Source organism: Qipengyuania pacifica (assembly GCF_019857205.1).
Taxonomy (GTDB): domain Bacteria; phylum Pseudomonadota; class Alphaproteobacteria; order Sphingomonadales; family Sphingomonadaceae; genus Qipengyuania; species Qipengyuania pacifica.
The window spans coordinates 113,411-171,081 of record NZ_JAHWXO010000007.1 but is presented as its reverse complement, the minus strand read 5'-3'; the positions used below and the strand labels follow the sequence as shown (position 1 = coordinate 171,081).

Genomic DNA, 57,671 nt, shown 5'->3' with positions numbered 1-57,671 from the left:
TCGGCCAATCCCGGGAAATAGGGGCACTTCGGTGGCCGAACGGGACCAGCTTCCGTAGGTCGCCCCCACACAACATCCATCATCGTCGATACCTAGCCGACTTGTCGCGCCGGTTGATCGACTTCACGCATGACATCTTCAAGGGGGCCATTATCCTATTTAAAACCGCACAAGGCATATCATTCGGTGCGCTTGCGATTGCACTTCTTTCACCCACACATGCGCACGCGCAGAGTTCCACTACTTCGGGAACCGCCACGCAGCCCGAGAGCCGGACCGGCGCTCAGAGGCAGCCGCGCCAAGGCGGCGTCACAACCATCGTTGTCACCGCCCAGCGTCGCAGCGAAGATCTGCAGGACGTACCGGTTTCGGTTCAGGCCCTGGGTCAGGAACAGCTCGACCAGCTTAACATCGCGACCTTCGACGATTATCTGCAGCAGTTGCCCACCGTGACCGCTGGCGGCGGCAGCCCCGGCCAGAGCACGATCTATATTCGCGGCCTTGCGTCGACCACGCCAAACCTCACGACGGCAGGCGTCGCGGGTCTTGCTCCTAACGTTTCGCTTTATCTCGACGAGCAGCCGCTGGCGCAGCCGGGTCGTAATCTGGACGTCTATGCCGCCGACCTCGAACGGATCGAAGTTCTTTCCGGGCCTCAGGGCACGTTGTTCGGAGCGAGTTCACAGGCTGGTGTCGTGCGGCTCATCACCAACAAGCCCGATCTGTCGGGCTTTGACACCCGGGTCAGTGTCGGCACGTCCTTTACCAAGGGGGGCGAGGCGAGCTACAAGGCCGAAGCCATGCTCAATGTGCCGGTGACCGACAATCTCGCCGTGCGCGGCGTCGTCTACCTCGATGATCAGGGCGGCTACATCGACAATGTCGCAGGCACCCGCGACGCCAGCGAAAGCGCGCGCTTTCGCCCAGCCGGAACGGTGCGCGACAACGGTGTGCCTGTGGCGCCCAATCGCGCCGGCTTTCAATCGGGCGATGACCTGTCGGGCGTTAACTTCATCGAGGCGAATAACGCTGGGCTGGTCGAGAATGACTTCAACGACACCCAATATTCAGGCTTCCGCGTCTCGGCCCTCTACGAGGTATCGCCGGACTGGCGGATCACCGTAGCGCACAGCCGCCAAAGTCTGGAGAGCGACGGAGTATTCTTCGCCGATCCGGAACTCGATCTCGATAATCTGGAGATCCAGCGCTTTGAAGACGACCGGCTGGAGGACGATTTCTCCAACACCGCCTGGAGCGTCGAGGGCCGTCTGGGCATGCTCGATGTGATTTACAACGGTGCTTACACGGAACGCGAAACCGAGCAGCGGATCGACTATTCGGATTATCTTTTCGCCGGCCAGTATCTTCCATATTACATCTGCGACGGGTCGGTCAGCTATCCCGGCGATGCGGCACCAAGCGGGACATGTCAGGCGCCCAACCTCTATGTCACCTCGGATAGCAATCTTCAGGTGTTTACGCAGGAATTGCGGCTAAGCACGCCGGAGGAAAATCGCTTCCGTGTGACCGCAGGGGGGTTCTATTCCGACCTCGTGCTCAAGGAACGCAACGACTATACCTATCCGGGTAGCGAACTGGCCCAGCCGTTCGGCGGGTTTGCGCGGAACTTCCCTTTCCCTGGAGCCTACGCCAGCGATGCCGGGCCGTTTCCGTATGGCGTCATCTTCCGTAACGACGTGAAGCGTACCGATCAGCAGTTCGGCATTTTCGGGGAGGCCACCTTCGACCTTGTTCCCGATTTGCTGTCGATCACCGGCGGCGCCCGGTATTACAACGTCGAGGTTGATTTCGAAGGCACAGCCAACAGTTCCTTCTGCAATGCGGGCGCTGCGCAGGATGCGAACGCCTTTGGCACAAACCTGTCGGATCTCTATGATGGCGATGGGCAATATACCTTCATCGGGTCGTGCGATGCCGATCTGCGTCAGACCTTCGGACGCGATGATAGCCTTGAGGACATACAGGCAGCAGGACTTACTGCTGCTCAGGCGCAACAGGTGTTCAACGCGATCCGTGCACCCGACAAGGCGAAGACCGAGGGCGTGATCTTCAAGGGGACTGTCAATTTCACCCCGACGGAAGATCTGCTGTTCTATGCGACCTATTCGGAAGGCTTCCGTCCCGGTCTGCTCAATCGTCCCGGCGGAGCGCAGGGACCGGACGGCTTCACGGTTCCGTTCGAGCTGGAATCGGACGAGGTGAAGAACTACGAGATCGGCGCGAAAACCGAACTGTTCGATCGTCAGCTGCGTATCAACGGCAGCCTATTCTACGTCGACATCAGCAATCTGCAGACTACCATTTTCGATCCCAGTATCACCAATCTGTTCTTTTCGGACAATGCGGCGAATGCAGAGATCAAGGGTTTCGAAGCCGATTTCACCTTCGCGCCTTATGCAGCGCCCGGTCTGACGCTTTCGGGTGCGGTGTCATTGCTCGATACCGAGATTACCGAGGTCCTGACCCCGACGGACGACGTGCAGGTTGGATCCGATCTTGCCTATGCCCCATCCTTTCAGGGTAATCTGCGGGTGCGCTATGAGTGGGATCTGACCGACGAGCTTGGCGCTTTTATCCAGCCGTCCATTTCGCATTCAGCCTCAAAGTTCACCGACATTATCTCCATCAATCGGTTGGAGCTCGACAGCTACACCGTGGTCGATCTGTCGGCGGGCGTATCCTACGATCAGTGGCGGTTCGAGGTTTACGGGGCGAACCTGTTTGACGAGCGGGCTCAAATCGCGGGCGACTTTTATTACGATCGCGCGCGCATCGTAACAAATAGGCCGCTGACGGTGGGCGCGAAAGCCACCTTCAGCTACTGACCCAGAACAACGGTCGTATCTATGGCGGGGGCGCAGCTTGAGGCTCGCCTCCGCCATTTGTACAAGAAATAACGAGGAGACAGGATGGATCGGCGTGACCAAACGCTGAAGGACGCGCAGGAAGCGCTGCAGGCCAACGCTTTCGAGCGGGGGCTGGCACTTGCCGAGGCCATCCTGGCCGATGTCCCGAATGATGCCGAGGCGCTCTATATCGCGGCGGTCGCAAACCGTTATCTGGCACGCCACCAAGATGCGCAGGATTATCTGGACCGCCTGCACGCCCAGATCCCCGAATATGGACGCGCCTGGCAGGAGGCCGGCCACCTCGCGCGTGCGACGGGCGAAACGGAGCAAGCAGTTGAAGCTTATGGCCGCGCAGTCCGGTTCAATCCCGCGCTCGCGGCAAGCTGGCGCGCACAGGCGGAATTACTCGAAGCGGCTGGTCGAATGGGCGAAGCGACAACTGCGCGCAATCAGGAACGGCGTCTCCTGGCCTTGCCTAAAGAGCTGATTGCGGTGACGCATCATCTCCATGAAGGCCGACCACTGCGGGCAGAAGAAATCTGCCGACACTTTCTGCGCCGCAATCCCAAGCATGTCGAAGCGATGCGGTTGCTGGCTCAGATCGGCCTGAGGCTGGGGATACTTGATGATGCGGAATTCCTGCTGGAGAGCGCCGCGGCATTCGAGCCCGATAATATTCAGGTTCGGCTCGATTATATCGACGTGCTTCGCAAGCGACAAAAGTTCGCTCGCTCATGCGAAGAAGCAGAGGCGCTGTATCGGCGAGATCCTGACAGCCCGCTGTTTCAGTCCCACCTGGCGATCGAAAGCATGCAGACTGGCAATTACGACCGGGCCTTCGAACTTTTCGATAGTGTATTGGCGCGCCTGCCCGGCGATCCGGCGACGCTGACATCGCGCGGCCATGCGCTGAAGACGGTCGGGGATCAGGAACGCGCTGTGGCGTCCTATCGCGCGGCGATCGCTGCGCGGCCCGGACATGGGGATGCGTATTACGCGCTAGCCAATCTCAAGACCTATCGTTTTACCGAAGCAGAGCTTTCCGCAATGCAAGGGCAGGCAGCGCGCACGGACATTGGCTTCATGGACCGGGTTCACCTTGCTTTCGCGCTCGGCAAGGCCTTCGAAGACCGCGCCGAACATGCCCAGTCATTCCGCTTTTATGAACTCGGCAATGATCTGAAGCGCCGTCAAACCGGTTATGATGCCGACCGGATGACTGCTGAAATGGACGCGCAGAAGAAAGTCTGCACATCTGAATTATTTGAGAGCAAGGCGAATGTGGGTAGCCGTGTGCGGGACCCGATCTTCATCCTCGGCCTGCCGCGCGCCGGATCGACACTGCTCGAACAGATCCTTGCCAGTCACTCACAGATCGATGGGACACTGGAACTGCCGAATATCCTCGCGCTCGCGCACAAATTGCGGGGGCGGAAGGCCGGCAAGAGCCGTTATCCTGAGGTGCTCCACGATCTTGACGCGGATCAATTCGCTGAAATGGGTAATCGCTTCATCGAGGATACTCGCATTCACAGACAGGGCGCGCCGTTCTTCATCGACAAGATGCCGAACAACTTCCGCCACATCGGATTGATCCACCTAATACTGCCCAACGCGACCATTATCGATGCGCGGCGCGATGCGATGGATTGCTGCTTCTCGGGCTTCAAACAGCTTTTTGCCGAGGGGCAGGACTTCACGTACGGACTGACGGAGATCGGTCGCTACTACCGCGATTATGTCGGTCTCATGGGCCATTGGGATAGTGTGCTTCCCGGCCGGGTCCTGCGAGTGAACCACGAGGATGTGCTCGATGATCTGGAAGGCCAGACCCGGCGCATGCTGGATCATATCGGCCTTCCGTTCGAAGAATCCTGCCTCGATTTCCACCGAACTGAGCGGGCGGTACGGACGGCAAGTTCCGAACAGGTTCGACGTCCGCTCAACCGGTCCGGGCAAGGGGCATGGAAGCCCTATGCACCGTGGTTGTCCAAGCTTGAGAAGGAACTGGGTGCGTTTGCCTGACCGCGAGGTTAGGTGTGGTAGCGAGAGGCGCGTGGGGCCTCCTCGCTACCACACCATGCATTCAATTACTCTGCAACGGCGAGATGGTCTTCCATCTGCGGAACATCCTGCAGAGGCATAGCAAAGCCCGACGTTTCGCTGACGGGTTCGACTTCGAACAATTCGGTCAGCCTGCCGTTGCTCAAATCATAGATCCAGCCATGCAAGGTCAGGTCCTGCCCGCGTTCCAAGGCAGCGCGCACAATGTCGAGCTGCGAAAGTCGGCGAAGCTGTTCACGGACGTTGAGTTCGGCCAAACGGTTCTGCCGATCCAAGGGATCTTCGATCGAATCGACTTCCAGCCGGTTTTCTTCGTAGACCTCCCGCAAAGCACGTAGCCAGGAATGCATGTGGCCCGTCGCGTCGCCATTCAATACGGCACCCATGCCGTTGCAACCGTATATGCCGCACAGGATGATGTGCGCGACTTTCAGATCGTCGACCGCATGCTGCAAGTCCGCCATCAGATTGTCATCATCCGAGTAGACCAGGTTGGCGAGATTGCGATGGATGAACAATTCGCCCGGTCGGGTCTGCGTGATCTGGTGCGGAAATACCCGACTGTCGGATCCGCCAATCCACATCACTTCCGGATTCTGGCCGACCGTCTGCCGCGCAAAATAGTCCTTCTTGCGCTCACGCATCTCGTCCGACCAGGCCTTGTTGGACAGCTTCAGTTCTCGAATGGTCTTCATGTGTAAGCTACCTTCTTGGCAGGGGCTTCCAGCGGAGTGTCTTCGAGGTGGTCGACATCGCCGCGGATGGTGACCGAAACGTCGCGGAACTTGGCGTTGCGGGCAAAGCTGTTGATGATGTCGATGTTGTCCGGATCGACAAATTCCGCCCGTTCGAGATCAATCACCACGCTCGCGCCTTCGGGCACCTTGTTGAGCGAATTTTGCAACTCGTACTTATGAATGAAGTAAAGGTTGCGGCGAGCGCGGACCATCCAGAAATCACCATCATTGGCTACGCTGACTGCAGTGCGGAAGTTGCGGGCGACGACGAATACGAAGCCGATGACCAGTCCGATGATGATGCCGCGAAGCAGATCGGTGAAGAGGATTGCTGCGATAGTGGCCATGAAGGGCACAAACTGATGCCAGCCCTGTGCCCAGCGGCGCTTGTAGAGTTCAGGCGTGTTGAGCTTGTAGCCGACCTGAATGAGGATCGCAGCGAGCGCAGCAAGCGGGATGAGGTTGAGTACGACCGGGATCAGCAGAACGCTCAGGAGCAACCAGAAGCCGTGGAGGATGGCCGAAGTCTTGGTTTCACCTCCAGCGGCGACGTTGGCCGAAGACCGGACGATAACGGACGTGAGCGGCAGGCCGCCGATCAGGCCGGAAACGAAGTTACCACCGCCCTGTGCGAGCAGTTCGTGGTTCTTGTCGGTCGTACGGCGGCGTGGGTCGATTTCGTCGACGGCTTTGACGCACAGCAGCGATTCCAGACTGGCCACGATCGCTAGTGTCACTGCGACGATCCATACGTCGGGCATGGTGATGGCCGAGAAGTCGGGAGTACGGAACTGTCCGACGAATTCGCCCAGCGATTCGGATACGGGGACCTGTACGAGCTGGCTTGGGTCGATGACGAGCCCGGGTGCGAAGAGCTTGAACGCTTCGTTTGCAAGCACGCCAAACAGAACGACAACCAGTGGTCCGGGCAGGAGCTTCAGCAGGCCGTCTTTGGGCCGGTTTGCATCCCACCAGAAGAGGAAGATAAGCGAAACCACTGCGATGATGATCGGCCCCAGCAGGAAGAAATCCCAAACGGAGTAGAACAAGGCGGAAATCGTGTTGAGACCATCAGGCTGGAGGAAGCTGAGGCTGCCTTCGAAATCCCCGTCATAGCCCATGGCATAAGGAATTTGCTTGAGGATCAGGATCAGGCCGATCGCCGCCAGCATGCCGGTGATGACCGAACTGGGCACGAATTCCGACAGAGTCCCTGAACGGGTGAAGTAAAGCCCGACCTGAAGCAAACCGGAGAGCAGAACTGCCAGGAGGAAGATTTCCCAGGTAGGCAGGACCGTCAATGCGTCGAGGACGATCACGGTCAAGCCCGCTGCGGGGCCGCTGACCGAAAGTTGCGATTTGGAGAGGACACCGACGACGATGCCGCCGACGATCCCCGCGATCAGCCCGGAGAACAAGGGCGCGCCCGAAGCGAGCGCGATACCCAGACACAATGGCAGGGCGACGAGCGCCACCACGATTGAAGCGGGAATGTCCTTGCCCAAGGACGAGAATAACGACGATTTGTCGGCCACGACGGCTCCTTAGTGTAAAAGTCTCGGGTCAGCAGATCTGACGGGAGGGTGGGCCGGTGCGCTCGAACTCCTGCGAACGGGCACCGGCCCTGGGAAGGGACTGGGAGGTCAGGCCGCTTCCCGAGCCTGCTGGCGATTACCGCCGAAATCGGCAACCGGGACCGGGTGCTGGGGATCTTCCATGCGGCGGAATTTGCCACTTTCGCCGTCGAGCGCGCGGATTGCGCCTTCGGAGATGTCGAACACCCAGCCATGCAAGCGGAGTTCGCCCTTAGCAAGTGCAGCGGCTACGCAGGGGTGGCTGCGCAGATGCGTCAGCTGAAGAATGACATTCTCTTCCACGAGGCGGTCAAGCTTTTCGCCATCGTCTGCCGAGCCGCAGCAAGCTTCGATTACCGAGTGTGCAGCGGTGGAATGACCAATCCATTCCTTGACCGATGGCATGGCATCGAGAGCGCCTTCGGGCGCGAAATGCGCCTTCATCGCGCCGCAGTCGGCGTGGCCGCAAATGACGATGTCTGTAACGCCGAGGCCCATGACGGCATATTCGATCGTGGAGGTCACGCCGCCGTTTACCCGCTGCCAGGGCGGTACGATGTTGCCCGCATTGCGGATCACGAACAATTCGCCGGGTTGGGACTGGGTGATGAGTTCAGGTACCACACGGCTGTCGGAACAGCTTATCATCAAAGTCGTGGGGCTTTGCCCGTCGCGCCCGAGGGTCTCGAGGCGTTGCTTGTGTTCGGGATAGACCGCATCGCGAAACCGCGACACGCCTTTCATCAGCTGTTCCATTTCTGGCTCCTGCTTGGTGGGGGGACGAAATCTTTCGCAGTGCACAATGGCGCTCGAACATTGCTGTGCATCGCCCCGAATGTAACAAAGTGTTGCAGGTGCTATTTTTTGGGGAACGTCAGCGTCGCCCGAAGTCCTCCGCCGCTGCGGTTGGCGAGTTCGAGACGGCCGCCATGGGCCTCCGCGACGTTGCGAGCGATGCTCAGCCCAAGGCCCATCCCGGGATGCCTGCCAGAGCGCGCTGCGTCGGATCGCTCAAATGGGTGCATCACCCGAGCGAATTGCGATGCAGGGATGCCGGGGCCGTTGTCTTCCACCGACACAATGGCCCAGTCTGGATCGGTGGCGAGCGTGATCGTCGCGTTGCCGCCATATTTGATGGCGTTATCGACCAGATTCTCGATGGCCCTTGCCAGATGATCGTGCACGGCGTCGATTACCAAGCGGTCAGGGCCCTCGAAACGAACGTCTGCTCCCAAGTCGTCGAAGGCTTCCGCGATCATCTGGCACAGACTGGACAGTTCCGTCGGTTCGCGATCCAACTGGCTCTCGCCAGTCTCGAAGAACTCTAAGAGCTCCTGCAGCATGCGGGTCATCTGATCGATGTCCTCACGTGCCGCGCTTCGATCCGCCCGATCTTCGATTCCATCCACTCGCAGACGTAACCGGGCCAGCGGCGTGCGCAGATCATGGCCGACCGCAAGCAGCGCTTGCGTTCGCTGATCGATCACGCCTTCCAGCCGTTCCTGCATTGCGTTCAGAGCCCGCGAAACCTCGCGCAGTTCTTCCGGGCCGGTGGTATCATCGAAAAAGATCCGCCCGGACGTTCCGATCAACTGCGCATTTTCCGACAGCCGGCGAAGGGGCGCGCTCAGCGTACGGACAAGCACGGCGGCGGATCCAAGGATCAGTACGGCTATCAGTCCAACCCGGATCGAGGTTTCCAGCAGGAGCCGCCAGTCGGCGACCCTTTCCTGCGTCGTGAAGCCAATCCATGTGTCTTCGTCTATCTCGATAGCGCCAATGACTTGGCGCTCAAGGTTGAGAAATGAACCTGTCTCGAGAGAAAGGCGCAATTCGTAATTGGCCAGGGCTGGCTCGAACTCGAAAATTGCATTCGCAATTTCCCTCGCTTCCGCATCTATGCCCGGACCAATCTCCGGGCTGCCTTCGACGAGTTCCAGTTTTGTATGAATTGTAGACAGGCTTTTGAGCAGGCGACTGCGGTCCGATCGATCGGCGGCAGTTATGATACGTTCCGCGATCAGCACCTGTTCGGCAACCCGTCGCCCTAGATCCTGACGCTGTATGTGCATCTCTCCGGTGCGAATTAGCACGCTGCCAGCAAGGAACTGGAAAAGTACGGCCAGCACCAGAACGAGGATTACCCTTCCGGTCAGACCCTTGGGCCAGAGACTGTGTCGTGCCATCACGCGTCTACTGACGCAGTAAAGACGTATCCCACGCCTCGCACTGTGCGGATCAAGTCGCGCCCGCCATCGACAGACCCGAGCTTGCGGCGCAGGCGGCTTACAAGCACATCCACGCTGCGATCGCTATGGTCGCGGCCCGGCAAGCGGCTTCTGGAATGCTCGAGCAGAGTGTCCCGGCCAATAACGCGCTGTGGCATGTTGATGAACACGTTGAGTAGGTCGAATTCCGCTTCCGAAATGGATACGCGTGAACCTTCCGGGGCAAACAGCTCGCGCCGGCGACGGTCCATTTGCCAGCCTTCGAACCGAACGATCGATGCATAGTCTGCCATGTCACGTTGTCCGGCTTCTTCCGAGCGGCGCAATACGGATCGGATACGCGCAACCAGTTCGCCTGGGTCCACCGGCTTGATTAGATAGTCGTCCGCACCAAGTTCCAGCCCCACGATCCGATCGGTATGGCTCGACCGTGCACTGATGAAGATGATCGGAACCTTACTCCTCTCGCGCAACCATCGGCACAGGTCGAGACCGCTGGTGGCAGGGAGCATGACATCGAGAATGACCAAGTCGAATTGGTCGGCAGATGCCCGAAATTCTGCAGCCGTCGCGTACCCGCGAACGGGAAACCCGCTCTGTCGGAGATAGCGGGTCAGCAAAGTACGCAGAGCGCCGTCATCTTCGACTAGCGCGATCTGGTAAGTACGTTCGCTGATTTGCATCGATTTCTCAGGTTACCGAAATGGCGCGGACGGCCAGCCCACGACCATCTGGTGCGAGCATGCATCCTTTACATCCGTCGACGCACCTACTTCAATGGCAAGATCTTCGCGATGATATGGTCCGCCGCCTCTTCGGGTGTCATTTCCACCGTGTTGACGCGAATTTCCGGACTTTCCGGTGGTTCGTAAGGGCTGTCGATACCGGTGAAGTTCTTCAGCTTCCCTTCGCGCGCCTTCTTGTAAAGCCCCTTCACATCGCGCGCCTCGGCAACTTCCAGCGGCGTATCGACATGGATTTCGATGAATTCGCCTCCATCGATCATGTCCCGCACCAACTGCCGGTCGGCGCGAAAAGGGCTGATGAAGGCTGTCAGCACGATCAGGCCAGCATCGGTCATGAGTTTCGCAACTTCGCCTATGCGGCGGATATTCTCGATCCGGTCGCTTTCGGTAAAGCCGAGATCCTTGTTAAGCCCGTGGCGAACATTGTCGCCATCGAGAAGGAAGGTATGCCGGTTCATGAGGGCCAGCTTCTTCTCGACTTCGTTCGCGATAGTCGATTTTCCCGAACCCGACAGCCCGGTGAACCAGAGCACCCGCGGCGTCTGGTTTTTCATGGAAGCGTGGTGGTCGCGTGTAATATCGGTAGGCTGCCAATGGACGTTCTGGCTACGGCGTAGGCTGAAATGCAGCATCCCTGCGCCCACGGTGTGGTTGGTGATCTTGTCGATCAGGATAAAGCCGCCCAGCGCGCGATTTTCTGTATAGGGATTAAAGACGATGCGCCTGTCGGTCGTAATCTCGCAAACCCCGATCTGATTCAGATTCAGCGTCTGCGATGCGAGATGTTCCACCGTATTGACGTCGATTTCGTATTTTGGTTCGGCGATTGTTACGCTGACCATCTGCGTGCCCAGTTTGAGCCAGTAGCCGCGGCCGACGACGAGCGGCTCGTCGTCCATCCACACGATGGTGGTTTCGAACTGGTCAGCGACTTCGGGAGGGTCGTCGGCAGTGGCAAGCACATCGCCGCGCGAACAATCGATCTCTTCCTCCAGAGTGATCGTGATGGATTGGCCCGCAACCGCTTCGTCGAGTTCCCCGTCCATGGTGACCACCGATTTTACCGTGCTGGTCTTGCCCGAAGGGAGAGAACGTAATTCGTCGCCCGGCTTCACGGTGCCGCTAGCGATCAGTCCCGAGAAGCCACGAAAGTCGAGATTGGGACGGTTTACCCATTGGACGGGCATGCGGAAGGGCTTCTTCTGGCTGGCAGTATTACCGATCTGCATCGTTTCCAGAAGGTCGATGAGAACCGGACCGCCATACCAATCCGTGTTGTCCGACCGCGAGGTGATATTGTCGCCCGCTAGGCCCGATATCGGAACGGCGTGGAAGCTTTCGATGCCGATACTTTCTGCAAACTTTGCGTAATCGGAAACGATGGCGTTGAACTTGGTCTCATCGTAATCGATCAAATCCATCTTATTCACTGCCAGCACGAGGTTCCTGATGCCAAGCTGGTGGCACAAGAAGCTGTGGCGACGGGTCTGGACTAGCACGCCCTTTCGAGCGTCGATCAGGATGACGGCACAATCGGCTGTCGATGCGCCGGTGACCATGTTGCGCGTGTATTGCTCGTGACCCGGGCAATCTGCGACGATGAACTTGCGTTTCTCCGTCGCGAAAAAGCGATAGGCGACATCGATCGTAATGCCTTGTTCGCGCTCGGCAGCGAGCCCGTCGACCAGCAGCGCGAAGTCGATGTCCTGACCCTGGGTCCCGACCCGCCGGCTGTCGTTTTCCAGGGCGGCGAGCTGGTCTTCGAAGATCATCTTGGAATCGTACAGCAGGCGGCCGATCAAGGTGGATTTACCGTCATCCACGCTGCCGCAGGTGATGAAGCGCAGCATCGATTTGTTCTGATGCTGCTCCAGATAGGCATCGATATCTTCGGCGATCAGGGCATCGGTTTGATAAATCGGATCGGTCATCAGAAGTAACCCTCCTGCTTTTTCTTCTCCATTGACGCATCCCCTGCGTCCTTGTCGATCACGCGCCCCTGCCGTTCGCTGGTGGTCGTCAGTAACATCTCCTGCACCACTTCCTGCAGTGTCGCAGCTTCGCTTTCCACGGCCCCGGTAAGGGGGAAGCATCCAAGGGTGCGGAAGCGGATCGAACGTTCTATTATCTCCGGACGGTGTCCGATAACCCGCTCCAACCTGTCGATGTCGTCGGCCATGAACAGCCCGCCATCATGTTCGTAGGTTGGTCGCTTCGCGCTGAAATAGAGCGGCACGATCTCGATATTTTCGGCCATGATGTATTGCCAGATGTCGAGCTCGGTCCAGTTGGACAGCGGGAAGATGCGGATGCTCTCGCCCTTTTTCTTGCGTGCGTTGTAGAGGTTCCAAAGCTCGGGCCGCTGGTTTTTCGGGTCCCAGCCATGCGTGGCGGTGCGGAACGAGAAAATGCGTTCCTTGGCGCGGCTCTTCTCTTCGTCGCGTCGGGCGCCGCCGAATGCCGCGTCGAAACCGTATTTATCGAGCGCTTGCTTCAACCCTTCCGTCTTCCACATATCGGTGTGTAGCGGGCCGTGATCGAAAGGGTTGATCCCTCGCGCCGCGGCGTCTGGGTTCTGATGGACGATCAGTTCCATCCCCGCTTCTTCGGCGGCCTTTTCCCGCAGCGCATACATGTCCTTGAACTTCCATGTCGTGTCGACATGCATGAGCGGGAAGGGCGGGGGCGATGGATAGAATGCTTTCTTCGCAAGGTGCAGCATGACGGCGCTGTCCTTGCCGATCGAATAGAGCATCACGGGCTTTTCCGCCTCTGCGACGACTTCGCGCATGATATGGATGCTCTCGGCTTCGAGCCGTTGGAGATGGGTCAGGGATTTGGCGTCGGTCATGGATCGGCTCCGCGTTTCTCTGGTGAGAGATAGGAAGCTGCATAGGCAATGGACCTCCCAAATGGGAGGTGATAGAAATGCTTGCATGCGCATCCCTAATCTTGGCGAAACGGAATTGCTCATCCCGCTTCATTCGGGCGTATTCGAGCAGCCCATGTGGCTAACCTTCCTGCGACTGATGCGCCGGGTCTGCGAAGCCGAGGGCGTGGCCATCTGGCTGACCGGTACGGGCGATACAGACGCTGTGGCCCTACATGACGGCGAATTGATCGGGTTCGTGGCGGAGGAAATGCGCAACGGGCGCGTCTATTCAGGTGAGGAGATCGGCTATGATGATGCTGGCCTGCGTGCAGTGCGCGTGGAAGGGGCCGGCATCGTTCTGACGCTGGCGGTTCTGGCGCAAGCGTCGCCAACGGCAAAGATCGCCAGCCTGCTGACGGCTCTGGTCCCGCATTTACGTGTGGCTCTGAGGGTCCTCGAAACGATCGAGCACGAACGTAGCCGTGCATCCGTGAGCGAGGAGGCGTTCCGGCGAATGAACTTTGGCTGGATTGCATTGGACGAGCGTTGCCGGATAGTTGATCTGGACAGTCAGGCAGACAGCTTCCTGCGCCGATCGGGCGCACTCAGGCGGGGTCCCTATGATCGCCTCGTGCCATCTTCGCCCCATGTGGATCGTGAACTGACAGCACTTGCCAAGGCGATGGCGGCCGACCGCCGACATCGCCCTCAGGCGATCAACATCAGCAAGGACCCATGGATCGATATTCTTGTTGCGCCTACGCGCATCAACTTGCTGGCGGGAAAGGACAAGGCGGTCGCGGTTGTCTACCTGCGCGGCGACCGCTCATCCTCCGCCGACCGCCATGAGCAATTAGTCGATCTGTTCGATCTGACGCCTGCGGAAGCGCGCCTTGCCTGGTCGCTGGCGCAAGGTTTGTCGATTGTCGAAGCGGCAGAAGTCCACGCCCTTACCGTCGAAACCGCCCGGTACTACTCAAAGAAAATCTATGCGAAGACGGGCGCTCGGGGTCAGGTCGACCTAGTGCGCAACATTCTTACGGGGGTGCTTGCGCTGGCATAATGCCGGCGATTTGCTGCGCCGGGATTGCACAGCGCGGCTAGGAATGGTCGGTTCGCGCGGAAAGGTCCCGCCAGAACCGGTCTGCCCCTCGCGCGATTACCTTACTGCCGAGCCGAGCGCTCCAATAGGCATCGTTGCCGAACTCGGAACGCCATTGCCACAACCGCCGGGTCAGGGGGGCTAACGCGTATTCTTCCGTGAAGCCGATTGCGCCGTGAACCTGATGAGCAACACTGGTGCCCATTTCGACCGCCCGGTTCGCGCGAAGCTTGGCAGCGGCGACTTCGAATTCGGCGTTACCGCGATCGAGCGCCTGTGCCGCACCCATCGCAGCGCAATTGGCCGCTGCCGCTTCGCAGGCAAAGCTCGCGAGAGACTGCTGTACGGCCTGGAATTTTCCCAGTGGCCTGCCGAATTGCTGGCGCTCATTGGCATAGGCGATCGACAAGGCCAGCGCCGCGTCCAGAGCGCCCGCGATCTGACAGGCGCGGGCAAAGGCCATTGACAATTTGGTGTCCGCCACTGCTGCCCGCTTAACGATGAGCTTCGGCAGGTCGATGCCAAGGGCGTGATAGCCGGCCAGGCGAAAGACCGTCAGTGCATCGAGCCAGCTGCCGCCGAAGCCGCCCTCCGCTTCTGGAACCAGAAGGTTTGGCAGTCCGAGCTCTTCAAGGCGCGCAAGGTCACGCTCGACAATGGCTGCCGCACCCATTCCCGCGAAAAGAGGATCGACCATTTCAGCCAGCATGCGGCGCGTGTCACTCATCTGAGGCCCAATCCGCGTGCGATAATTCCCCGGATGATTTCCCGCGTGCCGCCACGCAGCGAGAAGCTCGGGCTTACCTGCAGCAGGTAGAAGCAGACGGCTCGTAGCACCTCGGCATCTGCGTCGCCGAAATCGACAGCAGCCTGGACCAATTGTGGGATCGCCTGCTCGTACGAATTGCCAAGATCCTTGACGATGGTCGCTTCCAGCGCCGGGTCCTCGCCTCGTGCAAGCTTGGCCGCGACCGATGCGCTCATCAATCGCAAGGTCCACGCTTCTGCGGCAAGGCGGCCGACCAGTTGCTGGAGCGCAGGATCTGTCCGCGTTCCGGCATATCGCACCAGTTCCAGGAAGAGCACCATGGACGACAGGTATCGCTCCGGCCCCGACCGTTCGAGCGAGAGCTCGGCAGTGGCCTGCTTCCAGCCTTCGCCTTCGACCCCCAAAAGTGCATCGGCTGGCAAGCGGACGTCGTCGAAAAACACCTCGTTGAATTCGTGCGCACCCGTCAGGTCTATGATCGGTTTGACCGTGACGCCCGGCGCATCCATCGGAATCACGAACTGCGACAATCCGGCCTGTCGCTCGCTGCCTGCTTCGCTGCGGACAAGGGCAATCATGAACTGGCTGATATGCGCGCCGGTGGTCCACACTTTCTGGCCGTTGATGATCCAATCGTCGCCGTCACGGCGTGCCGACGTGCGGACCGAGGCAAGGTCCGAACCCGAGCCCGGTTCGCTAAGGCCGATGCAGGCAAATGCCTCGCCGCGGGCAATCGCGGGTACCCAGCGCCGCTTCAACCTGTCGTTGCCGAGACGCAGCAGCAGCGGCCCGCTCTGCCGGTCCGCGATCCAGTGCGCCCCGACCGGGGCACCAGCCGCCAGCAGCTCTTCGATCACTACATAGCGTTCGAGCTGGCTGCGCTCGTGCCCCCCGTACTCCTTGGGCCACGTCATGCCGAGCAGGCCCGCATCACCCAATTTGCGGCTGAAGGCGGGGTTCGGCTTGGTCCAGCTGTTTGCCCGGCGAACAGGATCTCGCTCGCCGTGCTGCGCAACCAGATCACGGACCTGGTCGCGCAGGCGCGTCGCCGTGTCCGGCCAGTCGACCGCTTCGGTTGCGAAGGTCTGCATCGCTCTCCTCTCCGGTGCTTCTGTCTCCAATTTCTGGCCGCGCCGCAAGACCCGTTGCATCATGCAACGAATCCCGACAGGATATTGCGGAGAGAAAATTCCTGGATTCCGGCAAGGAGAGAAAAGCGATGACAGACTATAAGAACCTGATCGACGGCGAAATGGTCGACAATGGCGAGTGGCTGGAGGTTCTGAACCCTGCCAACGAGCAGGTGGTCGGGCGCGTACCAGCCTGCGGCAAGGATGAACTGGACCGTGCCGTCGCTGCCGCGCGACGCGCGTTCAAGGAATGGAAGAAAACCCCGCAGGAAGAACGTCAGAAAGTGGTCCAGGGTATCGCGGCAGCGATCAAGGGAAATGCCGACGAACTCTATCGCCTGCTGACCAGCGAGCAGGGCAAGCCCCATACGCAGGCGCAACAGGAAATTTACGGCGCAGCCGGCCTTGCTGCTGCGCAATCGACGCTGACATTGGATGACGTGATCAGCCAGGACGATGATACGCGTCTGTCGCGTACCCGCCGTGTGCCTGTGGGCGTGGTCGGTGGGATCGTGCCTTGGAACTTCCCGATCATGATGGCCATCCAGAAGATCGTGCCTGCGCTGGTCGCAGGCTGCACGATCGTGCTCAAGCCATCGCCGTTCACGCCGCTGACTACGCTGCGCATTGCGGAATTGATCAAGGATGTGGTGCCGGCCGGTACGGTGAACATCATCACCGGAGAAGATACCTTGGGCCCGCTGATTACCGAGCACCCGGACATCGACAAGATTACCTTCACCGGGTCGACTGCCACGGGCAAGAAAATCATGGCAGGCGCGAGCGGCGACCTGAAGCGTATCACGCTCGAGCTTGGCGGTAATGACGCGTCGATCGTACTGCCGGATGCCGATGTCGAAAAAGTCGCCGAGCAGCTATTCTGGTCGAGCTTTTCCAATGCTGGGCAGGTCTGCATCGCGGCCAAGCGCGTCTACATTCACAAGGATATTTACGACGACCTGTCCAAGGCGATCGCTGCTTATGCAAACACCGTTGTGGTCGGCGATGGTTCGCAGCAGGGTACCGGCGTCGGCCCGATCCAAAACAAGAAGCAGTATGAGCGCGTGCTCGAACTGATCCAGGATGCGAAGGACAATGGCTACAAATTCCTGACCGGAGGCGACAAGGACCCGTCCGGCACCGGATATTACGTGCCGATCACAATACTCGACAACCCACCGGAAGATGCGCGGATCGTGGCCGAAGAACAGTTTGGCCCCGTCATGCCGCTTTTGAAATTCGACACGATCGACGAAGTCATCGAACGCGCGAACAATTCGGATTACGGCCTCGCCGGCGCAGTCTGGACCAAAGATACCGACAAGGGCGTCGAAATCGCGGAACAGCTCGAAACGGGTACGGTCTGGATCAATGAATTCATGCACCTCTCGCCGTTCGCTCCGTTCGGTGGGCACAAGCAGTCGGGCTTCGGCGCCGAATATGGCGTCGATGGCTTGAAGGAATTCACCTATCCTCAGGTCATCACGGTCAAACGCGACGCGGCCGTCTGATCGCGATCTTCACTTCTGGCGGGGAGGGCCGAAGCCTCCACCGCCGGGGGTGAGGATGACGAATGTGTCGCCGGGCTGCATGTCGCCCGAGCCCGTGGCGCCGAGATTTTCTCGTGAGCCGTCTGCACGCTCGATCCAGTTGCGGCCCGGCGCTGCATCAGTGCCGCCGCAGATGCCGCGCGGCGCGATCTCCCGCCGGTTCGCCAGCATATTGGCGCGCATCGGGTGGAGGAAAGTAATCCGGCGTTCTACGCCATCTCCGCCACGATATTCGCCATTTCCGCCGGACCCCCGCCGAATGGAGAAGGTGTCGAGACGGACCGGAAGCCGACTTTCCAGGATTTCCGGATCGGTCAGCCGCGAATTGGTCATATGGGTCTGCACGGCGCTGGTCCCATCATGGTCGAGGCCGGCACCCGATCCGCCGCAGATCGTTTCGTAATATTGATCTGCGCCGTCACCGAAGGTGAAATTGTTCATCGTGCCCTGGCTCGGTGCCAGTCTGCTGGTCGCTGCGAAGAGCGCGTCGGTCACGACCTGACTTGTCTCGACATTGCCCGCCACCACGGCAGCCCCCGGGCGCGGATTGAGCATCGATCCTTCCGGTACAACCAGTTCGACAGGACGGAGACAGCCATCGTTCATGGGAATGGCATCGTCGATCAGCGTGCGCACGACATAGAGTGCCGCTGCGCGCGTTATGGATTTGGGCGCGTTGAAATTATCGGGCAATTGTCCACTGGTGCCGGTGAAATCGAAGACCGCCGATCGCTCATCCCGGTTGATCCGGATGGCCACCTTTACCACCGCACCGTTGTCCATCGGATAGGCGAATGTGCCGTCGTCCAGCCGGTCGAGCAGCCGCCTGACGCTTTCCTCCGCATTGGCGAGAACGTGGTTCATATAGGCGGCCACCACGTCCGCTCCCTGATCGCGCGCGGCTGACTGAAGCAGTGACTCTCCGCGGGTGCATGCGGCAAGCTGCGCGCGCAGATCGGAGATGTTGCGATCCGGATTGCGCGCAGGATGCGTTGCCGCAGCGAGGACCTCGCGCATTTCCGCCTCGCGGAAATGCCCGGCATCGACCAGCAGGGCATTATCGATAAGTACGCCTTCTTCCTCGATAGTCCGGCTTTCGGGTGGCATCGATCCCGGTGCAATCCCGCCAATATCCGAATGATGCCCGCGCGCCGCCACGAACGCGCCGGGTTCGGAAGTATCGTCTTCGAAGAAAACGGGGACGATCACTGTGATATCGGGAAGGTGGGTCCCGCCGCGATAGGGATCGTTGAGCACATAGGCGTCACCCCGCCTGAAGCCGCGCCCGTCGCGAGCGTCGCCCCGCGCTTCGATAACGCGGGCGATACTGTCGCCCATCGACCCTAAATGGACGGGAATGTGCGGCGCATTGGCGATCAGTTCGCCCGATGCGTCGAACAGGGCGCAGGAGAAATCGAGCCGTTCCTTGATGTTTACCGAAGTCGCCGTCGACTGGAGAACGACGCCCATCTCTTCCGCGATCGCCATGAAGAGATTGTTGAAAATTTCGAGCCTGACCGGGTCCACCTCAGTCCCTGCCGCACGGTCGCGCTGAAGCGGTTCGCTGCGTGTAAGTACGAGGCTGCCTTCTTCCGCAAGCCGGGCCTGCCATCCGCCTTCGACGACGGTCGTCGATGCCGGATCGATCACCAGAACCGGACCATGCACGACGTCGCCCCGGCTCATCGCCGCGCGTTCTACGGTCTGCCATGTGCCCGAGGGCTTGCCGCTGGCGGCAACCGGCTGGGCCACTGCACTGCCGAGGCCGCCACTCATCCCGCTGGCCTCGACGCTCAGAGCCTCGACCACGATCGGCGCGTGGTCATCGGAATAGCCGAACCGCTGGCGGTGAAGGGTGCGGAACGTCCGGTCCATCGTAGGGACATCGCCGCAATCGATCGGCAGCAAGCTGTCACTGCCTTCGAACCGCAGGCGGGCGTGGCTTTCGAGCACGATCTCGCTGTTTTCGATACCTTGGTCCAGCAAGGCCCGGCGCGCCTGAGCCTCGAGGTCCGCTAGCTCTGCGGCGAAACTGTCGCCGAGCTTTCTGACGAGACTGACTTCGCGGATGGCTTTCACCGGCGCCAGACCGATACCGTAAGCGGAGAGAATGCCGGCGAGCGGGTGCACGAGAACGGTTTCCATGCCGAGAGCGTCGGCGACCCTGCAGGCATGCTGTCCGCCCGCTCCGCCGAAGCAGGCGAGGGCATAGGTCGTCACATCGTGCCCGCGCGCCACACTGATCTTGCGGATCGCATTCGCCATGTTGTCGACCGCGATATCGAGGAAGCCTTCCGCGATTTCCTCCAGCGATCTGGGGTGTGGAAGCGCGTCGGCGATTTCCTTCAGACGGTTGTGGGATGCATGCGGATCAAGCGTTTGATTGCCGTCCGAACCAAAGACGTTCGGGAAGAATGCAGGGTCAATTCGGCCAAGAAACAGGTTGCAGTCAGTCACTGTCAGCGGGCCGCCCTTGCGATAGCAGGCGGGGCCCGGATCCGCACTCGCGCTTTCCGGGCCGACCGTGAACCGCCCGCCGTCGAACTGGCAGATCGATCCGCCCCCTGCGGCAACGGTGTGGATCTGCATCATCGGGGCGGCCACGCGGACGCCGGCCACGACGCTATCGCCGGTCAGTTCATATTCGCCCGCATAATGCGCGACATCGGTGCTGGTCCCGCCCATGTCGAAGCCGATGAGCTTTTCATGGCCCAGTGGCTTGCCCGCAGCGACCATGCCGACAACACCGCCCGCCGGACCGGACAGAATGGCATCCTTCCCGCGAAATGCGCCGACTTCTGCCAGCCCGCCGTTCGATTGCATGAAACGCAGGCTGTCGGTTTCGGGCAGACCGGCCTGAAGAGTATCGGTATAGCGTCGCAGGACCGGCGAGAGATAGGCATCGACGACGGTCGTGTCGCCGCGTGGGATCAGACGAATGAGCGGCGCCACTTCGTGACTGACGCTGATCTGCGCAAAGCCCATGTCGCGCGCGATGGCGGCCAGCCGTTCCTCGTGATCGCGATATTTCCAGCCGTGCATCAACACGATGGCGAGCGCATCGACGCCGTCGGCACGCAGCCCTTCGAAAGCCCGACGCGCCTCTTGCTCGTCAAGGGCAGTCAGTACCTCGCCATCGGCGGAAACCCGTTCGTCGATCTCCACCACCTGCGACGCCAACTGTTCAGGCAGGACGATATGCCGCGCGAAGATATCCGGCCGTGCCTGGTTGCCGATACGCAGCGCATCCCCGAAGCCGCGGGTGATGGCGAGCGCAAGCCGCTCGCCCTTGCGTTCGAGCAGCGCATTCGTCGCGACCGTTGTCCCGATCCGCAGTTCCGCGATGGGGCCATTCCCATGCCGCTCCATGAGGCGCCGCACGGCTTCGCTCGCCGCATCCGCATAATGGCCGGGATTTTCCGAGAGCAGCTTGTCGGTCACCAGCGCCCCATCGGGCGTTACGGCAACGACATCGGTAAAGGTGCCGCCCCGATCGACAGCGAAGTGCCATGCCCTCTTTTTGCTGCCCGATGCCATTGTGCTGTCCCTTATTTTTAGGCGAGATCGCCCAAAGCTTCCCGCAGGGGCCCAAGCCAATTTGAATAAGGCTTCCAGATCGCCATGCCGTCGCGATTGAGGGGGCGGCGGACTTGCTCGCTACTCGGGGTGCGTACAACACGGTCCAGCTGGTGGAAGTCAAGCACGCCTTCTTCCCAATCGAGACCAAGGTAAGCCAGTACTTTGCCGATTTGCTGGCGAGGGTCTTCAACGAGCATCGAATAGTCGACATGATGCACCATGTCGGGAGCAACATCATCGAAATGTGAGAGCAGGCGGACATTGTCGACATAGCATCGTCCGACATCTTCCAGCGAAAAAGATGCGGCATGCGCGCTGCTGAATGACTGAGTGAAGTTCGAAAAACAGCAATCCATCGCCGGTCGGCGAATATCGATGAAGCGCGCCTGCGGTAGAATCTTACGAATGAAAAGGATGTTGCTCCAATTATGGGGCAGTTTGTCGATGAAGAATCGCGTGTTTTGGGTTCGATGGACTGATGCGCGTTCGAGATAATCCTGCCCGAAACGAGCAGCCTGTTCACCAGAGAGCCCCTCAATTGCCTGCGGTACAGTAGTCTTGCCCCTCCGGGTGGCCATCTCCATGAACCCGCGAAGGATTGCCGGAATGTATGGAAGCTCGCCGACCGGTTCGATCTGCGAATGCGAACCCAGTATCTGTTCCAGCAAGGTCGAGCCGGATCGCGGAAGGGAAACGACGAAAACCGGGATATCATCGCCTACCGATTCCGTTGGCAGACCTGACATATAAGTCGTGTCCACCTTGTCCCTTATCGCGTCCACTTCTGCGCTGAGTTCTTTCGCGTCATAGCCGATAGCCGTCGCGCGCAAGCGGTTGCCTTCTTCATAGTGATGAAATGCGTCCTCGAATTCGCCCTTGTCATGAAGAGCGCGCGCAAGGGAGAAATTGAGGGGGGCTTCGTTGCGTTCATCGATCGCGATTGCAAGCGCCGCCCTCATGACAGCGATATCGTCGTCATTCAAAATCGGTTTCTTGATGCTGGCGAGCCCCCACCAGGCATCACCAGTTCCATCATCAATCGCAATAGCTTTGCGAAAGGCAGCAATTGCATCCTCAACCTGGCCGCCGGCTCGCAAATTATGGCCGTAGGCGATCCACAATTGTGTACTCGTGGGCTTTTCATCGAGAAGTTGACGGTAGATCGCCCGCGCCTCATCCGCTTTGCCGATCTTTTCCAGCGTGTTGGCGAGTATCGCACGCACGCCGGTATCGCCCCTTTCGCTGGCGAGGTTTTCGAACATCGGAATAGCAATGGCCGGGCGTTCCTGCTGATTGACAACGGCAGCCAACTGGCGCCGCGTGTCGTAATCGCGAGAACCGAGTTTAATTGCCTTGAGGAGAAACTGCTCAGCCTGTCCGAGAGCGCCAAGGCAGTTGGCGGTTTCGCCAAGCAAGGCCAAAGCTTGCGGATGGTCGCGATGGCGGCGCAGAAAGCCGATCAAGAACTGAGCAGCCTGTTCGAATTTGGCGTCTTCGATCAGTTCCTTTGCCTTCGTCAGCTCCGGATTTATGGATACGGGCGTGCCATGATCATTCATCGTGCATAACCCCCATCACTCATATCCAAGCACATTCCGAAGCCCTGGAGCCTGATAGTCGACAAGAGCGCGATGCCGCGCGCCCAGCTTTTGAGGAAGATCCAAAGCTACACCTGTGAGGTTTTCGCGCGCCGTCGCGCTTTCTTCTCGGTTGGCGCCGAAGCGCACCCGTTCCATCCAGTCGGAAGGGACTACAATTCCCGCAGCGTCCAGAAGTACCGCGAAAAAATCGCGCGCAGCATCCGATTCGAGATCGTCGACATGCCGGATAAGCTCTTCATATCTGACGACGTGACAGCGTCCGCCAAGCCAAGCTGCCGCATTGAGTTCGTAGATGTCGTTTAGCGAGGGCAGCTTCTGGGGGAGCCCAAAAATCATCATTGTAAGCAATTCGTCAGCAGACACGGCGCCGCTTCGCAGATGGTCCACATTACCATGGAATTGCTCCGACAGGATGAAACGCGCACGCGCGATCACCCAGTCGTATGGGTCTCGGTACAGCAGTATGCGATGCGCTGATGCCGTTTCGATAACAGACGCATCGGCAAAGAACAGGTGGCCCCAACTCAGTTTCGGTGTTGCAGGATCAAACGCGGTACGATGCGTCTGCAGGTTGCCCCACTGGATGAAGTCGGCCGAGTATTGCTGATCGACTGGCACGAACATGCGCATGATGTTGCGCAGCAAATGACTACCACTCTTGGGGATGGAATTCAGAAATACCGGCTTGGCGATTGCAGCTTGCTGGAAGCGCCTATTCACGTCGTCGAGATTATCTTTTCGCACCAGGATTTCAGGCATCATCGCTCCTTCGCAGATGGCCTAACAGAAGGGGCGGCATGTTGCCATGCCGCCCCGAAGTTCTGGGGTTGTGGCCCCTTTATCTTTCGATTTCAGAACCGTGTAGACACGTTGATGAAAGCGCGTCGGCCGACGAACGGATATTGCGATGCCGACACGACCGGGCCGAGCAGACCAATCTGACCACCATTCAGAACCGAAACGCGCGGCGGACGCGTATCGAACAGGTTGCTGATGCCGGCAGTGATGTCGAACATACCGTCACCAATTTCCTGAGAGATAGAAATATTGTGGTAGAAAGTCGTCGGTGTCGTGAGATCCGGACAGTAACGCCCATAGATCGGCAGATCGCCAGCAGGATTGTCGGTGTTGAATGAATCGATACACCGGTCGCCGCCATTGTCCTCCAAGAAATCTTCGACATTGGAGGTCGAGCCGATCACGTTGATGCCGTAGAACAGGCTGAACCCTGATGGGTGGGCCCATGTTGCACGGAAATCCGCGACCCATTCAGGCGACCCGGCTTCACCATTATCGGATTCAAGGTCCGACGTCGGCAAAAGCCGGAAGTCGTCCTTGATCTGCCAGGTCCCTTCGGCCCGCAATGTCAAAAGGCCAGCGTTCCCCATGTCGTGGGAAATATTGGCTGAGACATCGATACCCGAGTTCCGCTGGCTGGCGATATTGATGTACTGGTCGTAGATTTCATCGATCTGGTACACCGCCGTGACGTTCTGGCCGCGAGTAAACAGATTACAAAGCGGTTCGGTGGCGAAGTTTTCCGACTGGTAACACCCGTTCAGGATCGCGGTCGGGCCAAGCTGGGAAATCTCCCCCTTCACCTTTATATCGAAGTAATCGACCGCAAGACTGAACCGTGTGTCGCCGAGGAAATTGAGGTCCGGCGTCAGAACGACACCGATGACCTTGGCATCGGAGGTTTCTGCCTCCAGATTCCCCAAGCCACCTTGGGAGAATGCAGTGGCGGTGATGCCGCCACCGCCGTAATCGCCCGGGATCCCATCTGCAGCGCAGTTGTCAGCTACGCGCTGGGACGTGGTTCCCGCTGCGAGACCACCTTGCCAGTTGATGCAAGGATCGAAGCGCTGGTTAACAAAGCTGGTTTCGTTAGCGAGGAATTGCTCGAAAAGTGCAGGAGCGCGGAAAGACGTTCCATAGCTGCCACGGAAACGAAGCCAGTCATTGAGCGCCCAATTGAAGCCGAGCTTGTAAGTGAAGTTGCCGTTGTCGCTGTCGCTGACGCCATCGGACGCGCGGGTTGCCTTCACATTGGTGAGACGCCCGGCAGCAGAGAGCGTCAGATCTTCGAAGAACGGCTGGTTTCTGAGTACCGGGATGCTGAGTTCGGCAAAAGCTTCTGTCGTCACGCTCTTGCCGGCAGTGATGCCCGAAGCCGAGGCGCCCCAAGCATTGCCGGCGCGAGTGATTTCGCCGGGAGTGTCGTCGATCCTGTCACGACGCGCGGTAATCCCTGCAGCTACGCCAAGCGGCCCAGCAGGCAATTCGAAGAGCTGCCCGCTGACCGAGGCTTCACCCGTCAGCTGGGTATAGATCGTCTGACCTTCTTCCCAATCGAAGAGAAAGCCAATCTGCTCCGGCGTCAGATTACCACGAAGGAATTCTGGATCGGTCCAGGGAATGTCGACGCATTGCCGCCCGGAGATCGGGGTGGTGGTACCGACACATGATGCCGTTTGGAAATATCCAGTGTCGTAAGCATCCTGCAGGATCTGCTGCGACCGATACCGGCCATCGCTACGGCTGTACTGGACGTAGGCTTCGTAGCGCCAGTTGCCAGCGGACGAAATGTCACCACGCAGACCGCCCACGCCACGGTAGTAATCCACCTTCTGGCTGGAGTCTGACTGATTGGTGATGGCCGTCGGACTGATCAAGTTGACGCCTTCGAAGCCGTCAGCCCAATAATTGAACGTCGTACCGGGGCCAGTGCCGTAGAGTTCACCCGTGTAGCCGAAATTCCAGAACTGGCGCCAGCCGTTCTGATAGGTTTCGCGGCGATTGAACAGAAATTCGCCAAACAGCTCTACGGAATCCGATACCTCGAACGATGCTTCCGCATAGCCCGTGTAAAGATCCGTTTCGGGAATGATCGTCTGTTCAGCCACGAATGGATGGTACGCATTCTGCACCGCCATCGACGCTGCATCATATCCGGTTGGGAACCAGCCGTCAGGAGCGCCGAAATCGCCGAAATATGCAGGGTCGCCGTATGCAGGAATGCCAAGCGCGCCGCTGCCCGGACCATTGGCATACTGGTATTGTAACAGGACGGTGCGCCCGAAGGGCGATGTTTGCGTTCCGGTGTTCGGACCGCCCGGGCCATCAAGCTGAAGGTTATCGATCAGATTGTAGGTCCAGATATGACCCCAACGCAAATCCTCGCAATGAGGCTGACCGGTACGCGGATCGATCAGATCTGCGCGCGCACCGTTTTCATCGAAGATATTGGCTTCCGGGCATGCGAGGTAGCTACGGTCCCCACGCGCAAGTTCGTTCGTATGAGAATAGTCGCCAGCTATCGTAATGTGTCCGCGGCTGAAATTCTTCGTGTAAGCGGCACTGAGCCGATAATCTTCACCACCGGAATCGAATGGCACAGAAACATTGAGATCGAGCTTCAGCCCATCCTCGCGGTCCCCGGTGAGAATGTTGACGACCCCGGCGATTGCGTCGGAACCGTAAATCGAGGAGGCGCCGGTCTTCAGGATCTGGATGTCGTTAACGATCGAAAGCGGCAACACGTTGAGGTCGAAAGACGACACTGCGCCCCTGGTGCCTGCAGGACCGGCACGCCGGCCATTGAGGAGGACAAGCGTTCGGTTCGCGCCCAAGCCACGCAAATCGATCGTCTGTGCCCCTGGACCGCCATTGGTAACAAAATTCGACGACAGCGCTGATGTGATCTGGGTCGAACCTGAAGCGACCGGCGAACTCTGCAGAGCGCTGGCAAGATCGAGGCGACCTTCCCGTCGGGCGATCTCCGGGCTAACGATCGATATCGGGTCAGGGCTGTTATAAGGCGTGACCGTTGTGATGCGCGAACCGGTAACGACGATGGCATTGGATTCCGCTTCAGTAGCGGTTTCAGTTGTCGTCTCACTCTCCTCCAAGACGGATGCATCTTGGGCGGACGCAGCGGAGGAAAGCGCAATGGCCGCGAGGCCCACGCTTGCCCACAGGCCGGATTTGCGATTTGTGAAAGAAGCAGGATTCTTCAAGTTTACCCCCCATGAATAGTACCTGAAGATCAGACAATATCGCTAAACGACCGTCTCCCAAGCTGGAATTTGTTCCTTGGCACGATTTTTCTGGTCACGCGTCCCCATTGCAACATTTCTGCAACTATGCGCGGGCTGCAGCAACATCGTTGTCGAGTGCTTAGGGGCGCTGGAATAAGTGCAATGACCTTGTGGAATCAGACCATGTCCTCTGGACGGACCAGGCGGTCGAATGTTTCCGCGTCGACCAGTCCCAGTTCGAGCGCGGCTTCCTTGAGGGTCTGGCCGTTCTTGTGCGCGTGTTTCGCGATCGTCGCGGCGTTGTCGTAGCCGATTTCGGGGGCGAGCGCGGTGACCAGCATGAGCGACCTGTCGACCAGGGCGGCGATCTGGTCCCTGTTCGCTTCGATCCCGTCCACGCAGCGTTCGGCGAAGCTCTCCATCCCGATCGCGAGCAGTTCGATGGAGCGGATCACGTTCGAGCCGATCAGCGGCATGAAGACGTTGAGTTCGAACTGCCCCTGCATGCCGCCGACCGTCACGGCCTGGTTGTTGCCGATCACCTGCGCTGCGACCATCGTCAGCATTTCGCACTGCGTCGGATTGACCTTGCCCGGCATGATCGAGCTGCCCGGCTCGTTGGCAGGCAGCGACAGTTCGCCGAGGCCCGAGCGCGGACCGGAGCCGAGAAAGCGGATGTCGTTCGCGATCTTGTTGAGCGCCACTGCCAGCGTATTGAGCGCGCCGGAGAAAAAGACGAGCCCGTCCTTTGCCGCCAGTTGTTCGAACTTGTTCGGCGCAGGTTCGAATTCGAAGCCGGTGATCTCGCTGATCGCGCCGCTCATGTCCTCGGCCCAGCCATCGGGCGCATTCAGCCCGGTGCCGACGGCGGTTCCGCCAATGGCCAGCTTGCGGATATTGCCATTGAGAGCGCCCTCGATGCGTGCCTTGCAGCTTACGAGCTGTGCGACATAGCCGGAGAATTCCTGCCCCAGGGTAAGCGGGGTGGCATCCTGCGTATGCGTGCGCCCGATCTTCACGATATCGGCGAAGGCTTCGACCTTGGCATTGAGCGAGGAGGTCAGCCGGTCGAGCGCGGGCAGCAGCGCATCGCGGGTGGCGAGCGCCGTCGCTACATGAAGCGCGGTCGGGAAGCTGTCGTTCGAACTTTGCGATTTGTTGACGTGGTCGTTGGGATGGACCGGCTCCTTCCCGCCGCGCGTACCGGCGAGCCGTTCGTTCGCGATCCCGGCGATCACCTCGTTGACGTTCATGTTCGTCTGGGTGCCGCTGCCGGTCTGGAAGATGGTCAGCGGGAACTCGTCGTCATAGTCGCCCTTGCGGATTGCCGTCGCGGCGGCTTCGATGGCGTCGGCCAGCTTCCCGTCCAGCCCGTGCTTGCGATTGATGCGCGCGGCGGCCTGTTTCACCGCGGCCTGTGCATGGACGATCTGGATCGGCATGCGCTGGTGAGCGGGGAAAGGGAAGTTTTCCAGACTGCGCTGCGTCTGCGCACCCCAATAGGCGCTGCTCGCCACATCGATCGGTCCGATGGAGTCGGTTTCGGTTCTCGTGTCGGTCATGGTGTCGCTCCTGATACTCGCGCAGACGTCGACCCGATTAGGGTGCTATGATCGCGCTGGCCACCCGTGAGCCGCCGACCCACCTTCCATTTCTTGCATATGTCGTTGCGCCGCGGACAATTGTTGTGTTCGCGGGGGCAGGTTAGGACGCAAACGAAGGAGATGGCCTGTGCTGTATGTACTCCCGAACCGGCTGCGCCCGATACTTCTGCTGCTTGCGCCGCTCTTGGCAATCTTTGCCGCGCGCATGGCAACTCACAGTGAAATTGCCGCTCGCTATCCGCGCACTGCCGCCTTGTGCTTTCTATGGATTGCCGCCGACAGCCTAACGTTGGCGCTCATCGCAAAGTCGCCGCGCAACCGGCCGCAACTGCGCGCCGTGCTGGGCGCCATCGCGACGGGTTTTCTGGTCGCGACCCTGGGCGCGGCCGATCCGGTCCGCGCTGCGCTGCTCGACATGCACGCCGTAGTTCTGGCGATGGCTCTGACCGTGGCCACTTATACCGGGTGGAGCCTGTGGCGGGCCAAACGGGTTTTTGAGCGGACTGGATCTATCGCAGAGGCCGCGCAGCAGGTGCTGCCCGAATTGCTTGTGCGCATGGCAGCGTATGAATTCGCCATGCTTCGCCTGGCGCTGTTCAGCTGGGGCGTACAGCCCGATATCCCTGCGAAAACGCAGAGCTTCAGCTGTCACCGCATAGTCAATCCGATGATTGCCACCTTGCTGGTACTTCAGCTGATCGAGATTGGAGTGATGCATCTGCTGGTCAGCCACTGGAGCGCCACGGCAGCATGGATACTGTTTGCGCTGGGCGTCTGGGGTTTGCTTTTCACCATTGCACTGATGAAGGCGTTCCGGATCTATCCTGTGCTGATGGACGAAAACATAGTGCGTGTGCGGGCGGGAACGCTGACCGACTTCGCGGTGCCCCATTGCGAGATTGCAGGCGTCGATGCGGCCATTTCACTGGAAGAAGCCAAACGCAGCGACGTTCTACATGCCGCCATTCTGGCGCATCCGAACATAATCTTGCGGTTGAGAAGGCCGATCCGGCATCGTGGGCTTTTCGGTAAAACGCGGACGGTCGAGCGGGTGGCATTCCGGGTCGATGAGCCAGAGCTGTTCCTCACTGCGCTGCGCGAACGTATTTAGTCGGACCCGAGGCACTTTTGCGTTGCATTGCGGTAGGGTTTGCCCACATCGTCAGAACAGAATGCTGCGCCAATACGAACTCGTAGAGCGGGTCAAGGAATACGACCCCGACGCCGATGAGGCGATGCTCAATCGCGCCTATGTCTATACGGTGCAGAAGCACGGCACGCAGACCCGGGCCAGCGGCGATCCCTATTTCAGCCATCCGGTCGAAGTCGCCGGGCTGATGACCGATCTCAAGCTCGACCAGGAAACAATCGCCACCGCGCTGCTCCACGACACGGTGGAAGATACGCTGGCGACGATCGACGACATCGAGGCGAATTTCGGCACCGATGTCGCGCGGCTGGTGGATGGCGTGACCAAGCTGTCCAAGATCGAGCAGATGCCCGAGAACGAGCGCGCGGCGGAAAACCTGCGCAAGTTCCTGCTGGCCATGAGCGAGGATATCCGCGTGCTGCTGGTGAAGCTGGGCGACCGGCTGCACAACATGCGCACGCTGCATTTCATCAAGAACCCGGAAAAGCGCCAGCGCATCTCGCGCGAGACGATGGACATCTATGCCCCGCTGGCAGAGCGGATCGGGCTGTACGAATATATGCGCGAGATGCAGATGCTCGCTTTCGAACAGCTGGAACCCGAAGCATTCCGGACCATCACCCAGCGGCTGGACCAGATCCGTAGCGAGGATGGGGGCCAGGTCGATGCCATCGCGCTCGACATGAAACACGCGCTGGCGGAAGCCGGGATAACCACCGAAGTATCGGGCCGCGAAAAGCACCCCTATTCGATCTGGCGCAAGATGGCCGAGCGCCATGTGAGCTTCGAACAGGTGACGGACATCATGGCCTTCCGCATCATCTGCGAGGAAGTGTCCGACTGCTACCGCGCGCTGGGCGTGCTGCATACGACGTGGCAGTTCCTGCCCGGCAAGTTCAAGGACTATATCTCGACCCCGAAGAACAACGGGTATCGTTCGCTCCACACCTCTTTGATCTATGGCAAATCCATGCGGGTCGAGGTGCAGCTGCGCACCCGCGAAATGCACCGGATCAACGAATTCGGCTTTGCCGCGCACTGGGCCTACAAGCAGGGCAATCGCCCCGACGGGCAGGTTGCCTGGCTGCGCGATCTGATCGAGATCGTGGATGCGAGCCACGATCCCGAAGAGCTGCTGGAGCACACGCGGCTGGCCATTTACCAGGATCGCATCTTCGCTTTCACGCCCAAGGGCGCGCTCTTCCAGCTGCCAAAGGGGGCGACGCCGGTCGATTTCGCTTTCGCCGTGCACACGGATCTGGGCGCGCAGACGGTGGGCGCCAAGATCAACGGGCGGCACATGCCGCTGCGCACGCAGCTGAACAATGGCGATGTGGTCGAGATCATCAAGAGCGCGCAGGCCGATCCGCAGATGAGCTGGCTGGGCTTCGTCGTCACCGGCAAGGCGCGTGCGTCCATCCGCCGCGCAGTGCGCCTGAAGGAGCGCGCCGAAGTGGCCGAAATCGGTAAGAAGCTGTTCGACGAGATCGCTTTGCGGGTGCCGGCAAAGATCGGCAAGAAAGCCCAGCGCGAGGCGTTGCGGCGACTGGAAATGGACGAGGAAGAGGATCTCTATTACGCCATCGGATCGGCCAAGATTTCCGATCGCGAGGTGATGGAGGCTCTGGTTCCGGGAAGCACGGCAGAGCTGGAGGACGAGCCCGACTGGGCGAAGAGCGGCAAGGCCCTGTCGATCCGCGGGCTGACGCCGGGCGTCGGCTTCAAGCTGGCGGAATGCTGCCACCCGGTACCCGGCGATCGGATCGTCGGGCTGCGCAAGCCCAATGAAGGTGTCGAAGTGCACACGATCGACTGTCATCACCTCGCCAGCGGTATCGACAGCGACTGGCTCGACCTGTCGTGGGGCAAGCGGTCGCGCGGGGCCACCGGGCGCCTGCGGGTGACGCTGTACGACCGGCCGGGCACGCTGGCCGAGATGGCGGGTATCTTCGCGCAGAACCACGTCAACGTGACGAGCCTCGACCAGACCCAGCTCGACCATCCGTTCACCACCTACGAAATCGATCTGGAAGTACAGGACGTCCCCCACCTCAACCGTATTCTCAGTGCCCTGCGCGCCAGCGATTCCATCGCTCAGGCGGAGCGGGTATGACCGCCGTCATCGGCATCGACCACGTGCAACTGGCCATGCCCCATGGGGGCGAGCCGCATGCACGGCGTTTCTGGATCGATGTCATGGGACTTGCCGAGGTGGCAAAGCCTGCACATCTGGCCGTCAACGGTGGCTGCTGGTTCGAAAGCGCCGGTATTGCGATCCACTGCGGGGTGGAGGAAGGTTTCCTCCCGTCGCGCCGGGCGCATCCGGCATTGCTGGTCGATGATCTGGCTGGCCTGGTGGCGAAGCTGGGCAAGGCGGGTATCCGCTACAAGCCGGGCAAGGATCTGGAAGGCTATCGGCGCGGCGATATCGCCGACCCCTTCGGCAATCGCATCGAATTGATGCAAAAGGTCTGACGGAGGGCGAGGCCGCGCATCCGTTTGGACGGCGGCGCTTGCCAATCAGCTCATATTTGGCGCCATCGATGCGGCGTCATTGACTGCCCGTGCGCCGGACCGGCACCGGAATATTGCAGATATCCGCGCCGCCCGCCGGAACGATGAAGAAGGGGTCGCGGCGATTGGCGCGCGCTTCGGCATAGCGGGCGAAACTGGCGCCGTTTGTCGCGAGATATTCGAACGAGGGACGCTCGGATGCGGGAAGATCGGCAGCCACCCGCACGGTGAGGATCGGTGTGCGCATCGCTTCGTCTTCGTAGAAGCCGAGCTGGCCTTTGCCGCGCGGCAGGCTGGACAGATGCTCTATCCCTTCGACCACGCGCCCGACCAGAGCGATGTTGCGATCCAGATGCCGCGGGGCATGGCCAATCACAGTGTAAAGCTCGGCCCCGGTCCCCGTGTCGGGTGACATCCCGCGCCCAACACCGACCATGCCGTAGCAGTGCACGGGCCAAGCGATCATCGGCTTAGTTGGTGCGATCCTGAATTGAAGCCCATAAGGAAACCCCAAAGCGAACGGAAAGCCGCTGTTGAAACCGTAAGATGAAGCATAAGGACCGGTGATCCGCACGGGATTACGAGCATCCGGCCAAGGTATGTTCGCAGAACCATAGGTCCTCCCAAACTCGTGCCGCCCCGCATCGGTCCAGGTGATAGGAAAAAGGTCCTCGTCCACACTTAGGGTATATGGAGTGCTGATAACCGCGTCGGAGTTCGGAACTTGCAGCCCTTCCGGCAGCGGTTTCGCCGGGCCGTCCGCTTCCGGGTTGTCGTAATTGGGATCGCCCCACTGGACGACGTAATTGTCCTGCACGCGGTTGACGCTGATGCCGTCGTACCAGTTCGCGCGCGCAAGCGTGCGGATGTTCTCCACCCACCCCTGGCTGAAAGGCGCCGGCATGAGCTGGATCACCACCTTGCGTTCCGATCCGTCCGCGGCAGGAGCCAGGGTCATCACCAGCAGATCTTCGGGCGGGATGACGACCCATTCTTCCGCGGGGGCCTGATCGACGATCTCCGCAGGCGAGGGCGGCGCAGGCGTTGCCTCCTGCGCGAAGGAGGGGGCAGCAAGCGCAAGCAGCGCGGCGAGGGAAATCAGCGGTCTCGTCATCGCGCATGGCGTGCCACCGTGCGCGGGAAAACAAAAGCCCCCACCTGCGCATTGTAGGGGCAGGAGGGGGCTTCGAGACGGAGTTCGCAGGGTATGCCTGATCCGCGCAGCTCCGTCGCAGCGCGTATCCTACTCCCATTTATGCAAATGCCAATAACACGCATGCCGTCCCGGCTTGCGGAATCATCGCCTCGCCGCTAGAGGCGCGCCTTCCTTGCTTGGCATGTCCGGGCGGGGAATGCGGAGCAGTGGCCGAGTGGTCGAAGGCGCACGCCTGGAAAGTGTGTATACGGTAACCCCGTATCGAGGGTTCGAATCCCTCCTGCTCCGCCATTTTCCTGTCTTATGCGGACATGTAGGCGGTGCGCCGAGGCTCCCTATAATCCGACGAATTCTTCGCCCAGGGCGAGGGGGCTTTCAAACTTTTCGTCCTCGGGGGCGCCGACGGCCGGTTTGGCGCGCACGTGTTTCTCGTTCTTCACGCAATCGACCATGAAGGCGCCGAGATCTCCTATGCGGCAGCGGAAGGCTTCCTGCGGGAGGTGTTCTTCATCGACCAGCAATTCGCCGTTGGCCGGCTTTTCGATGAGCCAGGCGGGACGCACGGCGGTCCATTCGAGATTTGCTGCCTCTTCCAGAGACGCCTCCATTTCCTTCATCTGTTCCAAGATGTTGTGCAGCGCCGGGACGACGGTGAGCTTGAACCACTTCGGCAAGCTGGGCTGATCGGCGACGAAGGCCGCAGAGATCACCACAATCCGGTCGATGCCAGCGCGCTGCATGCCGTCCAGGATATTGCCTGTGCCTTTGGTGTAGAGCGGGGGAGGGGACATGGCATTGCTTGGCGAGAAGGCGACACCCAGCGTCGAAATTACCGCATCGCAGCCTTCCATTGCGTCGGCGAGATCGTCTTCGAGCACGTCTGCCTGGCGATAGGTCACACCTTCGAGGCGGTCCTCCTCATCCGGCTGGGAGCGGTCGATAGCCACGACCTCGAGCCCGGCGCGCAAGGCATGTCTGACAACTTCGCGACCGGTTGCGCCGCTGGCGCCGAACACTGCAATCCGTTTCTGGCTCAAATTCGATACTCCCGCATCCCGTTTGCCGGGATAAATTGTTGCAATTGACCGTTTCCAAACCGCAATTCCGACCGCTATGTTCCCTCGTACACGCAGGGAATTATCCAGTTTCAGGCTGCCTCGGCGGGGTCGATCCATTTATCCGGGAGTGATGCGAATGTTTGCCGGCAGTTATTGCGGAAGCCCACCGGGCCTCCACGAAATCGCCATGCGGTGGAATTTCGACCCGGCACTGATCGCTGTCCTGGCATGCGGGCTGGCCTTGGCGTTGCGGGCACGCAACCGGTTGGCAGCCTCCGGGGTCGCGCTGCTTGCGGTCGCTTTCGTTTCGCCGCTCTGTGCTGCGAGTGCTACGCTGTTTTCGGCCCGCTCGGTCCATCATCTTTTTCTGATCGCGGCTTCGCTGGCCTTTGCGATGGCGGTGCGTGACAGCGGTACGTCGAGCCGTATCGTGCGTGCGCTCTCCGGCCTTCACATCCCGGTCGGCCCTGCAACGATCGTCATGACCGTCGTGCTATGGGGTTGGCACGTGCCGGCGCTCTACGATGCTGCGCTCTCCAACATGCTGGTGTACTGGGCGATGCAGCTCTCGATCCTCGCGACGTCCTTCGCGTTCTGGCATGCGGTTTGCCGGGCGGGCGCGGTGGGTGCAGTTGGCGGGCTGCTGGGCGGCATGGTGCAGATGGGTTTTCTGGGCGCACTGCTGACATTTGCAGCGCGGCCGTTTTATCTGGTCCATATCGTCGCTGCGCCATCGTGGGGTATTTCGGCGCTGGCCGACCAGCAATTGTCCGGGCTCATCATGTGGGTCGGCGGGATGGCGCCTTTCGCGATCGGCGCAGCCGTGATCGCTCGCAAGGCGTGGTTGCGTCAGGACGACATCATGCCCGCCGGCGGCATTGTCCGGAACCCGGCCTGAGATGATCCTCTCGCTCGTCAAGGCGGTTCACATCGCCGCTCTCATCATATGGTGTGCAGGGCTGGTGGGTCTGCCGCTCATGCTCAGCAAGCACGAAATCGGGGAGGGTCAGGGCAGCTATGCCCAGCTGCGCCTGCTGACCCATCGCGCGTATTCCTATTTCGTCACCCCCGCCGCCATCATTGCCATTACCGCAGGCACCGCACTGATTTTCCTGGCTGGGGCCTTCACCCTGTGGATGTTCGTGAAGCTGCTGGTTGTCGGCGTTCTGGTTTCGCTGCACGCTTGGATCGGGCATCTGGTGATCCTGATGAGCGAGAGGCGGGGCAGCTTCGTTCCGCGAAGTGCGCTGCCCACACTCCTGCCGATCGTCGTTGCGATGGTGGCGATCCTGTTTCTGGTACTGGGCAAACCGACACTCGACAGCTTCGCCCCGGCCTGGCTGGACCACCCGCTCGGTCATGAACTCCCGGTCGACGAGACCCCGATTTGATATTCGAAAACAAGCTTGCCCCCGTGCCAGCCGGTGAACCCGGTGAAGGCGACGGCGAAGGCGGAGATCATGATGCCAAATGGAAGCACGGCCTGTTCGTACCCGAGCAGTCTGAAACCCCAGTTCATTCCCAGAATGGACAGCAGCATCACGGCGATGATGAAATGCGTCCAGCTGGCGGCGCGCTGGCGGATACCGGGCACACTGAGCAGCTCGATCGTGCCGGTCACCCCGGCGAGAACGCCGAACAGAAACGCCATGCCGGCCGCCCACAACCCGGCGCGCGCCCAGAAAATGTCGCCGGTCCACCAATAGAATATGTCCGCACCAAGAACGCAGGCGGTCAGCGCAATCGGGAAAGCAACCAGCATCGCATGAATTGGATGACCGGCCAGAGCGATGCGCGATTCGAGGCGATGAAAATTGGGCTGCTGTTCGACCGGATCGACCAGCTCGTCGGGGTTCCCCTCGACCAGTTCCTTTTCGGCAACCTCTTCGTGCAACGTGTCGGTCAATGGTTTCATCCTCTGCGTAATCGGGTGCGTGCGGCGAGCGCGACGTTCGCGCTTGCCCCTCTTGCGGCCTGCAACGGGTCATTGTCCACAATCGATCCTGCCGGACCGTCCGCCTTGCGGGTGGCAGACCTGTGGTGGTGGATGCTCGGCGGGTCCCTGTTGTTGTCGGCCCTGGTCTTTACGCTTCTATTCATGGCCCTGTTCAGGCGCGGTGTCGCAGACCGCCAGAAGCCGGATCGAAAGAATGTGTGGATCGGTTGGCTAGGCCTGGCCATGCCGATCGGCGTTCTTTCGGTTCTGCTCGTCTACGCCCTTTGGGTGGGCGAGCGCAGCCTGCCCACTGGCACCGCAGCAGTACGGGTCGAGGCTACCGCCTACAATTACGGTTGGACATTCTGTTACGAAGACGGAAGCTGTTCGGAAGGGGTGATGCGCATTCCAGCCGAACGCCGGGTGGACATCGACATAACGGCCACCGACGTGATCCACAGCCTCTGGATACCCCGACTGGCAGGAAAAATGGATGCGATCCCCGGCCAGGTTAACCGCCTCAGGATCGAAGCCGAAGCGCCGGGGCGTTACGAGGCCGTCTGCGCGGAATATTGCGGCATAGGCCACGCCGATCATCGTTTTGTGGTCCAGGCGTACGACATTGGCGATACGGCGGACGCATTGGAGGCGGCACGATGAAAGCAATCCAGCTCCACCGCGATCTGACGCGCATCTGGGAAGGCGAGCCGGGCTGGCGCGGCGTTCTCACCAGCGTCAGCCACACCGATCTGGGCAAGCGCTTCATCATTGCAGCAGCTGTTTTCTTTGGGATCGGGGGCGTGCTCGCCATGCTTATCCGGGCTCAACTTGCGACGCCCGAAAGCGCTTTCGCCGGGCCGGAGGTCTACGGACAGATCTTCACGATGCACGGCAGTATCATGATGTTCCTGTTCGCCATTCCCATGCTGGAAGGGCTGGCCATCTATCTGCTGCCCAAGATTCTTGGCGCGCGCGATCTCGCCTATCCTCGGCTGACTGCTCTTGGCTGGTGGTGTTACCTGTTCGGCGGTTCGATCATGATCCTGGCGCTGCTGGGTGGCGTGGCGCCCGATGCGGGCTGGTTCCTCTATCCGCCGCTGTCGGGCAAGGAGTTTACGCCCGGCGTCAATTCGGATGTCTGGCTATTGGGCATTACCTTCGTCGAGATTTCGGCCATGTGCGCCGCGATCGAAATCGTGGTGACTATCCTGAAGTTCCGCGCAGCGAACATGTCGTTGACCAGAATGCCGATCATGGCGTGGTATCTGTTGGCGACGGCAGGAATGATGATCTTCGGCTTTCCGCCGCTGATCCTCGGGTCGATCCTGCTGGAACTCGAACGCGCGTTCGGCTGGCCGTTCTTCCAGCCCGAACTCGGCGGATCGCCGCTCCTGTGGCAGCACCTGTTCTGGCTGTTCGGCCATCCGGAAGTCTATATCATCTTCCTGCCGGCGGCCGGTGCGCTGTCCACCATCATTCCGGTCATGGCACGCACACCGCTCATCGGGTACGGCGCGATCGTGACCGCGGTCATGGCGCTCGCCTTTCTCAGCTTCGGCTTGTGGGTCCACCACATGTTCACCACCGGCATTCCGCACATGGCGCTGGGCTTTTTCTCTGCCGCATCGGTCCTGGTAGCGATACCGACTGCCGTTCAGATATTCGCCTGGATCGGTACGATCTGGGCAGGGCGACCGAAATTCACGCTGCCGATGTATTACATAGTCGGTTTTTTTATCGTCTTCGTGCTGGGCGGCCTGACTGGCGTGATGCTTGCGATCGTGCCCTTCGACCAGCAGGCACACGATACCGCTTTCGTAACCGCACACCTGCATTATGTGCTTGTCGGTGGGTTCGTATTCCCCATGCTGGCAGCGGCTTATTACTGGATGCCGCATGCCACAGGGCGGACGCGCGTGATGCGATTGGGTATAGCCGCCTTCTGGCTGATCTTAATCGGTTTCAACCTGACGTTCCTGCACATGCATCTGACGGGTCTGCTGGGTATGCCGCGTCGCATGTACACCTATCCTGCGGAAGCGGGCTGGACCTGGCTCAACCTGATATCCTCCGTCGGCAGTTTCATGCAGGCCTTTGGTTTCGGGCTCTTCGCGATCGACATCGCATTGCAGCGCCGGGTCGGCAACCGGTCGCGGCGTGACCCATGGAATGCCGAAACCCTGGAGTGGGCGATGCCTACCCCGCCGCCGCAGTATAATTTCGCCAGCCTGCCCACGGTCGACTGCCGCGAACCGCTTACCCGCGATCGCCTGCTGGGCGCAGGCCTCGCTGCCGGCAGGGGGTTGCTGGGCCGTACGATCGGCCACCGACGAGAGACGCTTGCCGTGGACATGGTTACTGGCGCGCCGGAGCATGTTGCCATCCTGCCCGGGCCGAGCATCGTTCCTTTCCAGACCGCTCTAGTCATCGGCGGCTTCTTCCTGTCGATGCTGTTGAGCCTGTATTGGCTGGCGCCGGTTTTCATTCTCGGTACGGCGGTCATGGTCTGGCGCTGGACAGCGACGACTGGAACAACCAAGGACGACGGGCCTGTCGATACCGGACAGGGTGATCAATTACCCACCAGTTTCGCGGTGCGCGGCAGCGTGGGCTACTGGGGCAGTGTGCTGGCAATCGCGGCGAGCGCAACGCTGTTCGCCTCGTTGGTGTTCGGCCATTTCTTCCTTTGGGTCGTTGCCCCCAACTGGCCTCCGCCTGGCGACTTCGGCGCATATTTCCTCGAACCTGCGCTGGTGACAGCAGGTTCACTCCTTGCTCTGGCCGCAGCGCGGATTGGCGCGCGCGATTTTGCACGATCGAGAAATGGCGCCATGATATCTGCTTGTAGTCTCGCATTGGCCGTTGCCGGTCTTCTCATCGGTGCAATTCGCCATTTGCCGGGCCCCGGCGAGCATTCGTTCGCCGCCGTCGGCTGGACACTGACAAGCTACGCGGTCTTCTCGGCAATTGTCGGGCTGCTCGCGCAAATATTCATAACCCGCCGGATCGCGAGCGGGCATACGACCTCCGACCGCCCCCATGAATTGCGCATCGCTGCGGTATGGAGTGATTACGGGGCCGCCGTCGCACTGGCTGTTGCCTGGATACTGTCGCTGTCGAGTGCATCGCTATGACGGCGCTGGTCCGCATGATCTCGGGCCTTGTATTGTGGAGCGTGGCTTTCGCAGTGCTTTACGCACTGCAAGGACTGGGCTGTGCACGAGGCTGGACCGAACCGGCCGTATTCGGCCTTACGCAGACAAAGGCGGTTCTGCTTGCGGTCTGGGCGGGGCTGATCGCCTCACAGGTGGTGCTGCTGCTTTGGCTGATGCGACGGCGCGATACGCAGATGGAGCGCATCGGCATAGCGATCGGGTGGATCGGCCTCGGCGCTACCGTGATAACGGGGCTGCCGATCCTGGCAATATCGACCTGCTTCTGACGTACGCTCTTAGCGCGTCGACTGGCGCGCTTCGCCAGCCGGTACAGCCGAACCGCCTTGCAAGGCGACACGCCAAACGGTGTTGGAAACGTCATCCGCTATCAGCAATGCTCGGCGCTGCTCGTCGAACAGGACACCGACAGGGCGTCCGCGGGCGTGCCCGTCCTTCAGGAAGCCGGTAGCAAGGTCGATAGGCTTGCCCGAGGGGCGCCCGTTTCGGAACGGCACGAAAGTAACCTTGTAACCCGACGGATCGCTGCGGTTCCAACTGCCATGTTCACCCACGAACGCGCCTTCGGAGAAGGAGCCCCCAAGGCCGCCGTTCGTGGTGAAGTCCAGTCCCAACGCGGCGACATGCGAACCAAGAGCATAATCTGGCGCTATCGCCTTGCGCACCAGATCAGGCCGCTGCGGGCGAACACGGGGATCAACATGTTGACCGTAATAGCTATAGGGCCAGCCATAGAAGGCGCCCTGGCGAACGGATGTAAGATAGTCGGGGACCAGTTGCGGCCCGAGTTCGTCCCGCTCATTAACGACCGCCCACAATTGCTCGGTCCAGGGATTGATGGACAGGGCCGTCGGGTTGCGGATGCCGGAGGCGAAGATGCGGTTGGCACCGGTTTCGCGGTCGATTTCCCAGATTACCGCGCGGTCTTCCTCCACATCCATACCGCGCTCACCGACATTGCTGTTCGAGCCTATGCCGACATACAGCTTCGAGCCGTCCGGGCTGGCGGTCATGGCCTTGGTCCAGTGATGGTTGATCACCGATGGCAGCTTGGTCACCTCGGTGCCCGGGCCATCGATACGCGTAGCGCCTTCGGTGTAATCGAAGCTGACCAGATTTCCCTGATTGGCGACGTAGATTTTCCCGTCGACGAAAGCCAATCCGTACGGAGCATCGAGCCCATCGATGAAGGTGGTCTGCAGATCGGTCTGCCCATCGCCGTCGCGGTCGCGCAGCAGGGTGATGCGGTTACCGCCTTCGACCGAACTTTTACCGCGCTTCTTGATCATTCCGGCGATGACATCCTTCGGACGGACAGCCGGGGCGTGTCCACCCGATCCTTCGGCAACCAGTATGTCGCCATTGGGCAGAAGCAGCATCTGCCGCGGGATTTTAAGGTCTTTCGCAATCGCAGTTACCGTGAAACCTTCGGGCACGGTCGGAAGTTCGCCGTCCCAGCCTTTGGGCGTGGGAATTTTCATGGCGGGCAAGAGCGTGTCGCTTTGCTGAGGAAGGTCGGGCCGTTCGCCTGTCTGATCCAGATCGGGATCGCTTTGCGATTGGCACGCGGCGAGGGAAGCTGCGAGAGCGAGAAGTACGATCCGTTTCATGCCCGATACTCCTTAACCTGGGTTTGGCCATAGGCGAGGAAGGCTGCGACAAAGGCCAGGATCGTACAGAGGATCGAGAGGACAAGACCGAAGGTGCCGACCGAATGCCAACCGTCACGTGCGTGCTGAAAAGCGTTGAGGACGCCGGCAATGAACATCAGCGCGACCACGATCACATATGCCCACCCGCGCTGCCTCGTGCGGCCAAGGAACTGGCTGACAAGGGCCCAGGCAAGAACAAGTCCCGCAAATACATCGGCCCCGGCAATCAGCCAGGATGAAAAATTGGTCCACTGGATGACCGCCGTGTTGAGATAGGTGATGTCGGACAAGAGTGCGGCGGGGTACAGCGCAACGGGAAAAGCAAGCAGGATCGCATGTATCGGGTTGGTGAATGACCTGGTTCGAGCAAGCGTTTCAGCCATGTAGATTTCCTCCGATTGTCATTCACTCCTGAACGCTAACCCCCCGTGGGAGGAATGGTGCCGGTGCCTGCTGCATTTAAGTGCTGCCGACGTAAGCTGTGTCTTGCTCCGTTCCCGTTCCCGCGAGCACGCCGGAGCCTGCTTTCTTTACGTTTTGTTAACCTCGATTTCCTAGCGAACGGGGCTCGAAGCATCGTGAAGAAGCGGCGGCTACTCAGCTACTAGAATGTCCTTTTCTTGAAACTTTCAGCGCAAAGATTGCGGATCGGGCTCGTCGGGTGGGTCCTGGTCGCCTCATGTATCGGTACGTTGATCATTCTCGCCTTTCTGGCGATCTCGACAAATCGTGGTTTCGAGGAAAACGACCGGCTTCGCCATCTCGTAACCGACTCATATGACGCAAGGTCGGCGCTGCAGGAGTTGATGACCCTGCATCAGGATATCGAGATAGGTCAGCGCGGTTATGCCATCACCGGTGATACCGCGTTCCTCGAACCATATCGCATTGCCGAAGCGCAAGTCGAAGGGCAGCTGAATGCAGTCGCCGCACGAACGAGCAAGATCGGCTCAACGCAGCTGGTTGCGCAGCTCAGGCAGGCGTCCCGTGACAAGCGAGATTTTGCCAAACGCACGATCGCCCTGGTCGCCGACGGTCGGCGCGGGGAAGCCCAGCGACTGATAGCGACCGGAGCCGGCAAAGTGCTGATGGACCGCGTTCGCGGATTGGTCGAAGAACTATCCGAAGTCGAACGGCTGATGCTGGATCGGAGTACCGCCAATGCCGAAACCGATCGGCAAAAGCTCCAAGGGCGGACGCTGGGGCTTGAAATCGGGCTGATCCTCCTGCTGACACTGGCCGGTCTGCTGGTCTTGCGCAGCCAGTTGAGCAGGCAATCGGCTCTGCGCAGGGCCAGCGATATGGCGGCGCGGCAGGAAGCGATCTTCGACAGCTCGATGGATGGCATGATCGTGCTCAACCCCAGCGGCAGTATCGAAAGCATAAATCCCGCAGCGGCATCCATGTTCGGCGCTAGTGCGAGTTCTCTCCTGCGGCGCGATATCGGCATCCTGTTTGAAGTCGCGCCAGATCGTGGACAGATCGAGACTTTCCTCGCCAGGCTCAAGGCCAAGCGTAGCGAGAACAAGGGCCGTATTCAGGAATTCTTCGGCCGACGCAGCGATGGGACGATTTTCCCGCTGGAAGTCTCGGTCAGCCCGGTCGATCTCGCCGACCGGACCAGCTTTGTAGCGGTGTTGCGCGATGTAAGCGAACGCCGCGAAGTCGAGCAGATGAAAAGCGAATTTGTCGCCACCGTCAGCCATGAGCTTCGTACACCGCTTACGTCGATTGCCGGCTCGCTCGGCCTGATAAATGGTGGCGCAGCGGGCGAGGTGTCGCCCAAAGTCGGGCGGCTGATCGAAATTGCGCATAGTAATGCAGCCCGGCTTGTCAGGCTGATCAACGACATTCTCGATATCGAAAAGATCGAGGCGGGGCGGATGCAATTCGATGTTCGACCGCTCGCACTCGCACCATTGCTCGATGCGGCTGTGCATCAGGCGGCCGGCTTCGCCGGTCAATACGATATAGCGCTCCGTATAGAGCCGTTCCCGCCCAATGCCGGAGTGCTGGCCGACGAGGACCGCTTGATGCAGGTGATGACGAACCTGCTGTCGAACGCGATCAAGTTTTCGCGGCGCGGAGAAACGGTCACCGTGGCCGTACGGCCGCTCGATCGTCGATATCGTATCAGCGTGACCGATTGCGGCGAGGGGATTTCGGAAGTCTTTCGCGCGCGCATTTTCCAGAAATTTGCCCAGGCCGATGCATCGGATTCCCGGCAGAAGGGCGGTACCGGGCTTGGGCTCAGCATCGTGAAGGAAATCGTTACACGCCTCGGCGGTTCGATCAGCTTCGATACTGTGGAAGGCAGGGGAACCGTCTTCCACGTCGACCTGCCCGCGGCCGAGCTCCATGGGCCGGTTGCGATCGAAGCACGACCGCAAGAGCGCCGCGAACCCGAACCATCGCTGCCGACGATTCTCCATGTCGACGATGATCCGGACATGCTCGCCGTCGTGGGAAGCGCCTTCGAAGGCAAGGCGCTCCTCCATTCTACGCAGAGCATGTCTCAGGCGCGAGCGTTTATCCGTCGCAGTAAATATGATGCAGCAATTCTCGATGTCGGCATGCTCGATGGATGTGGCACGGACCTGGTCGCTCCACTGCGCGAGCGTTCACCCACCGTGCCGATCATGCTGTTCACCGCACAGGAAGTCGAACCTGTAGCACGTAATGGTATCGATCTCGTCTTGGTAAAATCTCGCGCCAGTCTGGATACGCTGGTCGATCAAACCATCGACCTCATTGAGGCGCGCAAAAATAAGGGAATAGGCCCGTGACCAGCGAAATCCTCTACGTCGATGACGAGGCCGATATCCGCGAGATTGCAGAAATGGCCATTGGCCTGGACCCATCGTTGATCGTGCGAACCTGCGGATCAGGCCAGGAAGGTTTCGAGCAGGCCCGGCAGTCTCCGCCAGACCTGATGCTGCTCGATGTCATGATGCCCGGATTGGATGGACCAGGCGTGTTGAGCCTGTTGCAAGAGGATCCGGTTACCGCCTCCGTGCCCGTTGTTTTTATCACCGCCCGCACGCAGGAGCAGGAGATCGCCCACCTAAAGCAACTCGGTGCGCGGGGCGTTATCGCCAAGCCATTCGATCCCATGACACTGGCCGAACAAGTGCGGAGCTTTCTCGATGGATGACATCGACGAACGCCTTGCGGCCTTTTCCAGGCTGTTCGCGGAGCAGGCCGGCACCAGTGCCGAAGCGATCGAAAATGCGTCGAACACGGGCGATGTGCATAGGCTCCAGCAATTGTGTCACAGTCTGGCGGGGCGCGCGGGCATGTTCGGCGAAGCGGCGTTGGGCGAAGCTGCTAGCCGTATCGAGCAAGCGCTGGAAGCAGGACAGTCGCCACAAAGCCTGTCCGCTGCAATCGACGGGCTGACGGCCCAGCTCAGGGTGGTCCATGCACGAGCGCACCCGTAACGCAGCGGAGTTGAAGCGGGGTGGACCGGCGCTCGATGAGGGTGTTAGGCCTGTCGGCCCCCATGATTTGACCGGTGCAACAGAATGACCAAGGTACTCGTAGCCGACGACGATCCGTTGACAATGGCGGGCATCACGACACTGCTCGACAAGACCAATTTCACCGTCGTTGCGACGGTAAACACTGGCGCCGGGGTGCTGGATGCACTTCCCGGCGCGCGGCCCGAACTTCTGATCCTCGACAACGATATGCCCGAAAGAAGCGGGCTGGATGTTCTGCGCACGCTACGCAGCAAGGGCGACGATCGCCCGGTGGTTCTGCTCACCAGCCGGCTCAATGACGAGCTTGCCCGAGAGGCGGTGAAATTGTCGGTCAATGGCATCGTCATCAAGTCCACGGCGCCTCGTGACCTGCTGGTCTGCCTCGAAAGCGTCGTCCAGGGGCGTCGGTGGATCGATCAGGAAGTCATGCAGCGGGTGATGGAACAGGCCATGTCGCCCGATGCGCCGCGCGATCCCTTCGACGCGCTGAGCGCGCGGGAACGCGCTGTCGCATCGCTGGTCCAGCGCGGGCTACGCAACAAGGAAGTCGCCAGCGAATTGGGCCTCACCGAAGGGACGGTGAAGGTCCATCTTCACAAGGTCTTCGACAAACTCGGTATCCGCGGACGAACCGAATTGATCCTCCTTGCACAAGAGCGTGGCGACTGAGGCTATATCGAAAGTAATAGGCGCTTTTCGCCGAAGGTGAGGGCGTTTGTCTCCGTCGGGTGAATGGCTCGTAATCAACCAATGACGCATCTGTCTGGCATATCGGCGACATGGGGTCGCCGGCTGCAACAGGCGGACAATGAAAACTCTTCACGCGCTCGGAATGGCGATGCTGGTTGCGATCTTCGCGATCGCCGGCCAGCCCGTGCGCGCACAGACCACCGCCTATGCGGCCGGCCAGGGTGCGGTAAACAGCATCGAAGTGGGCGTAGAGGTTCGCGCCTCGGTTACCGGCCGCTGTGGTTTTGCAACGTCGGGCGCACCTTCGGGCACGATCGATCAGGCCGATTTCGATGTGAACGGCTTCAGCCGCGATTTCGCAATCCAGCTCAACTGCACGGGCGCCTCGCGCATTGCCGTGTCCTCGCTCAATGGCGGGATGGCTAGCCAGGGAGCGGGCGGCTCTGGATATCAGACCAAGGCACCTTACCGTGTGGCCCTCTATATGGTGGCCGACAACGGTACGAATGCTTCGGCCACCTGCGATGCGGCCACGCTGTCGGCGGGTGGCTCGTGCAGCTTTGCAGGGACCGCGACTGCAGCCCAGGGGCTCCGCCTTGCCGGAGCCTCGACGAAGGTAAACGGATCGTATCTTCGTGTCAGCGCACCCGCCTATACCGGAAGCGACACGCTCGTATCGGGCCGGTACGCCGACACACTTTCGGTCACTGTCAGCGTGAGTCCCTAACGCCATGGTAACGAACAAGATTCGCCCTTTGTTAGAAACTCGCCTATACCTCCGACGGTGTGACGAAACTGCATGTAATCCGTTCGGCCAGAATTCGCGCGATTGCCGCGCAGTCGACATGTATTGCAGCTGTGTTCTGTTCAGTTCCATCGGCGGCACAAAGCGCGGCAGAAGTGGACATTACCGGTCACGTGGCGCCGCGCTGCTGGGTCTCCGATCCGAAGGCTGTGGTCGTAACGTCCACCCCGGCGGCCAACGCTCGCCGGGCGGTCTGCAATCATTCCGTCGCTCGATCGGTGTCGGAAAACTGGACCGTCATGGCGAAGTTGCAGAGGCAGCCGCGCGGCCCCCTCAGGCCCATACCGGTTCAATCGGCAGAATTCTCTTCTCGCGCTGCACTGGAGATCGTCGTATCGCCTCAGGTATGAGGCGTTGGACAGTAGGTTTTGCAGCCGCCGCCGCGGCTTTCGCGATAGCATCGCCCGCACAGGCTCAATCGCAGATTTCGTCGGTTTGCGGCGTTACCGGTACGGCTACCGCACCGGCCAGCATCACTTATGATCCGTTCTCGCCCGGCGGCCTTTCGGAAGTGACCATCCCGCTGATCCTGCGGCGCAATCGAAGCATTCTTTTTGGGCGCACGGATGAGGTCAGTCTCGTCATCGTCGCACCGACCGGTTCGCCGGCGCTTGACGTGACCTATCGCGGTTTCCGGGTGATTTATCCCGAAGGATCGACGGCGGGTCGTCCCCGGTCGCTGGATTCGCGCGACAACGGTGCCGGGTCGGCGGGTGAAATACGCTATGACTTCGGCGGCATTCTAAGCTCGGATTTGTCCAATCCGCTCAACCTGCGCGTGACCGTGCCGCCTGGTACCGATCTGTCTGCCGGCGACCCGATTGTTCTCGACCTGCTATACATCTGCTCCGGTATCGGTGGACTGGCGAGCATACCCGTTCCCGTTCGCGAACCGGGCACCATTCGGATCAACGTCAACACGGTCAGCGCGCTTCAGGCATATTATGCCGGTTCCCCCCTCGACTTCGGCGAGATCGGTGATGCCAGCACGACGGCGGTACTGGCCGCGCCCGAACGTTACACGACGCCTGCAGGAAATTCGCTGCGCGTGCGCAGCTCCGGCCCGTTCGAGGTGAGGATGCGCTCGCAAAACGATTTCCGCCTTACCTATCCGGGCGGCAACCTCGGCGATGCGTCGCAGGCGATCCGCTACAATGCGCGCTTTCTGGGGCAGGAAGTGACCTCCAATGCCTCTTTCGGAACGCGGACCTGTGCACGTGCGGGCATGGACGGAAGCGCAGGGGTTCTGCCATTGCGCGCGACCTTGAAGGAAGGCGGGGCGGCCAAGACGCCGGCCCCCAACTACAGTGACGTGATCAGCATCACCTTCACGCCGGTGGTCACGGCTGCGTCCGCCAGCAATTGCGCCGGGCTCTGACCATCCGCAACCTATACCCAAGGGTATAGCGAATAACGCTCAAAGTTAGCGCCGTTTTCGCCACCCGCTAAATGGGGCGACGGGCGATTCCCGGCTATTTCCAACTCATCGGGGTGACGAGCCCCTCTGAAATTCTGATTGGAGATACGAAATGAAAAAGCTGGTTCTTTCCGTCCTGGTTCTCGGTTCGGCACTCGGCGCTACCCCTGCTTTGGCGCAGGCAACCGGATCGGTTGACGTCACGGGCTCGGTTGCAGCACGCTGCCTCGCCGTTTCGCCCATCAGCGGCAACATCACCCTTGGCGAACTGGCTAAGACCGACGGCACCGTCGACCCGAGCTTTGCCGGCAACACCGGCGGCCTTACCCGCAACTTCACCGTGAAGTGCAATGGCTCCAACCCGAAGATCTCGGTCGATGCCAAGCCGCTGATCAACGCCGCCGCTACGAACGTACCCGCCGGTTACACCAACACCGTCCATTACACCGCGACGCTGGTTGCCACCGGTGCCAAGGGCGGAACCACTCCGGTTGCCGACCAGTCGCTGACCACAGGCGCCACCTCGGCCCAGGTCGGTGACCGTCTGGCCGCCACATCCAACAATATCACGCTGACGATCGGCAGCGGGCTTACTGCGGATCCGGCTGCGATCCTCGATGCCGGTACCTATGCGGGTAAGGTGGAAGTCACCATCGCACCGACCGCCTGACAGGGGGGTTTCCGGCAGGCGCGGGGGCAGCCTGCCGGAAATTTTTGGAATTCTTCATGGTCACACATAATCCGGCCGATCTCGCGAACGAACTGCGCTTAAGAGCGCAGGATGCCGAGGGCGAGGAGCGTAACGAGCTGCTGTACCTCGCGATCGAATATGAACGCATGGCGCAGGAAACCGGTCTGGCAGCGCGCCCCGAATGGCGCGGAGTAGCCATTCCGAAGTAAGTGCTGCCGCAGGGAAACACCCCTGGGCCTATCCGGCGGTTCGCGGCAATTCGTCCTTGGCGAACCGGGGTGGGTCGGTCCATGGTCGCCCGATAAGGCTGTCTCGCAAGGAGTATCCATTGCAGTCACTTAGAAAAATTGCGGTCGCGCTGCTGGTTACGGTTCTTGGGGTGGTCGGCTCAGTCGCCGCCTATGCGATGATCGTCCAGCCCGTAGTCATCGACTTGACGACAGCCGGCCGCGGTATGAGCGATGTCGTGACTGTCGAGAATACCTTCGACAAACCGCTGCCGGTCGAAATGCGAATCGAGGCGCTGGAACTGAACAGCGACGGCGTGACCCCGACCGGGGTCGATCCCGGCGAACTCGTGGCCTTTCCGCCCCAGGCGCTGATTCCTCCCGGCCAGCGGCAGAGCTTCCGCGTACAGTATGTCGGCGATCCCGACCTTGCGCGCAGCAAGCACTATTTCGTCACGGCCGCGCAGCTGCCGGTTGAAACCAGCGATACGACTTCGAACGTGCAGCTCCTGTACAATTTTCAGATCCTCGTCAGCGTTTCGCCGGATGGCGTGAAACCTTCCTTGTCGATCGCCTCTGCAGAAATCGGCACCGATGCCGAGGGGCGGCCAGCCCCTGTCATTACCGTAACCAATGCTTCGGCTGCGCACGGCTATCTGTCGCGCGGACGGCTCCGGGTCGTCCAGACCGGCGCCGACGGCCGCGAGGTGTTCCGCAAGGAAATTTCAGGCCCGGAGCTGCAGCAGACGCTGGGCTATGGTCTGATTGGCGGGGGCCAGACGCGGCGCCTGACGCTGCCTGTGGTCCTGCCGCAAACGGATGGGCGTGTCGAAGTGCAGTTCACGCCCGACAATTAAGGGCCCCAGGTTCGTATGAACCGCCAGATACTCGCTGCTGTCCTGCTTGCCGGTTGCCTCGTTCCCCAAGTGGGGAATGCGCAGCCCGCTGCCCAGGTGCGCGCTCGCGTGGTGATCGATCCGGGCCCCGATGGCGATCAGGTCAATCCTACCGGGCGAACCTTCGTCCTGACGGCACCCCTGCTCGATGGCGAAACCTATATTGGCGACACGACCCTAACGCTCGAGCCGGGCGGGCAGGCAAGCTTCGCGGCAGAACGCCTGCTGGCGCTGCTGGAGCCGCGCATCGCACCGCAGCTCGTCGAACGGTTGCGCTCCCGGTTGGCCCAGCAGGGTCAGATAGGGCGATCCGATCTCGAAGCTGTCGGCATCGCGATCCGCTATGATCCGCAATCGCTGCAACTGATCCTTGATATCGCCCCTGCAAGCAGGGCGAGCCGGTCGCTGACGTTGGGCAACGAAGACGAGCGCGGGGTGGTCAACTATGTCGCGCCAGCCGATTTCAGTGCCTATCTCAACATACGCGGTTCGCTGGACTGGGTTCAGCAGGGTAGCGACGAAGGGCTGGCGCCGCCCATCACCTTTCTCGACGGAGCGGCGAGGCTGGGTGGCGTGGTGCTGGAAAGCGAAGCCAATTGGCAGGCCAGCGCGCCAGGGCCGGATTTTCAGCGCCGCGGAACGCGGCTGGTCTACGATGATCGACGCAATCTTCTGCGCGCATCGGCCGGGGACCTGCGCACATTGGCCCGCGGATTTCAGGCGGCACCGGAGATCAGCGGTCTTTCGGTTTCGCGCTTCTACTCCCTCCTCGATCCGCAACGGATCATCCGTCCGCGCGGCAGCCGCAGTTTCCGTCTGGATCGTCGTTCACAGGTGGAAGTGCGGGTTAACGGACAGCTCGTTCGGCGGCTGGAACTCGATCCGGGCACGTTCGACCTGACCGATTTCCCTTTTGCCCAAGGGTCCAATGACGTCGAGCTGACCATAACCGATGATACCGGACGCAGCGAAACCGTCGATTTCGACATTTTCCTCGATCAGGCACAGCTTGCCGAAGGTCTTAGCGAATTCGGGCTTTATGCCGGCGTGCTCGCACCATTGGGTGGGCGCGGTCCCGTGTATAGCGACGACCTCGCCTTCAGCGGCTTCTATCGGCGCGGTATCAATGACCGGTTGACACTTGGCGCGAATGCGCAGGCAGATCCCGACGGTTGGATGGGCGGTGTCGAAGCGGTTGTCGCAACTCCAATCGGGTCTCTCGGCGGGTTCGCCTCCGCCTCGCACAGCGAAGGCGTCGGCTCGGGTTGGGCATCGATCCTTACGTTTCAGCGGACTATCGCGCGCAATACTGCCGGCGGCGCTGACGTTCTGTCAGCCTCCATCGAGACACGAAGCCGGAACTTCTCCCCGATCGGTACCGGCTTGCCGTTCAATCCCTATCGCTACATCGCCGGGGCAAGCTACAGCGACACGGTCTATGCCGGCTTGGATGCGCGCTATTCGCGCGGCCGGGATGACGAACCCGATGTCGGCAGTCTGCGCGCCACCGGTGGTTGGCAGATCTCGCCCCGGCTGAACCTGACTGGCGATTTCGGATATGACCGGGTGGGCGGGCAAAACCGGCTCAGCGCGTTCTTCTCGCTCGTCTTCCGTTTCGATCGCAGTTCAAGCCTGCGCGCCGATTACGACAGCCGCGGCGACCGCAAACGCCTGACCTACCAGACGTACCACGGGACGGGGACCGGGGCCTATAATTTCAGCGCCGATATCGAACACAGCGACGTCGGCATAGTGACCGGCGCCAATGGCACGCTGTTCAGCAACCGGGCCGAACTGGGCTTCAGTCATTTTGGCGCGTTCGAAGGTGATCTCGGCGGATCGACGAGCCAGAGGACATCCCTTCGGTTCGGCACTGCCCTGGCTGTCGCAGACGGTGCATTTTCGGTCGGACGGCCCATCCAGGACAGTTTCGCCATCGTCAGTCCACATGCCTCGCTGCGTGGAACCGACATACTGATAGAACCGACCGGGCGCTCGGCCGCGGCAAACAGCGGCGCATTGGGTACCGCCCTGCAGCCCAGCCTGAGCAGCTATAGCGAACGTAACCTGCTGATAACTGCTCCCGATGCGCCCCTGAATACGGATCTGGGTGAAGGTTCCTTCCGGCTCCTTCCGCCCTATCGCGGAGGATACCGCCTGACTGTCGGCTCGGACTATATGGCGAGCGTGGTCGGGCGTTTGCTTAACGGCGATGGCGAACCGATTTCGCTTCTGTCTGGCGTCGCGATCGAGGATGCCCATCCCGAACGGGAACCCGTTGCGCTATTCACCAACTCGGCCGGCCGTTTTGGTGCGACCGGCCTTGCTCCCGGCCGCTGGACGATCGTACTGAACGATGCCGACCAGACGACCTTTGCCTTCACCATCGCCGAAGACGTCGATCAGACGGTCGCGCTCGGCGATTTGGTCCCCGCCGAATAGGGTGGCACGGGAAACCGGTTAATGCTGCGCGGGCGTTTCCTGGGCGTTGCCACCACTGCGAAATGAATCGCAAGCTCCAATCAGGAGATGCCCGGCAGTGCCGCGGCCGCGATGACCCACAGGCCTATCGCAAGGAATAGCAGCGCCGCAATAATCCGTACCGCTTTCAACGAGACGCGCTCTACGATGGCATTGCCGAAATAGACCGCCGGCACATTGGCCAGCATCATGCCAAGCGTCGTGCCCAGCGTGACCAGAAGGACGCTCTGGAACTGCGCCCCCAGGGCGATGGTGGCAACCTGCGTTTTGTCTCCGATTTCGACAATGAAGAACGCGATGGTGGTTGTCAGGAATGCCCCGAACCGCGGAGCCTTGGGTTGTTCATCGTCGTCCAGCTTGTCTGGCACAAGCGTCCACAGGGCCATTGCGATGAAGCTTGCTCCGACGGCATAGCGAAACCACGGACCTTCCAGAAAGCTGGCGACGGATTGGCCAACGAAAGCTGCAATCCCATGGTTTGCCAAGGTGGCGACCAGGATGCCGAAAACGATCGGCAGAGGTTTGCGAAATCGCGTTGCAAGCACAATGGCAAGGAGCATGGTCTTGTCGCCGATTTCGGCGAGCGCAACCACGGCGGTCGAAGTGAGAATGGCTTCCACAGGGTATCTCCGGGCCGGGCTTCAAGACTTCAACGGCACCGGACCTTCCGCCCGGCCGGACGAAAGTCAGGTGCCATTGGTCTTGCCCGAACGGATGCTCGAACCCCTGCGCCACGGCCTCTCGGCCGAGTATGTTGACGCGAGGGAACCGCACTGAATGCGGCGGGCTACTCCCCAGATGACGGTGGTTGGCTAGCAGCGACCCATCCGGCGCGCAAGGTAGGCCGGTACAGAGCTCGCATCATTACCGGCTTTCCTACTCGCTGCCCCGCGTGTCAGCGTATTCTCCATGCCTATCCCGCCCTGCCAGAATCGCAAAAAACCACCGTCGGACGAGAATTATCCGGCGGTGGTTTTTTTGCTCTTGGACTGTGTAACACCCGGTCCATGTCTCAGCTTTGCGGCTGCAAAGCTGAGCAGCCGGCCGTTCGAATCAGGCGTCTTCCTTCAGATACTTCTGAAAGCTTTTGCGCAGTTTCATCAGCTTGGGCGGGATAACTGCAAGGCAGTACGGATTCCGCTGGCCTTCGCCATCCCAGTATTCCTGATGGTAATCCTCCGCCGGGTACCATTCGCCGCTCTCGATGGTGGTGACGGCCTTCTGTCCCTCGTGTTCGTCGTTCCATCGCGCAATCGCGGCCCTGGCTTCCTCTTCCTGCCCTTCGAGTGGGAAGATCGCACTGCGATACTGGGTGCCGACATCGTTGCCCTGCCGGTTCAGCTGGGTCGGATCATGCGTGCCCAGAAAGACGTCGTAAAGCTGGGCCAGCGTGATCTGCTCGTCGTCGAATGTGACACGCACGCCTTCGGCATGGCCGGTATTGCCCGTGCAGACCTCCTTGTAGGTCGGGTTCGCCTGGTGCCCGCCGATATAGCCGCTCTCTACTTCGCTGACGCCGATCACGTCTTTCATCACCGCTTCGGTGCACCAGAAGCACCCGCCGGCAATGATCGCCTGCTGTTCTGCCATGTCATCAAACTCCTTGTTGGATACCAAGATAGGAATCCGTCCCGCGCTTGTCATCGTGCAGTTGCACGTGCAGGACATCACCGATCCATTCGAGGGAGAGATCAGATGCGTTACCTGCTCGCCGCCACAGCGCTGGCATTCGGCGTTCCTGCCGTTGCCGACGATCAGAAATTGCCCGATCCCGCGGCCTTTGCAGCGACTCATGCCGAAGCCATATCCGGCGCGATCAATCATCCCAGCCGCGCCGACGATCGCGCGCGTGATCAGTATCGTCACCCTTCCGAAACCCTCGCATTCTTCCGCGTCGCACCGGACATGAAAGTCGGTGAATATGCGCCCGGCGGCGGCTGGTACACGCGTGTGCTCGGGCATTATCTGGGCGGTGAGGGGCAGCTCGTCGGATTGTATTACGATCCCACCAGCGGTCCCTTCGACGCCGAAGCGCAGCAGCGCATCCGCGCCGGGGCCGCCGGCTTTCCTGCCGAAGCTGCCGAATTCACCGGGCTTCCGGCAGAACATTTCTCGGCCATGACGCTTGATGCCGTGCCGGAAGGCGAAGCGGGCACGTTCGATCGCATCCTCGTCATTCGCATGCTCCACAACATGATGCGCTGGAACAATGCGGACAGCGAAATCAAGACCATGCGCGGCCTGCTCAAGCCGGGCGGGATGCTTGGCATCGTCCAGCATCGCGCGCCCGAAGATGCCAGCGCCGACTATGCCAACGGCTCGAAAGGCTATTTGCGACAGGACGATGTCGTGGGCTTCGTGGAGGCCCTGGGCTTCGAATTCGTCGGCAGCAGCGAGGTGAACGCAAATCCGCGCGATCCGGCCAATTGGGAAGACGGCGTATGGATGATGCCGCCAAGCCTCGGGGGCGATGATGCGATGGACGCGCAAACCCGCGATCTGGGTGAAAGCGATCGCATGACGCTGCTGTTCCGCAAGCGGGACTGATCATTGCCTGACGCGCGACGGTTGCTTATCTGGCGCCCATGAGAGAACTGACCGTCGCCGTCCTGCAATTGCCGCTCGCCCGTCCCGATGCGGCAGACAATATCGCCGCCGTCTCGAAACTGGTGGAAGACGCGGCGGCCAAGGGCGCACAGATCATCCTGCCGCCCGAACTGTTCGCGGGGGAATATTTCTGCCGGGAGGAGGAGGAGGACCTCTTTGCTCTTGCTCACCCGACCGGCGAAAGTCCCAGCGTCATTGCCATGCAGGAAATCGCCGCAAGATTAAAGGTGGCCATTCCGACAAGCTTCTTCGAACGTGACGGCCAGCATTACTACAACACGCTCGCCATGATCGGCCCGGATGGCGAAATCATGGGGACTTATCGCAAAAGCCATATTCCCGATGGACCGGGCTACGAAGAGAAATACTACTTCCGCCCGGGCAATGACGGGTTCAAGGTATGGGATGTGTTCGGCGCGCGTATCGGCATCGGCATCTGCTGGGATCAATGGTATCCCGAATGTGCTCGCGTCATGGCGCTGAAGGGGGCCGAAGTGCTGTTTTATCCGACTGCCATCGGCTCAGAACCTTACGATGCAGATCTCGATACCAGCCGCATGTGGCGTCGTGCGATGATTGGTCATGCGGTGTCCAATTGCATGCCCGTCTGCGCGGCCAATCGTATCGGACACGAAGGTCCCGCGGATCGTCAGCAGAGCTTCTATGGCCACAGTTTCATCAGCGATGAATGGGGCGATCTGGTCGAGGAATTCGGCGGTTCGTCACATGGTGTCCTCGTCGCAACGCTCGACCTCGACCGCGCACGAAAACATCGTGCGGGCATGGGCTTCTTTCGCGATCGGCGTCCCCAGCTTTACGGGCGCATCTGCGAGGATATCTGACGGCGGGCTGTGCGCCCCCGCGTTATCCGCCTGCCAGTTCCTTGAGTATGATCGTCCAGTGATCGAGGCCCGAATAGAATGCATCGACACTCGCCCGCTCGTTGAGGCCATGCGCATACATGTCCTGCGATCGGCTGGCCCCTCCGCTTATGGCGACCGTATCGTAGCCTAACGTGCGGTAATGCATCCCGTCGGTACCGCCCGATTCCATATAGGGAATGATGGGTATGTCCTTGCCGTATCGTGCGGCGAGGCTTTTTGCCACCGCTGCCCGGACATCGTCCCGGAGAACAGAGACGGGGCTTTCCGTCACCTCTGCCATCAGCTTGAACGAAACATTGTCGTTGCCGATGACGCGGGCCAGTTCGGCTTGGGTCTTCTCGACCCCGATGCCGGGGAAAATGCGGCAGTTCACGGTCGCCGTCGCGCTCTGCGGCAAGGCGTTTTCCGCATGCCCAGCGCGCAGCATCGTCGCAACGCAAGTCGTGCCGAGCGTACCCACCGTCTCGGGGTTCGACTGAAGCGTGGCGACGGCTGCCGGATCTTCAGGGTTTTCCGCAAAGGCCCGCATGGCATTGCCCAGTTCGCCCGGCACGCTCTGGCCAAGGGCTGCAAAATAGCTTCGTGTCAGCGGTGTCGCCTGAACTGCGAATTTGTGATCGGCCAATTTCAGAAGCGCTGCCGACAGTTCATAGATGGCATTGTCGGAGCGCGGCCGCGAAGAGTGGCCGCCTGGATTGGTCACGGTAAGCTCGAACGTCGCAAACGTTTTTTCTGCAGCCTGAACACGCATGGCCAGCGGCTTGAACTCGTCGTCCAGCGCCGTTCCGCCGGCATCGGAATTCAGCACGAAAGCAGGGTCGGCGTTCTCTGCGATCCACTTCGCCTGTGCGCGGGTGGAAACCATGCCGGTTTCCTCATCACCAGAGAAAGCCAGGTAGAGATCCCGGTTGGGCGTCCAACCTTCATTTTTCAGCCGTATGAAAGTGCCTACGAGATTGGCGACGCCATACTTGTTGTCCATCGTTCCGCGCCCGAAGAAATAACCGTCTTCTTCGGTCAGAGTGAAGGGATCGCGATCCCAATCCTCCGGCAGAGCATCCACCACGTCCATGTGAGCCAGCATCACGATCGGCTTGTCGCCCGATGATCCGTCACCGCGATATCGCACGATAAGCCCCTGCGTCAGTTCGCCGTCGCTGTCGTAGTCAGTGACCATCAGGTCTTCCTGCGCGAAGCGAGCGTCGGACAGACGCTTCGTGAGGTACGCGACCATGTCATTCACCTGCTGATGACCGCGCGCCGTACGAAAGCCTATTATGTCGCGATAGATGTCATGGACCATCTGCTGGTGATCGGTCAGTTGACGCGTTTCGGTATCCTGAGCCGCAATTGGGCCCGCCGAAGCCAGCGCGCCCGCCAGAAGAAATGCCTTTACCCTCATCGCCTGCCCCTCCAGTTGGCTATCACGCGGCGGGACGCTAGGACGGAGCCTTCATGGAGGCAAGCAAGCATCGCTACCTGATTGCACTGGGGTCGAACCGGCGCGTACCCCAGATCGGTGCCCCGCGCGCAGTGCTTGATGCGGCGGTGGCAGAACTGGCCGAGGAAGGCTGGGAGGTCGAAGCCGTCTCGTCTTGGGTGGATAGCGTGCCCATCGGCCCTTCGCAGCGGCAGTATGCCAATGGCGCTGTCGTAATCAGTGGCGATCTCGATCCCACCGAGACGCTGGAACACCTTCAATCAATAGAGGAAAAGTTCGGACGCGAGCGGCGCGGGCAGAGGTGGCGATCGCGCACACTCGATCTCGACATCGTTCTTTGGAGCGGCGGGGCCTGGCATTCGACAACTCTTTCGATCCCGCATCCCCTGTTTCGAGAACGTGAATTTGTGTTGCGCCCGGCGGCCGAAATTGCAGCGGATTGGCGAGACCCTGTCTCGGGCCACACCCTGCGTCAGCTCGCCAGAAGAAGTTTCCGCTGACCTGCGCCAAATCTCGCATGACCCGCTTGACCGCCCGCAAAGGCGCCCCTAGGTGGCACGCCGTGGTCGGGCCGTTAGCTCAGTCGGTAGAGCAACTGACTTTTAATCAGTAGGTCGCTGGTTCGAACCCAGCACGGCTCACCACCACTATCCGCACCGAGGCCGGAGTGCCGGCACCAACTACCGGAGCCGACATTCCCATGAAAACCCGCGCCGCCGTCGCTTTCGCCCCCAAGCAACCACTCGAAATCGTCGAGTTAGACCTGGAGGGACCAAAGGCGGGCGAAGTGCTGGTCGAGATCATGGCGACCGGTCTCTGCCACACGGATGCGTATACGCTCGATGGATTGGACAGCGAGGGGATCTTTCCCAGTGTCCTGGGTCATGAGGGCGCAGGAATCGTGCGTGAAGTCGGCGCCGGCGTCACGAGCGTCTCGCCCGGCGA

General features: G+C 60.4%; 48 protein-coding genes, 2 tRNA genes and 1 riboswitch (1 of these 51 cut by a window edge). Of the genes, 28 read left to right on the top strand and 22 right to left on the bottom strand.

The features are described 5' to 3' along the window. Positions 1-101 precede the first annotated feature (101 nt). Complete coding sequence (locus tag KYK83_RS12530; protein ID WP_248284444.1) at positions 102-2,846, top strand: TonB-dependent receptor; 2,745 nt, start codon at positions 102-104, stop codon at positions 2,844-2,846. Between the two features lie 84 nt (positions 2,847-2,930). Next, positions 2,931-4,895 (top strand): tetratricopeptide repeat-containing sulfotransferase family protein, encoded by a 1,965-nt coding sequence (locus KYK83_RS12525; RefSeq protein WP_222828490.1) that lies wholly within the window; start codon positions 2,931-2,933, stop codon positions 4,893-4,895. A 65-nt stretch (positions 4,896-4,960) separates the two neighbouring features. Here KYK83_RS12525 and KYK83_RS12520 read toward each other — a convergent pair whose 3' ends face one another. From KYK83_RS12520 to cysD, 7 genes are all read right to left on the bottom strand, one after another. Then, complete coding sequence (locus KYK83_RS12520; protein ID WP_222828489.1) at positions 4,961-5,629, bottom strand: carbonic anhydrase; 669 nt, start codon at positions 5,627-5,629, stop codon at positions 4,961-4,963. Beyond that, a complete protein-coding gene (locus tag KYK83_RS12515; RefSeq protein WP_222828488.1) occupies positions 5,626-7,206 on the bottom strand; it encodes a SulP family inorganic anion transporter in 1,581 nt (526 codons plus the stop codon). The genes KYK83_RS12520 and KYK83_RS12515 overlap by 4 nt, the downstream gene beginning before the upstream one ends. A gap of 108 nt (positions 7,207-7,314) precedes the next feature. Next, complete coding sequence (locus tag KYK83_RS12510) at positions 7,315-8,001, bottom strand: carbonic anhydrase (protein ID WP_221597191.1); 687 nt, start codon at positions 7,999-8,001, stop codon at positions 7,315-7,317. Positions 8,002-8,102: 101 nt separating this feature from the next. Next, entirely contained in the window at positions 8,103-9,431 is a 1,329-nt protein-coding gene (locus tag KYK83_RS12505) for a sensor histidine kinase (protein ID WP_222828487.1), read from the bottom strand. Then, a complete protein-coding gene (locus KYK83_RS12500) occupies positions 9,431-10,156 on the bottom strand; it encodes a response regulator transcription factor (protein ID WP_222828486.1) in 726 nt (241 codons plus the stop codon). The genes KYK83_RS12505 and KYK83_RS12500 overlap by 1 nt, the downstream gene beginning before the upstream one ends. 86 nt (positions 10,157-10,242) lie before the next feature. Next, entirely contained in the window at positions 10,243-12,150 is a 1,908-nt protein-coding gene (cysN, locus tag KYK83_RS12495; protein ID WP_222828485.1) for a sulfate adenylyltransferase subunit CysN, read from the bottom strand. Next, complete coding sequence (gene cysD, locus KYK83_RS12490) at positions 12,150-13,070, bottom strand: sulfate adenylyltransferase subunit CysD (protein ID WP_222828484.1); 921 nt, start codon at positions 13,068-13,070, stop codon at positions 12,150-12,152. The genes cysN and cysD overlap by 1 nt, the downstream gene beginning before the upstream one ends. An 85-nt stretch (positions 13,071-13,155) precedes the next feature. Here cysD and KYK83_RS12485 point away from each other — a divergent pair, with 85 nt between their 5' ends. Further along, positions 13,156-14,154 (top strand): helix-turn-helix transcriptional regulator, encoded by a 999-nt coding sequence (locus KYK83_RS12485; protein WP_222828483.1) that lies wholly within the window; start codon positions 13,156-13,158, stop codon positions 14,152-14,154. Positions 14,155-14,191: 37 nt separating this feature from the next. On the opposite strand, the gene KYK83_RS12480 is transcribed toward KYK83_RS12485, so the two are convergent. Both KYK83_RS12480 and KYK83_RS12475 read right to left on the bottom strand, forming a co-directional pair. Further along, positions 14,192-14,920, bottom strand: a complete 729-nt coding sequence (locus tag KYK83_RS12480; protein ID WP_222828482.1) for an acyl-CoA dehydrogenase family protein — start codon at positions 14,918-14,920, stop codon at positions 14,192-14,194. Further along, positions 14,917-16,053, bottom strand: a complete 1,137-nt coding sequence (locus KYK83_RS12475; RefSeq protein ID WP_248284443.1) for an acyl-CoA dehydrogenase family protein — start codon at positions 16,051-16,053, stop codon at positions 14,917-14,919. Before KYK83_RS12475 ends, KYK83_RS12480 begins: the two co-directional genes overlap by 4 nt. A gap of 128 nt (positions 16,054-16,181) precedes the next feature. Here KYK83_RS12475 and KYK83_RS12470 point away from each other — a divergent pair, with 128 nt between their 5' ends. Beyond that, positions 16,182-17,603 carry an aldehyde dehydrogenase family protein gene (locus KYK83_RS12470; protein ID WP_103025127.1) on the top strand — a complete coding sequence of 474 codons (1,422 nt, stop codon included), beginning with the start codon at positions 16,182-16,184 and terminating at the stop codon, positions 17,601-17,603. 9 nt (positions 17,604-17,612) lie between these two features. Here the strand turns inward: KYK83_RS12470 and KYK83_RS12465 are convergent, their stop codons facing one another. The 5 genes from KYK83_RS12465 to fumC form a co-directional block, all read right to left on the bottom strand. Then, a complete protein-coding gene (locus KYK83_RS12465; RefSeq protein WP_222828481.1) occupies positions 17,613-21,179 on the bottom strand; it encodes a hydantoinase B/oxoprolinase family protein in 3,567 nt (1,188 codons plus the stop codon). A 17-nt stretch (positions 21,180-21,196) separates the two neighbouring features. Continuing rightward, a complete protein-coding gene (locus KYK83_RS12460; RefSeq protein ID WP_222828480.1) occupies positions 21,197-22,780 on the bottom strand; it encodes a tetratricopeptide repeat-containing sulfotransferase family protein in 1,584 nt (527 codons plus the stop codon). Between the two features lie 15 nt (positions 22,781-22,795). Further along, positions 22,796-23,584, bottom strand: a complete 789-nt coding sequence (locus KYK83_RS12455; RefSeq protein WP_222828479.1) for a hypothetical protein — start codon at positions 23,582-23,584, stop codon at positions 22,796-22,798. Positions 23,585-23,673: 89 nt separating this feature from the next. Further along, entirely contained in the window at positions 23,674-26,841 is a 3,168-nt protein-coding gene (locus KYK83_RS12450) for a TonB-dependent receptor domain-containing protein (protein ID WP_222828478.1), read from the bottom strand. A 197-nt stretch (positions 26,842-27,038) separates the two neighbouring features. Continuing rightward, complete coding sequence (gene fumC / locus KYK83_RS12445; RefSeq protein WP_222828477.1) at positions 27,039-28,424, bottom strand: class II fumarate hydratase; 1,386 nt, start codon at positions 28,422-28,424, stop codon at positions 27,039-27,041. A gap of 169 nt (positions 28,425-28,593) precedes the next feature. Here fumC and KYK83_RS12440 point away from each other — a divergent pair, with 169 nt between their 5' ends. The 3 genes from KYK83_RS12440 to KYK83_RS12430 all read left to right on the top strand — a co-directional run bounded on the left by KYK83_RS12440 (position 28,594) and on the right by KYK83_RS12430 (position 32,091). Then, a complete protein-coding gene (locus tag KYK83_RS12440) occupies positions 28,594-29,577 on the top strand; it encodes a hypothetical protein (protein ID WP_222828476.1) in 984 nt (327 codons plus the stop codon). A gap of 61 nt (positions 29,578-29,638) precedes the next feature. Then, positions 29,639-31,729: a RelA/SpoT family protein gene (locus KYK83_RS12435; RefSeq protein WP_103025131.1), complete on the top strand. Its 2,091-nt coding sequence runs from the start codon at positions 29,639-29,641 to the stop codon at positions 31,727-31,729. Continuing rightward, positions 31,726-32,091: a VOC family protein gene (locus KYK83_RS12430; RefSeq protein WP_222828475.1), complete on the top strand. Its 366-nt coding sequence runs from the start codon at positions 31,726-31,728 to the stop codon at positions 32,089-32,091. Before KYK83_RS12435 ends, KYK83_RS12430 begins: the two co-directional genes overlap by 4 nt. A gap of 76 nt (positions 32,092-32,167) precedes the next feature. Here the strand turns inward: KYK83_RS12430 and KYK83_RS12425 are convergent, their stop codons facing one another. Continuing rightward, on the bottom strand, positions 32,168-33,244 hold the full coding sequence (locus tag KYK83_RS12425) for a peptidylprolyl isomerase (protein ID WP_222828474.1): 1,077 nt from the start codon (positions 33,242-33,244) through the stop codon (positions 32,168-32,170). 242 nt (positions 33,245-33,486) lie between these two features. Here KYK83_RS12425 and KYK83_RS12420 point away from each other — a divergent pair. Further along, positions 33,487-33,577 (top strand) — tRNA-Ser (locus KYK83_RS12420). A 44-nt stretch (positions 33,578-33,621) separates the two neighbouring features. Here the strand turns inward: KYK83_RS12420 and KYK83_RS12415 are convergent. Beyond that, positions 33,622-34,323 carry an NAD(P)-dependent oxidoreductase gene (locus KYK83_RS12415; RefSeq protein ID WP_248284442.1) on the bottom strand — a complete coding sequence of 234 codons (702 nt, stop codon included), beginning with the start codon at positions 34,321-34,323 and terminating at the stop codon, positions 33,622-33,624. Between the two features lie 157 nt (positions 34,324-34,480). On the opposite strand from KYK83_RS12415, the gene KYK83_RS12410 reads away from it, so the two are divergent. After that, the gene (locus KYK83_RS12410) at positions 34,481-35,242 is read left to right on the top strand and encodes a cytochrome c oxidase assembly protein (RefSeq protein ID WP_222828472.1); all 762 of its coding nucleotides are present in this window, start codon (positions 34,481-34,483) and stop codon (positions 35,240-35,242) included. Position 35,243: 1 nt separating this feature from the next. After that, the gene (locus KYK83_RS12405) at positions 35,244-35,735 is read left to right on the top strand and encodes a CopD family protein (protein WP_196847626.1); all 492 of its coding nucleotides are present in this window, start codon (positions 35,244-35,246) and stop codon (positions 35,733-35,735) included. Here the strand turns inward: KYK83_RS12405 and KYK83_RS12400 are convergent. Next, positions 35,702-36,250 carry a DUF2231 domain-containing protein gene (locus KYK83_RS12400; RefSeq protein ID WP_234003226.1) on the bottom strand — a complete coding sequence of 183 codons (549 nt, stop codon included), beginning with the start codon at positions 36,248-36,250 and terminating at the stop codon, positions 35,702-35,704. The genes KYK83_RS12405 and KYK83_RS12400 overlap by 34 nt on opposite strands. 81 nt (positions 36,251-36,331) lie before the next feature. On the opposite strand from KYK83_RS12400, the gene KYK83_RS12395 reads away from it, so the two are divergent. From KYK83_RS12395 to KYK83_RS12385, 3 genes are read left to right on the top strand one after another with little or no spacing between them, the layout of a single operon-like run. Continuing rightward, positions 36,332-36,940, top strand: a complete 609-nt coding sequence (locus KYK83_RS12395; protein WP_248284441.1) for a cytochrome c oxidase subunit II — start codon at positions 36,332-36,334, stop codon at positions 36,938-36,940. Further along, positions 36,937-39,414 carry a cytochrome c oxidase subunit I gene (gene ctaD / locus KYK83_RS12390; protein ID WP_222828470.1) on the top strand — a complete coding sequence of 826 codons (2,478 nt, stop codon included), beginning with the start codon at positions 36,937-36,939 and terminating at the stop codon, positions 39,412-39,414. The genes KYK83_RS12395 and ctaD overlap by 4 nt, the downstream gene beginning before the upstream one ends. Further along, positions 39,411-39,722 carry a hypothetical protein gene (locus tag KYK83_RS12385; RefSeq protein ID WP_222828469.1) on the top strand — a complete coding sequence of 104 codons (312 nt, stop codon included), beginning with the start codon at positions 39,411-39,413 and terminating at the stop codon, positions 39,720-39,722. Before ctaD ends, KYK83_RS12385 begins: the two co-directional genes overlap by 4 nt. A gap of 9 nt (positions 39,723-39,731) precedes the next feature. On the opposite strand, the gene KYK83_RS12380 is transcribed toward KYK83_RS12385, so the two are convergent. Continuing rightward, positions 39,732-41,063, bottom strand: coding sequence for a PQQ-dependent sugar dehydrogenase (locus KYK83_RS12380; protein ID WP_222828468.1), 1,332 nt, complete (start codon positions 41,061-41,063; stop codon positions 39,732-39,734). After that, the gene (locus tag KYK83_RS12375; protein ID WP_222828467.1) at positions 41,060-41,488 is read right to left on the bottom strand and encodes a DUF2231 domain-containing protein; all 429 of its coding nucleotides are present in this window, start codon (positions 41,486-41,488) and stop codon (positions 41,060-41,062) included. The genes KYK83_RS12380 and KYK83_RS12375 overlap by 4 nt, the downstream gene beginning before the upstream one ends. Before the next feature lie 237 nt (positions 41,489-41,725). On the opposite strand from KYK83_RS12375, the gene KYK83_RS12370 reads away from it, so the two are divergent. The 10 genes from KYK83_RS12370 (at position 41,726) to KYK83_RS12325 (ending at position 51,755) form a co-directional block, all read left to right on the top strand. Beyond that, on the top strand, positions 41,726-43,891 hold the full coding sequence (locus KYK83_RS12370) for an ATP-binding protein (protein WP_222828466.1): 2,166 nt from the start codon (positions 41,726-41,728) through the stop codon (positions 43,889-43,891). Further along, positions 43,888-44,259, top strand: coding sequence for a response regulator (locus KYK83_RS12365; protein WP_103024457.1), 372 nt, complete (start codon positions 43,888-43,890; stop codon positions 44,257-44,259). Before KYK83_RS12370 ends, KYK83_RS12365 begins: the two co-directional genes overlap by 4 nt. Then, on the top strand, positions 44,252-44,545 hold the full coding sequence (locus KYK83_RS12360; RefSeq protein WP_222828465.1) for an Hpt domain-containing protein: 294 nt from the start codon (positions 44,252-44,254) through the stop codon (positions 44,543-44,545). Before KYK83_RS12365 ends, KYK83_RS12360 begins: the two co-directional genes overlap by 8 nt. 84 nt (positions 44,546-44,629) lie before the next feature. Then, complete coding sequence (locus tag KYK83_RS12355) at positions 44,630-45,256, top strand: response regulator transcription factor (RefSeq protein WP_222828464.1); 627 nt, start codon at positions 44,630-44,632, stop codon at positions 45,254-45,256. A 139-nt stretch (positions 45,257-45,395) separates the two neighbouring features. Next, entirely contained in the window at positions 45,396-46,004 is a 609-nt protein-coding gene (locus KYK83_RS12350) for a hypothetical protein (protein ID WP_222828463.1), read from the top strand. Between the two features lie 424 nt (positions 46,005-46,428). Further along, positions 46,429-47,460, top strand: a complete 1,032-nt coding sequence (locus tag KYK83_RS12345) for a hypothetical protein (protein WP_222828462.1) — start codon at positions 46,429-46,431, stop codon at positions 47,458-47,460. Positions 47,461-47,611: 151 nt separating this feature from the next. Next, positions 47,612-48,169: a hypothetical protein gene (locus tag KYK83_RS12340; RefSeq protein WP_222828461.1), complete on the top strand. Its 558-nt coding sequence runs from the start codon at positions 47,612-47,614 to the stop codon at positions 48,167-48,169. A 56-nt stretch (positions 48,170-48,225) separates the two neighbouring features. Beyond that, positions 48,226-48,399: a hypothetical protein gene (locus KYK83_RS12335; RefSeq protein WP_222828460.1), complete on the top strand. Its 174-nt coding sequence runs from the start codon at positions 48,226-48,228 to the stop codon at positions 48,397-48,399. A 119-nt stretch (positions 48,400-48,518) separates the two neighbouring features. Next, a complete protein-coding gene (locus KYK83_RS12330; RefSeq protein WP_234036504.1) occupies positions 48,519-49,274 on the top strand; it encodes a fimbrial biogenesis chaperone in 756 nt (251 codons plus the stop codon). A 15-nt stretch (positions 49,275-49,289) separates the two neighbouring features. Continuing rightward, complete coding sequence (locus KYK83_RS12325) at positions 49,290-51,755, top strand: fimbria/pilus outer membrane usher protein (RefSeq protein ID WP_222828459.1); 2,466 nt, start codon at positions 49,290-49,292, stop codon at positions 51,753-51,755. An 80-nt stretch (positions 51,756-51,835) separates the two neighbouring features. Here the strand turns inward: KYK83_RS12325 and KYK83_RS12320 are convergent, their stop codons facing one another. Beyond that, positions 51,836-52,414: a TMEM165/GDT1 family protein gene (locus tag KYK83_RS12320; RefSeq protein WP_222828458.1), complete on the bottom strand. Its 579-nt coding sequence runs from the start codon at positions 52,412-52,414 to the stop codon at positions 51,836-51,838. Positions 52,415-52,416: 2 nt separating this feature from the next. After that, positions 52,417-52,603, bottom strand: a riboswitch (yybP-ykoY riboswitch). A gap of 244 nt (positions 52,604-52,847) precedes the next feature. Then, positions 52,848-53,384, bottom strand: coding sequence for a peptide-methionine (S)-S-oxide reductase MsrA (gene msrA, locus KYK83_RS12315; RefSeq protein ID WP_222828457.1), 537 nt, complete (start codon positions 53,382-53,384; stop codon positions 52,848-52,850). Positions 53,385-53,489: 105 nt separating this feature from the next. Here msrA and KYK83_RS12310 point away from each other — a divergent pair, with 105 nt between their 5' ends. Continuing rightward, a complete protein-coding gene (locus KYK83_RS12310; protein ID WP_222828456.1) occupies positions 53,490-54,341 on the top strand; it encodes a class I SAM-dependent methyltransferase in 852 nt (283 codons plus the stop codon). A 38-nt stretch (positions 54,342-54,379) separates the two neighbouring features. Then, the gene (gene aguB, locus KYK83_RS12305; RefSeq protein ID WP_222828455.1) at positions 54,380-55,243 is read left to right on the top strand and encodes an N-carbamoylputrescine amidase; all 864 of its coding nucleotides are present in this window, start codon (positions 54,380-54,382) and stop codon (positions 55,241-55,243) included. Positions 55,244-55,265: 22 nt separating this feature from the next. On the opposite strand, the gene KYK83_RS12300 is transcribed toward aguB, so the two are convergent. After that, entirely contained in the window at positions 55,266-56,687 is a 1,422-nt protein-coding gene (locus KYK83_RS12300; RefSeq protein WP_222828454.1) for a M20/M25/M40 family metallo-hydrolase, read from the bottom strand. Between the two features lie 53 nt (positions 56,688-56,740). Here KYK83_RS12300 and folK point away from each other — a divergent pair, with 53 nt between their 5' ends. From folK to KYK83_RS12285, 3 genes are all read left to right on the top strand, one after another. Continuing rightward, on the top strand, positions 56,741-57,226 hold the full coding sequence (folK, locus tag KYK83_RS12295; RefSeq protein ID WP_103024469.1) for a 2-amino-4-hydroxy-6-hydroxymethyldihydropteridine diphosphokinase: 486 nt from the start codon (positions 56,741-56,743) through the stop codon (positions 57,224-57,226). A gap of 68 nt (positions 57,227-57,294) precedes the next feature. Beyond that, positions 57,295-57,370: transfer RNA gene (locus KYK83_RS12290), tRNA-Lys, on the top strand. Positions 57,371-57,426: 56 nt separating this feature from the next. Then, positions 57,427-57,671 carry the 5' end (the start) of an S-(hydroxymethyl)glutathione dehydrogenase/class III alcohol dehydrogenase gene (locus KYK83_RS12285; protein ID WP_196847646.1) on the top strand. 868 nt of this gene lie beyond the right edge of the window, so only the first 245 of its 1,113 coding nucleotides appear in the window; it begins with the start codon at positions 57,427-57,429; the stop codon falls past the right edge of the window.

Coding starts and splice junctions, on each gene's coding strand:
- KYK83_RS12375 (WP_222828467.1), bottom strand. CDS start 41,488: ATGGCTGAAACGCTTGCTCGAACCAGGTCATTCACCAACCCGATACAT.
- KYK83_RS12525 (WP_222828490.1), top strand. CDS start 2,931: ATGGATCGGCGTGACCAAACGCTGAAGGACGCGCAGGAAGCGCTGCAG.
- KYK83_RS12435 (WP_103025131.1), top strand. CDS start 29,639: ATGCTGCGCCAATACGAACTCGTAGAGCGGGTCAAGGAATACGACCCC.
- KYK83_RS12310 (WP_222828456.1), top strand. CDS start 53,490: ATGCGTTACCTGCTCGCCGCCACAGCGCTGGCATTCGGCGTTCCTGCC.
- KYK83_RS12345 (WP_222828462.1), top strand. CDS start 46,429: ATGAGGCGTTGGACAGTAGGTTTTGCAGCCGCCGCCGCGGCTTTCGCG.
- KYK83_RS12380 (WP_222828468.1), bottom strand. CDS start 41,063: ATGAAACGGATCGTACTTCTCGCTCTCGCAGCTTCCCTCGCCGCGTGC.
- folK (WP_103024469.1), top strand. CDS start 56,741: ATGGAGGCAAGCAAGCATCGCTACCTGATTGCACTGGGGTCGAACCGG.
- KYK83_RS12460 (WP_222828480.1), bottom strand. CDS start 22,780: ATGAATGATCATGGCACGCCCGTATCCATAAATCCGGAGCTGACGAAG.
- KYK83_RS12360 (WP_222828465.1), top strand. CDS start 44,252: ATGGATGACATCGACGAACGCCTTGCGGCCTTTTCCAGGCTGTTCGCG.
- KYK83_RS12385 (WP_222828469.1), top strand. CDS start 39,411: ATGACGGCGCTGGTCCGCATGATCTCGGGCCTTGTATTGTGGAGCGTG.
- KYK83_RS12335 (WP_222828460.1), top strand. CDS start 48,226: ATGGTCACACATAATCCGGCCGATCTCGCGAACGAACTGCGCTTAAGA.
- cysD (WP_222828484.1), bottom strand. CDS start 13,070: ATGACCGACGCCAAATCCCTGACCCATCTCCAACGGCTCGAAGCCGAG.
- KYK83_RS12405 (WP_196847626.1), top strand. CDS start 35,244: ATGATCCTCTCGCTCGTCAAGGCGGTTCACATCGCCGCTCTCATCATA.
- KYK83_RS12455 (WP_222828479.1), bottom strand. CDS start 23,584: ATGATGCCTGAAATCCTGGTGCGAAAAGATAATCTCGACGACGTGAAT.
- KYK83_RS12350 (WP_222828463.1), top strand. CDS start 45,396: ATGAAAACTCTTCACGCGCTCGGAATGGCGATGCTGGTTGCGATCTTC.
- KYK83_RS12500 (WP_222828486.1), bottom strand. CDS start 10,156: ATGCAAATCAGCGAACGTACTTACCAGATCGCGCTAGTCGAAGATGAC.
- KYK83_RS12520 (WP_222828489.1), bottom strand. CDS start 5,629: ATGAAGACCATTCGAGAACTGAAGCTGTCCAACAAGGCCTGGTCGGAC.
- msrA (WP_222828457.1), bottom strand. CDS start 53,384: ATGGCAGAACAGCAGGCGATCATTGCCGGCGGGTGCTTCTGGTGCACC.
- ctaD (WP_222828470.1), top strand. CDS start 36,937: ATGAAAGCAATCCAGCTCCACCGCGATCTGACGCGCATCTGGGAAGGC.
- fumC (WP_222828477.1), bottom strand. CDS start 28,424: ATGACCGACACGAGAACCGAAACCGACTCCATCGGACCGATCGATGTG.
- cysN (WP_222828485.1), bottom strand. CDS start 12,150: ATGACCGATCCGATTTATCAAACCGATGCCCTGATCGCCGAAGATATC.
- KYK83_RS12465 (WP_222828481.1), bottom strand. CDS start 21,179: ATGGCATCGGGCAGCAAAAAGAGGGCATGGCACTTCGCTGTCGATCGG.
- KYK83_RS12510 (WP_221597191.1), bottom strand. CDS start 8,001: ATGGAACAGCTGATGAAAGGCGTGTCGCGGTTTCGCGATGCGGTCTAT.
- KYK83_RS12425 (WP_222828474.1), bottom strand. CDS start 33,244: ATGACGAGACCGCTGATTTCCCTCGCCGCGCTGCTTGCGCTTGCTGCC.
- KYK83_RS12340 (WP_222828461.1), top strand. CDS start 47,612: ATGAAAAAGCTGGTTCTTTCCGTCCTGGTTCTCGGTTCGGCACTCGGC.
- KYK83_RS12355 (WP_222828464.1), top strand. CDS start 44,630: ATGACCAAGGTACTCGTAGCCGACGACGATCCGTTGACAATGGCGGGC.
- KYK83_RS12480 (WP_222828482.1), bottom strand. CDS start 14,920: ATGAGTGACACGCGCCGCATGCTGGCTGAAATGGTCGATCCTCTTTTC.
- KYK83_RS12470 (WP_103025127.1), top strand. CDS start 16,182: ATGACAGACTATAAGAACCTGATCGACGGCGAAATGGTCGACAATGGC.
- KYK83_RS12325 (WP_222828459.1), top strand. CDS start 49,290: ATGAACCGCCAGATACTCGCTGCTGTCCTGCTTGCCGGTTGCCTCGTT.
- KYK83_RS12410 (WP_222828472.1), top strand. CDS start 34,481: ATGTTTGCCGGCAGTTATTGCGGAAGCCCACCGGGCCTCCACGAAATC.
- KYK83_RS12485 (WP_222828483.1), top strand. CDS start 13,156: ATGCGCATCCCTAATCTTGGCGAAACGGAATTGCTCATCCCGCTTCAT.
- aguB (WP_222828455.1), top strand. CDS start 54,380: ATGAGAGAACTGACCGTCGCCGTCCTGCAATTGCCGCTCGCCCGTCCC.
- KYK83_RS12505 (WP_222828487.1), bottom strand. CDS start 9,431: ATGGCACGACACAGTCTCTGGCCCAAGGGTCTGACCGGAAGGGTAATC.
- KYK83_RS12475 (WP_248284443.1), bottom strand. CDS start 16,053: ATGCAGACCTTCGCAACCGAAGCGGTCGACTGGCCGGACACGGCGACG.
- KYK83_RS12430 (WP_222828475.1), top strand. CDS start 31,726: ATGACCGCCGTCATCGGCATCGACCACGTGCAACTGGCCATGCCCCAT.
- KYK83_RS12300 (WP_222828454.1), bottom strand. CDS start 56,687: ATGAGGGTAAAGGCATTTCTTCTGGCGGGCGCGCTGGCTTCGGCGGGC.